Origin of the sequence: Ferrovibrio sp., from assembly GCF_964218355.1 — a bacterium.
Lineage (GTDB): Bacteria > Pseudomonadota > Alphaproteobacteria > Ferrovibrionales > Ferrovibrionaceae > Ferrovibrio.
The window spans coordinates 56,410-109,261 of record NZ_CAXPMC010000013.1; the positions used below are offsets into that span (position 1 = coordinate 56,410).

62 protein-coding genes, 2 tRNA genes and 1 riboswitch (2 of these 65 running past the window's edge) are annotated in these 52,852 nt (G+C 68.1%); of the genes, 29 read left to right on the top strand and 35 right to left on the bottom strand.

The window, feature by feature from the left end; all coding sequences use genetic code 11:
- The 6 genes in view from nuoF to ACEQZY_RS08170 are tightly spaced (at most 15 nt apart) and all read right to left on the bottom strand, a layout consistent with a single transcriptional unit that may run on beyond the window.
- Positions 1–823 carry the 5' portion of an NADH-quinone oxidoreductase subunit NuoF gene (nuoF, locus tag ACEQZY_RS08145; protein ID WP_341702524.1) on the bottom strand. 476 nt of this gene lie to the left of the window's left edge, so the window shows 823 of its 1,299 coding nt (coding positions 1–823); it begins with the start codon at positions 821–823; the stop codon falls past the left edge of the window.
- 15 nt (positions 824–838) lie between these two features.
- Positions 839–1,471 (bottom strand): NADH-quinone oxidoreductase subunit NuoE, encoded by a 633-nt coding sequence (gene nuoE / locus ACEQZY_RS08150; RefSeq protein ID WP_341702525.1) that lies wholly within the window; start codon positions 1,469–1,471, stop codon positions 839–841.
- Positions 1,468–2,646, bottom strand: a complete 1,179-nt coding sequence (locus tag ACEQZY_RS08155; RefSeq protein WP_341702526.1) for an NADH-quinone oxidoreductase subunit D — start codon at positions 2,644–2,646, stop codon at positions 1,468–1,470. The genes nuoE and ACEQZY_RS08155 overlap by 4 nt, the downstream gene beginning before the upstream one ends.
- 1 nt (position 2,647) lies before the next feature.
- Positions 2,648–3,289 (bottom strand): NADH-quinone oxidoreductase subunit C, encoded by a 642-nt coding sequence (locus ACEQZY_RS08160; protein ID WP_341702527.1) that lies wholly within the window; start codon positions 3,287–3,289, stop codon positions 2,648–2,650.
- 10 nt (positions 3,290–3,299) lie between these two features.
- On the bottom strand, positions 3,300–3,863 hold the full coding sequence (locus tag ACEQZY_RS08165; protein WP_370153511.1) for an NADH-quinone oxidoreductase subunit B family protein: 564 nt from the start codon (positions 3,861–3,863) through the stop codon (positions 3,300–3,302).
- Complete coding sequence (locus ACEQZY_RS08170) at positions 3,860–4,225, bottom strand: NADH-quinone oxidoreductase subunit A (protein WP_341702548.1); 366 nt, start codon at positions 4,223–4,225, stop codon at positions 3,860–3,862. Before ACEQZY_RS08170 ends, ACEQZY_RS08165 begins: the two co-directional genes overlap by 4 nt.
- A 330-nt stretch (positions 4,226–4,555) precedes the next feature.
- On the opposite strand from ACEQZY_RS08170, the gene ACEQZY_RS08175 reads away from it, so the two are divergent.
- Complete coding sequence (locus ACEQZY_RS08175; RefSeq protein ID WP_370153513.1) at positions 4,556–5,395, top strand: glycosyltransferase; 840 nt, start codon at positions 4,556–4,558, stop codon at positions 5,393–5,395.
- Positions 5,396–5,486: 91 nt separating this feature from the next.
- On the opposite strand, the gene ACEQZY_RS08180 is transcribed toward ACEQZY_RS08175, so the two are convergent.
- Together ACEQZY_RS08180 and ACEQZY_RS08185 are read right to left on the bottom strand one after the other, a co-directional pair.
- Positions 5,487–5,563 (bottom strand) — tRNA-Asp (locus tag ACEQZY_RS08180).
- 94 nt (positions 5,564–5,657) lie between these two features.
- A complete protein-coding gene (locus ACEQZY_RS08185; RefSeq protein WP_341702530.1) occupies positions 5,658–6,581 on the bottom strand; it encodes an RNA polymerase factor sigma-32 in 924 nt (307 codons plus the stop codon).
- A gap of 165 nt (positions 6,582–6,746) precedes the next feature.
- Between ACEQZY_RS08185 and ACEQZY_RS08190 the strand changes: the two genes are divergently transcribed.
- The 3 genes from ACEQZY_RS08190 (at position 6,747) to ACEQZY_RS08200 (ending at position 9,526) form a co-directional block, all read left to right on the top strand.
- Positions 6,747–7,355: a MarR family transcriptional regulator gene (locus ACEQZY_RS08190; protein ID WP_341702531.1), complete on the top strand. Its 609-nt coding sequence runs from the start codon at positions 6,747–6,749 to the stop codon at positions 7,353–7,355.
- A 117-nt stretch (positions 7,356–7,472) separates the two neighbouring features.
- The gene (locus tag ACEQZY_RS08195; RefSeq protein ID WP_341702532.1) at positions 7,473–8,318 is read left to right on the top strand and encodes a MoxR family ATPase; all 846 of its coding nucleotides are present in this window, start codon (positions 7,473–7,475) and stop codon (positions 8,316–8,318) included.
- Between the two features lie 20 nt (positions 8,319–8,338).
- Positions 8,339–9,526 (top strand): VWA domain-containing protein, encoded by a 1,188-nt coding sequence (locus ACEQZY_RS08200; RefSeq protein ID WP_341702533.1) that lies wholly within the window; start codon positions 8,339–8,341, stop codon positions 9,524–9,526.
- A gap of 5 nt (positions 9,527–9,531) precedes the next feature.
- Here the strand turns inward: ACEQZY_RS08200 and ACEQZY_RS08205 are convergent, their stop codons facing one another.
- The 12 genes from ACEQZY_RS08205 to ACEQZY_RS08260 form a co-directional block, all read right to left on the bottom strand.
- Positions 9,532–10,104 carry a hypothetical protein gene (locus tag ACEQZY_RS08205; protein ID WP_341702534.1) on the bottom strand — a complete coding sequence of 191 codons (573 nt, stop codon included), beginning with the start codon at positions 10,102–10,104 and terminating at the stop codon, positions 9,532–9,534.
- Complete coding sequence (locus ACEQZY_RS08210; protein WP_341702535.1) at positions 10,097–10,654, bottom strand: hypothetical protein; 558 nt, start codon at positions 10,652–10,654, stop codon at positions 10,097–10,099. The genes ACEQZY_RS08205 and ACEQZY_RS08210 overlap by 8 nt, the downstream gene beginning before the upstream one ends.
- Positions 10,655–10,747: 93 nt before the next feature.
- Positions 10,748–11,296, bottom strand: coding sequence for a hypothetical protein (locus ACEQZY_RS08215; protein ID WP_341702536.1), 549 nt, complete (start codon positions 11,294–11,296; stop codon positions 10,748–10,750).
- A gap of 2 nt (positions 11,297–11,298) precedes the next feature.
- A complete protein-coding gene (locus ACEQZY_RS08220; RefSeq protein WP_341702537.1) occupies positions 11,299–11,856 on the bottom strand; it encodes a hypothetical protein in 558 nt (185 codons plus the stop codon).
- Positions 11,857–11,983: 127 nt separating this feature from the next.
- A complete protein-coding gene (gene rpsI / locus ACEQZY_RS08225) occupies positions 11,984–12,469 on the bottom strand; it encodes a 30S ribosomal protein S9 (RefSeq protein ID WP_341702538.1) in 486 nt (161 codons plus the stop codon).
- A gap of 2 nt (positions 12,470–12,471) precedes the next feature.
- Complete coding sequence (gene rplM / locus ACEQZY_RS08230; protein WP_341702539.1) at positions 12,472–12,939, bottom strand: 50S ribosomal protein L13; 468 nt, start codon at positions 12,937–12,939, stop codon at positions 12,472–12,474.
- A 534-nt stretch (positions 12,940–13,473) separates the two neighbouring features.
- Positions 13,474–14,157, bottom strand: coding sequence for an energy-coupling factor ABC transporter permease (locus ACEQZY_RS08235; RefSeq protein ID WP_370153518.1), 684 nt, complete (start codon positions 14,155–14,157; stop codon positions 13,474–13,476).
- Positions 14,158–14,215: 58 nt separating this feature from the next.
- A riboswitch (cobalamin riboswitch) is annotated at positions 14,216–14,445 on the bottom strand.
- 59 nt (positions 14,446–14,504) lie between these two features.
- Positions 14,505–15,302, bottom strand: a complete 798-nt coding sequence (locus tag ACEQZY_RS08240; RefSeq protein ID WP_341702541.1) for a hypothetical protein — start codon at positions 15,300–15,302, stop codon at positions 14,505–14,507.
- Positions 15,303–15,456: 154 nt separating this feature from the next.
- Positions 15,457–17,037, bottom strand: a complete 1,581-nt coding sequence (locus ACEQZY_RS08245) for a sodium:solute symporter (RefSeq protein ID WP_341702542.1) — start codon at positions 17,035–17,037, stop codon at positions 15,457–15,459.
- A gap of 63 nt (positions 17,038–17,100) precedes the next feature.
- Positions 17,101–18,714: a glucosylglycerol-phosphate synthase gene (ggpS, locus tag ACEQZY_RS08250; RefSeq protein WP_341702543.1), complete on the bottom strand. Its 1,614-nt coding sequence runs from the start codon at positions 18,712–18,714 to the stop codon at positions 17,101–17,103.
- Positions 18,711–19,496 carry an HAD family hydrolase gene (locus ACEQZY_RS08255; protein ID WP_341702544.1) on the bottom strand — a complete coding sequence of 262 codons (786 nt, stop codon included), beginning with the start codon at positions 19,494–19,496 and terminating at the stop codon, positions 18,711–18,713. The genes ggpS and ACEQZY_RS08255 overlap by 4 nt, the downstream gene beginning before the upstream one ends.
- Positions 19,497–20,015: 519 nt before the next feature.
- Complete coding sequence (locus ACEQZY_RS08260; RefSeq protein WP_341705034.1) at positions 20,016–20,435, bottom strand: PaaI family thioesterase; 420 nt, start codon at positions 20,433–20,435, stop codon at positions 20,016–20,018.
- A 131-nt stretch (positions 20,436–20,566) separates the two neighbouring features.
- On the opposite strand from ACEQZY_RS08260, the gene ACEQZY_RS08265 reads away from it, so the two are divergent.
- Positions 20,567–20,641 (top strand) — tRNA-Asn (locus tag ACEQZY_RS08265).
- Between the two features lie 82 nt (positions 20,642–20,723).
- Here ACEQZY_RS08265 and ACEQZY_RS08270 read toward each other — a convergent pair.
- Together ACEQZY_RS08270 and ACEQZY_RS08275 are read right to left on the bottom strand one after the other, a co-directional pair.
- Complete coding sequence (locus ACEQZY_RS08270) at positions 20,724–20,948, bottom strand: DUF2798 domain-containing protein (RefSeq protein WP_341705033.1); 225 nt, start codon at positions 20,946–20,948, stop codon at positions 20,724–20,726.
- Positions 20,949–20,991: 43 nt separating this feature from the next.
- Positions 20,992–21,477, bottom strand: a complete 486-nt coding sequence (locus ACEQZY_RS08275) for a DUF2938 domain-containing protein (protein WP_370153521.1) — start codon at positions 21,475–21,477, stop codon at positions 20,992–20,994.
- A gap of 68 nt (positions 21,478–21,545) precedes the next feature.
- Between ACEQZY_RS08275 and ACEQZY_RS08280 the strand changes: the two genes are divergently transcribed.
- Complete coding sequence (locus tag ACEQZY_RS08280; protein WP_370153523.1) at positions 21,546–21,989, top strand: helix-turn-helix domain-containing protein; 444 nt, start codon at positions 21,546–21,548, stop codon at positions 21,987–21,989.
- 59 nt (positions 21,990–22,048) lie between these two features.
- Positions 22,049–22,675, top strand: a complete 627-nt coding sequence (locus tag ACEQZY_RS08285) for a LysE family translocator (protein WP_370153525.1) — start codon at positions 22,049–22,051, stop codon at positions 22,673–22,675.
- Positions 22,676–22,717: 42 nt separating this feature from the next.
- Here ACEQZY_RS08285 and ACEQZY_RS08290 read toward each other — a convergent pair whose 3' ends face one another.
- Positions 22,718–23,632, bottom strand: a complete 915-nt coding sequence (locus tag ACEQZY_RS08290) for an NAD(P)-binding domain-containing protein (protein WP_341705029.1) — start codon at positions 23,630–23,632, stop codon at positions 22,718–22,720.
- Positions 23,633–23,750: 118 nt separating this feature from the next.
- Here ACEQZY_RS08290 and ACEQZY_RS08295 point away from each other — a divergent pair, with 118 nt between their 5' ends.
- Positions 23,751–24,083 carry a helix-turn-helix domain-containing protein gene (locus ACEQZY_RS08295; protein ID WP_341705028.1) on the top strand — a complete coding sequence of 111 codons (333 nt, stop codon included), beginning with the start codon at positions 23,751–23,753 and terminating at the stop codon, positions 24,081–24,083.
- Between the two features lie 55 nt (positions 24,084–24,138).
- On the opposite strand, the gene ACEQZY_RS08300 is transcribed toward ACEQZY_RS08295, so the two are convergent.
- Positions 24,139–24,912: an SDR family oxidoreductase gene (locus ACEQZY_RS08300; RefSeq protein ID WP_370153527.1), complete on the bottom strand. Its 774-nt coding sequence runs from the start codon at positions 24,910–24,912 to the stop codon at positions 24,139–24,141.
- Between the two features lie 138 nt (positions 24,913–25,050).
- On the opposite strand from ACEQZY_RS08300, the gene ACEQZY_RS08305 reads away from it, so the two are divergent.
- The 6 genes from ACEQZY_RS08305 (at position 25,051) to ACEQZY_RS08330 (ending at position 31,480) form a co-directional block, all read left to right on the top strand.
- Positions 25,051–25,494: a helix-turn-helix domain-containing protein gene (locus ACEQZY_RS08305; RefSeq protein WP_341705026.1), complete on the top strand. Its 444-nt coding sequence runs from the start codon at positions 25,051–25,053 to the stop codon at positions 25,492–25,494.
- A 59-nt stretch (positions 25,495–25,553) separates the two neighbouring features.
- Complete coding sequence (locus tag ACEQZY_RS08310) at positions 25,554–26,426, top strand: LuxR C-terminal-related transcriptional regulator (RefSeq protein ID WP_372530175.1); 873 nt, start codon at positions 25,554–25,556, stop codon at positions 26,424–26,426.
- Positions 26,427–26,551: 125 nt separating this feature from the next.
- Positions 26,552–28,039 (top strand): deoxyribodipyrimidine photo-lyase, encoded by a 1,488-nt coding sequence (locus ACEQZY_RS08315; protein ID WP_370153531.1) that lies wholly within the window; start codon positions 26,552–26,554, stop codon positions 28,037–28,039.
- A complete protein-coding gene (locus ACEQZY_RS08320) occupies positions 28,036–29,367 on the top strand; it encodes an FAD-dependent oxidoreductase (RefSeq protein ID WP_341705320.1) in 1,332 nt (443 codons plus the stop codon). The genes ACEQZY_RS08315 and ACEQZY_RS08320 overlap by 4 nt, the downstream gene beginning before the upstream one ends.
- Positions 29,364–30,191 (top strand): DUF1365 domain-containing protein, encoded by an 828-nt coding sequence (locus ACEQZY_RS08325; protein ID WP_370153533.1) that lies wholly within the window; start codon positions 29,364–29,366, stop codon positions 30,189–30,191. Before ACEQZY_RS08320 ends, ACEQZY_RS08325 begins: the two co-directional genes overlap by 4 nt.
- Positions 30,188–31,480, top strand: a complete 1,293-nt coding sequence (locus tag ACEQZY_RS08330) for a cyclopropane-fatty-acyl-phospholipid synthase family protein (RefSeq protein WP_341705318.1) — start codon at positions 30,188–30,190, stop codon at positions 31,478–31,480. Before ACEQZY_RS08325 ends, ACEQZY_RS08330 begins: the two co-directional genes overlap by 4 nt.
- Positions 31,481–31,492: 12 nt before the next feature.
- Here ACEQZY_RS08330 and ACEQZY_RS08335 read toward each other — a convergent pair whose 3' ends face one another.
- The 4 genes from ACEQZY_RS08335 to ACEQZY_RS08350 are packed head-to-tail and all read right to left on the bottom strand — an operon-like array spanning position 31,493 to position 34,078.
- Positions 31,493–31,951, bottom strand: coding sequence for a nuclear transport factor 2 family protein (locus tag ACEQZY_RS08335; protein WP_370153535.1), 459 nt, complete (start codon positions 31,949–31,951; stop codon positions 31,493–31,495).
- Positions 31,948–32,721, bottom strand: coding sequence for an SDR family NAD(P)-dependent oxidoreductase (locus ACEQZY_RS08340; protein ID WP_370153537.1), 774 nt, complete (start codon positions 32,719–32,721; stop codon positions 31,948–31,950). The genes ACEQZY_RS08335 and ACEQZY_RS08340 overlap by 4 nt, the downstream gene beginning before the upstream one ends.
- Positions 32,718–33,371 (bottom strand): DUF6134 family protein, encoded by a 654-nt coding sequence (locus ACEQZY_RS08345; protein WP_341705832.1) that lies wholly within the window; start codon positions 33,369–33,371, stop codon positions 32,718–32,720. Before ACEQZY_RS08345 ends, ACEQZY_RS08340 begins: the two co-directional genes overlap by 4 nt.
- Positions 33,350–34,078, bottom strand: a complete 729-nt coding sequence (locus ACEQZY_RS08350; protein ID WP_341705833.1) for a ChrR family anti-sigma-E factor — start codon at positions 34,076–34,078, stop codon at positions 33,350–33,352. The genes ACEQZY_RS08345 and ACEQZY_RS08350 overlap by 22 nt, the downstream gene beginning before the upstream one ends.
- Positions 34,079–34,169: 91 nt before the next feature.
- Between ACEQZY_RS08350 and ACEQZY_RS08355 the strand changes: the two genes are divergently transcribed.
- The 6 genes from ACEQZY_RS08355 (at position 34,170) to ACEQZY_RS08380 (ending at position 38,597) form a co-directional block, all read left to right on the top strand.
- Positions 34,170–34,628, top strand: coding sequence for a gamma-glutamylcyclotransferase family protein (locus ACEQZY_RS08355; RefSeq protein ID WP_370153540.1), 459 nt, complete (start codon positions 34,170–34,172; stop codon positions 34,626–34,628).
- Complete coding sequence (locus ACEQZY_RS08360) at positions 34,625–35,254, top strand: NUDIX domain-containing protein (protein ID WP_341705425.1); 630 nt, start codon at positions 34,625–34,627, stop codon at positions 35,252–35,254. Before ACEQZY_RS08355 ends, ACEQZY_RS08360 begins: the two co-directional genes overlap by 4 nt.
- 94 nt (positions 35,255–35,348) lie before the next feature.
- Positions 35,349–36,350: a cysteine synthase A gene (locus ACEQZY_RS08365; protein ID WP_341705424.1), complete on the top strand. Its 1,002-nt coding sequence runs from the start codon at positions 35,349–35,351 to the stop codon at positions 36,348–36,350.
- An 8-nt stretch (positions 36,351–36,358) separates the two neighbouring features.
- Positions 36,359–37,081 (top strand): alanyl-tRNA editing protein, encoded by a 723-nt coding sequence (locus tag ACEQZY_RS08370; RefSeq protein WP_370153541.1) that lies wholly within the window; start codon positions 36,359–36,361, stop codon positions 37,079–37,081.
- Between the two features lie 28 nt (positions 37,082–37,109).
- Positions 37,110–37,964, top strand: coding sequence for a 3-mercaptopyruvate sulfurtransferase (sseA, locus tag ACEQZY_RS08375; RefSeq protein ID WP_341705422.1), 855 nt, complete (start codon positions 37,110–37,112; stop codon positions 37,962–37,964).
- A gap of 18 nt (positions 37,965–37,982) precedes the next feature.
- On the top strand, positions 37,983–38,597 hold the full coding sequence (locus tag ACEQZY_RS08380; RefSeq protein ID WP_341705421.1) for a GNAT family N-acetyltransferase: 615 nt from the start codon (positions 37,983–37,985) through the stop codon (positions 38,595–38,597).
- Between the two features lie 114 nt (positions 38,598–38,711).
- Here the strand turns inward: ACEQZY_RS08380 and ACEQZY_RS08385 are convergent, their stop codons facing one another.
- Positions 38,712–39,344: an ABATE domain-containing protein gene (locus tag ACEQZY_RS08385; RefSeq protein ID WP_370153543.1), complete on the bottom strand. Its 633-nt coding sequence runs from the start codon at positions 39,342–39,344 to the stop codon at positions 38,712–38,714.
- Positions 39,345–39,426: 82 nt separating this feature from the next.
- Here ACEQZY_RS08385 and ACEQZY_RS08390 point away from each other — a divergent pair, with 82 nt between their 5' ends.
- Both ACEQZY_RS08390 and ACEQZY_RS08395 read left to right on the top strand, forming a co-directional pair.
- Positions 39,427–40,152, top strand: coding sequence for an AzlC family ABC transporter permease (locus tag ACEQZY_RS08390; RefSeq protein WP_341704590.1), 726 nt, complete (start codon positions 39,427–39,429; stop codon positions 40,150–40,152).
- Positions 40,142–40,462 (top strand): AzlD family protein, encoded by a 321-nt coding sequence (locus tag ACEQZY_RS08395; RefSeq protein ID WP_370153546.1) that lies wholly within the window; start codon positions 40,142–40,144, stop codon positions 40,460–40,462. Before ACEQZY_RS08390 ends, ACEQZY_RS08395 begins: the two co-directional genes overlap by 11 nt.
- Before the next feature lie 26 nt (positions 40,463–40,488).
- Here ACEQZY_RS08395 and ACEQZY_RS08400 read toward each other — a convergent pair whose 3' ends face one another.
- The 4 genes from ACEQZY_RS08400 to ACEQZY_RS08415 all read right to left on the bottom strand — a co-directional run bounded on the left by ACEQZY_RS08400 (position 40,489) and on the right by ACEQZY_RS08415 (position 43,689).
- Positions 40,489–40,980, bottom strand: a complete 492-nt coding sequence (locus ACEQZY_RS08400; RefSeq protein WP_341704588.1) for a hypothetical protein — start codon at positions 40,978–40,980, stop codon at positions 40,489–40,491.
- Between the two features lie 94 nt (positions 40,981–41,074).
- Positions 41,075–41,818 carry an amino acid ABC transporter ATP-binding protein gene (locus tag ACEQZY_RS08405; RefSeq protein ID WP_370153548.1) on the bottom strand — a complete coding sequence of 248 codons (744 nt, stop codon included), beginning with the start codon at positions 41,816–41,818 and terminating at the stop codon, positions 41,075–41,077.
- Complete coding sequence (locus ACEQZY_RS08410) at positions 41,811–42,707, bottom strand: amino acid ABC transporter permease (RefSeq protein ID WP_370153550.1); 897 nt, start codon at positions 42,705–42,707, stop codon at positions 41,811–41,813. The genes ACEQZY_RS08405 and ACEQZY_RS08410 overlap by 8 nt, the downstream gene beginning before the upstream one ends.
- 52 nt (positions 42,708–42,759) lie before the next feature.
- Complete coding sequence (locus ACEQZY_RS08415) at positions 42,760–43,689, bottom strand: transporter substrate-binding domain-containing protein (protein WP_370153552.1); 930 nt, start codon at positions 43,687–43,689, stop codon at positions 42,760–42,762.
- 64 nt (positions 43,690–43,753) lie between these two features.
- On the opposite strand from ACEQZY_RS08415, the gene ACEQZY_RS08420 reads away from it, so the two are divergent.
- The 7 genes from ACEQZY_RS08420 (at position 43,754) to ACEQZY_RS08450 (ending at position 51,880) form a co-directional block, all read left to right on the top strand.
- Positions 43,754–44,968 carry a hydrolase gene (locus ACEQZY_RS08420; protein WP_370153554.1) on the top strand — a complete coding sequence of 405 codons (1,215 nt, stop codon included), beginning with the start codon at positions 43,754–43,756 and terminating at the stop codon, positions 44,966–44,968.
- 56 nt (positions 44,969–45,024) lie between these two features.
- A complete protein-coding gene (astA, locus tag ACEQZY_RS08425) occupies positions 45,025–46,038 on the top strand; it encodes an arginine N-succinyltransferase (RefSeq protein WP_370153556.1) in 1,014 nt (337 codons plus the stop codon).
- Entirely contained in the window at positions 46,035–47,522 is a 1,488-nt protein-coding gene (gene astD / locus ACEQZY_RS08430) for a succinylglutamate-semialdehyde dehydrogenase (RefSeq protein ID WP_370153558.1), read from the top strand. The genes astA and astD overlap by 4 nt, the downstream gene beginning before the upstream one ends.
- A complete protein-coding gene (astB, locus tag ACEQZY_RS08435) occupies positions 47,519–48,877 on the top strand; it encodes an N-succinylarginine dihydrolase (RefSeq protein ID WP_370153560.1) in 1,359 nt (452 codons plus the stop codon). The genes astD and astB overlap by 4 nt, the downstream gene beginning before the upstream one ends.
- Complete coding sequence (locus ACEQZY_RS08440; protein ID WP_370153562.1) at positions 48,877–49,356, top strand: GNAT family N-acetyltransferase; 480 nt, start codon at positions 48,877–48,879, stop codon at positions 49,354–49,356. Before astB ends, ACEQZY_RS08440 begins: the two co-directional genes overlap by 1 nt.
- 42 nt (positions 49,357–49,398) lie before the next feature.
- Entirely contained in the window at positions 49,399–51,054 is a 1,656-nt protein-coding gene (locus ACEQZY_RS08445; protein WP_370153564.1) for an ExeA family protein, read from the top strand.
- A gap of 100 nt (positions 51,055–51,154) precedes the next feature.
- Positions 51,155–51,880, top strand: coding sequence for a general secretion pathway protein GspB (locus ACEQZY_RS08450; RefSeq protein ID WP_370153566.1), 726 nt, complete (start codon positions 51,155–51,157; stop codon positions 51,878–51,880).
- A 7-nt stretch (positions 51,881–51,887) separates the two neighbouring features.
- On the opposite strand, the gene fdxA is transcribed toward ACEQZY_RS08450, so the two are convergent.
- Together fdxA and ACEQZY_RS08460 are read right to left on the bottom strand one after the other, a co-directional pair.
- Positions 51,888–52,211: a ferredoxin FdxA gene (fdxA, locus tag ACEQZY_RS08455; protein ID WP_110265544.1), complete on the bottom strand. Its 324-nt coding sequence runs from the start codon at positions 52,209–52,211 to the stop codon at positions 51,888–51,890.
- Positions 52,212–52,309: 98 nt separating this feature from the next.
- Positions 52,310–52,852: the 3' portion of a zinc ribbon domain-containing protein gene (locus ACEQZY_RS08460; protein WP_370153568.1), read on the bottom strand. Its footprint extends 147 nt past the window's final position; only the last 543 of its 690 coding nucleotides appear in the window; its start codon lies beyond the right edge, outside the window; it ends in the stop codon at positions 52,310–52,312.

The following is a 52,852-nucleotide window of genomic DNA, read 5'->3' on the forward strand; positions in this document are numbered from 1 at the left end:
GCACGCCGCCGGCATGCTTCTCGATCAGCTCCTTCAGCGGAATCCCCATCTCCTCTTCCACGTTGCACGGATTGTTGACGTGGCCGGAGATGCAGAAAACCTTGGTGCCGGTGTTGTTGGGACGGCCGATGCCGGCAAACCACTCGCCCGAACGGCGCAGGATGGTCGGCACCACCGCAATGCTTTCGACATTGTTCACGGTGGTCGGGCAGCCCCAGACGCCCATATTGGCCGGAAACGGCGGCTTCAGGCGCGGCTGGCCCTTCTTGCCTTCCAGGCTTTCGATCAGCGCGGTTTCCTCGCCGCAGATATAGGCGCCGGCGCCGCGGTGGACGAAAACGTCGAAGTCATACCCCGAACCGCAGGCATTCTTGCCGATCAGACCGGCCGCATAGGCCTCGTCGATGGCGGCCTGCAGATTCTCGGCCTCGCGGTAGAACTCACCGCGGATATAGATGTAGGCGGCCACCGCGCGCATGGCGAAGCCGGCCAGCAGGCAGCCCTCGACCAGCTTGTGCGGATCGTGCCGCATCATGTCGCGGTCCTTGCAGGTGCCGGGCTCGCCCTCGTCGGCATTGACCACGAGATAGCTCGGCCGGCCATCCGACTGCTTGGGCATGAACGACCATTTCAGGCCGGTCGGGAAACCGGCGCCGCCGCGACCGCGCAGGCCGGACTTCTTCATCTCCTCGATGATCCAGTCCTGGCCCTTGAGGATCAGGTCCCTGGTGCCGTCCCAGTCGCCGCGCTTGCGCGCGCCTTCCAGCCGCCATGACTGGTGGCCGTAGAGATTGGTGAAGATGCGGTCCTTGTCCTGCAGCATGGGGCTGGCTCCGCCTCAGTCGTCGCTGCCGCCGCCGGCGGCCGCGAAAGTGGTCAGGGTGGTGACGCCGCCCTTGGGCTCGGACGACAGCCGGCCGTTCTGCGGACCCGGCTTCGGCGTCTCGCCGCGCTTCAGCGCTTCGAGAATCCGGCCGGTGCTTTCCTCGTCGAGGTCCTCGTAGAAATCATCGCCCAGCTGCAGCATCGGCGCATTCACGCAGGCGCCGAGGCATTCCACCTCGATCACGGTGAACTGGCCGTCGGCCGTGGTTTCGCCCGGACCGACGCCAAGATGCTTTTTGCAGGCCGACAGCACCTTGTCGGAACCGCGCAGCCAGCAGGGCGTCGTCGTGCAGACCTGCACGAAATGCTTACCCACCGGGGCGAGGTTGTACATCGTGTAGAAGCTGGCCACTTCCAGCACGCGGATCGGCGCCATGCCGAGCAGCTCGGCAATGTGGCGGATCGCCGCCTGCGGCACCCAGTTGTCGTGCTGGCGCTGCGCAATGTCGAGCAGCGGCATCACCGCGCTCTGCTGGCGGCCTTCCGGATACTTGGCGATATGCTGCTTTGCCAGCGCCATGTTCTCCGGCGTGAAGCTGAAGCTGGCAGGCTGCAGCTCCGGGGGCGCGATATGGACGCCACTCATCGGTCGATCTCCCCGAACACGATATCCATGTTGCCGACGATGGAAACGGCATCGGCCAGCATGTGTCCCTTCGACAGGAAATCGGTGGCCTGCAGATGCGGGAAACCCGGGGCGCGGATGCGGCAGCGATACGGCTTGTTGGAACCGTCCGACACCAGGTAGACGCCGAACTCGCCCTTCGGTGCCTCGACGGCGGCATAGGCCTCGCCTTCCGGCACGTGATAGCCCTCGGTGTAGAGCTTGAAATGGTGGATCAGCGCTTCCATCGAACGCTTCATCTCGCCGCGCTTGGGCGGCACCACCTTGCGATCGTCGGAGGCGATGGGTCCGCCGGGCAGCGTCTCGATCACCTGGCGGACGATGCGGGCAGACTGCCGCATTTCCTCGATGCGGCAGAGATAACGGTCGAAGCAGTCGCCGTTCTTGCCGACAGGGATGTCGAAATCGTACTTCTCGTAGCCGTCATAGGGCTGAGCCTTGCGCAGGTCCCAGGCAACGCCCGAGCCACGCAGCATGACGCCGGAGAAACCCCAGTCCATCGCGTCCTTGTCGCTGATCACGCCGATATCGACGTTGCGCTGGCGATAGATGCGGTTCTCGGTCAGCAGGCCCTCGATGTCGTCGATCACCTTGAGCATGCGGTCGAGATACTTGTAGATGTCCTCGGCCATGCCCTTGGGCATGTCCTGGTGCACGCCGCCGGGCCGGAAATAGGCGGCATGCATGCGGGCGCCGGAAACGCCCTCGTAGAATTCCATCAGCTTCTCGCGCTCCTCGAAACCCCACAGGGCCGGCGTCATGGCGCCGCAGTCGAGGGCATGGGTGGTCACGTTCAGCAGATGGTTGAGCAGGCGGCCGATCTCGGCAAACAGCACGCGCACCGCCTGGCCGCGCGCCGGTACTTCCAGGCCCAGCAGCCGCTCGGTGGCCAGTGCAAAGGCATGCTCCTGGTTCATCGGCGCGACATAGTCGAGCCGGTCGAAATACGGCACGGCCTGCAGGTAGGTCTTGTGCTCGATCAGCTTCTCGGTGCCGCGATGCAGCAGGCCGATATGCGGATCGCAGCGTTCGACGATCTCGCCGTCCAGCTCCATCACCAGGCGCAGCACACCGTGGGCCGCCGGATGCTGCGGCCCGAAATTCACCATGTAATTGGCGATCGTGACTTCGGCCATTCTACTTGGCTCCCTCGTCCGCCTTCTCGTCGCCCGGCAGCACATACTGGGCGCCTTCCCACGGGCTCATGAAATCGAAGCGCCGGAATTCCTGCTGCAGCTGCACGGGTTCGTAGACCACGCGCTTCTGCTCCTCGTCGTAGCGCACCTCGACATAACCGGTCAGCGGGAAGTCCTTGCGCAGGGCATGCCCCTCGAAACCGTAATCCGACAGGATGCGGCGCAGGTCCGGATGGCCGGAGAACATCACGCCGTACATGTCCCAGACTTCGCGCTCGAACCAGCCCGCGGACGAGAACACGCCGGTCACCGACGGCACCGGGGTTTCCTCGTCGGTCTGCACCTTCACGCGGATGCGCTGGTTCAGCTTCATGCTGAGCAGATGATAGACCACGTCGAAGCGTTTCGGCCGCTCCGGCCAGTCGACACCCAGCACATCGACCAGGATGGTGAACTGGCAGTTGCCGTCGTCGCGCAGGAAAGTCAGCAGCTTGACGATGCGGTCGGCCAGCGCCGAGACGGTCAGCTCGCCATGGGCAATCGACCAGTCGAGCACATCGTTGGGCAGGCTGGCGGCGACATGTTCGCCCAGATCCCGCAATGCCTGTTCCTGTTCGCGCAGGATCGCCTTGCTGTCGGTCATCGGCGCGTCCTCAGCGGGCAATGGTGCCGGTGCGACGGATTTTCTTCTGCAGCTGCAGAAGACCGTAGACCAGCGCCTCGGCGGTCGGCGGGCAGCCCGGCACGTAGACGTCGACCGGCACGATGCGGTCGCAGCCGCGCACCACCGAATAGGAATAGTGATAGTAGCCGCCGCCATTGGCGCAGCTGCCCATCGAGATGACATAGCGCGGCTCGGCCATCTGGTCGTACAGCTTGCGCAGGGCCGGCGCCATCTTGTTGGTCAGGGTGCCGGCCACGATCATGACGTCGGACTGGCGCGGCGAGGCCCGCGGCATCGCCCCGAACCGGTCGAGATCGTAGCGCGCCATGTAGGCGTGGATCATCTCGACGCCGCAGCAGGCCAGGCCGAAGGTCATCGGCCACAGCGAGCCGGTGCGGGCCCAGTTGGCCAGCTTGTCGAGCGAGGAGATCACCACGCCCTTGTCGGCCAGTTCGTCCGACAGGTCCTTGAAGAAGGCATCCTGCGAGGCGCCGGAGGCCTGGCTGTCCCGGCTGGCCGGCACCTTGTCGGTATTGTTCATTGCGCTGCTCATTCCCATTCCAGCGCCCCCTTCTTCCACTCGTAGATGAAGCCGACGGTCAGCACGCCCAGGAAGATCATCATCGACCAGAAGCCGAAGGCGCCGATTTCGCCCAGCGAGATGGCCCAGGGGAACAGGAAGGCGACCTCAAGGTCGAAGATGATGAAAAGGATGGCCACGAGGTAGAAGCGGACATCGAACTGCTTGCGCGAGTCGCCGAAAGGCTCGAATCCGCACTCGTAGGTCGAATTCTTCTCGGGGTCCGGGTTGACCTTGGCGGCCACGAAGGGCAGCAGGGCCAGAACGGCAGCCAGCACGATGGCAAGGCCAAGGAACAGCAGGATCGGCAGATATTCCCGTAGCAGGGCGTCCACGGTCATTCCCCTCCGAAAAACGCGTTATGCCCGGACGGGTCCCACCCTGCCCGAGGTCGAGGCTGTTCTAGCCGTTTATTTGCCGCGCCGCAACACGCTCCGCCGGGCAAAAATCCGGCGCAAGTTGCAGAGGCAGAAACGATTTTTTATGTCACCGCAGTATACGGACCATGCTGCCGCCCGGCGCGGCGCGAATCAGGGCCGGCTGTTGTCGCCAGGCAGCGCCACCGGTGGTCTTGCCGGGCCGTCGCCGGTAGTATCCGCAGCAGGGGGCCGGCGCGTCTGCAGCCGGACAGCTGTTCGTGGCTTTTCCTGGGGGTGCCGGTGACCATGCCGGAGAAAATTTCAGTCATCGTTTCAACCTACAACAACCCGCAGGTCCTCGAGATGGTGCTGCGGTCGCTGGCCGCGCAGCGCCGGCGCGGCAGCACCGCCTACGAGGTCGTGGTCGCCGATGACGGCTCCGGGCCGGATACCGCCGCCCTGATCGGGCGCCTGCGCGGGGAGCTGGATTATCCGCTGCTGCATGCCTGGCAGGCGGATACCGGTTTCCGGCTGGCCGAATCGCGCAACAACGCCCTGCTGGCGGCCAGCGGCGACTATGTCGTCTTCATCGACGGCGACTGCCTGGTGCTGCCCGATTTCATCGCCACCCATGCCCGGCTGGCCCAGGCCGGCTGCTTCGTGGCCGGCGCGCGCTGCTATATCAAGAAGCGCAAGACCGCCGCGATCCTGGCGGCGCCGCAACGCTGGTGGCGGCCATCCCGCCTGCCCTGGTTCTTCCGCGCCCTGCTGGGCGGCGCCAACCGGCCCTTCCAGCTGCTTGCCCTGCCCGACACGGCACGGCGCCACCGCCATCCCGGCCGCTGGCAGAAGGTGCAGACCTGCAATCTCGGCGTCTGGCGCGCCGATATCGAACGGGTGGACGGCTTCGACGCCACCTATGTCGGACACGGCCTTGAGGATTCCGATTTCATCCTGCGGCTGCTGCGGGCCGGCCTGCGGCGCAAATCCGGGCGTTTCGCCAGCGTGGTGCTGCATCTGTGGCATCCCCGCCCCGGCGCGGTGCAGAGTCCGAATGTCGGCCACTTCCAGGCCCTGCTGGACAGCGGGCGGACCCTGCCGGTGACCGGTCTGGCCGCCCTGCGCGACAAGGCTGCGGCAGCCTGACCGCCGCGCACCGGCCCTGACTGCCGCGACGCCGTCCGGTCAAGGCCACAGGCCTTCAAAGCACTGGATTGTCAGGATTTTTGCTGCGGAATGGCGAGAGTGACGGGACTTGAACCCGCGACCTCCGGCGTGACAGGCCGGCGCTCTAACCAACTGAGCTACACCCCCGCAGCGGCGGCGGTTTTATGCTTGGCCCGGGACAATGTCAAGCACGCCCCGGGCCTTAATCACAGAGGGCGGGACAGGCGCGGCAGGCCCCGGCTCAGGCCGGCGCCGCGGCCCCGAAATCCCCCAGCTGGCCGGCCAGTTTCTCGCCGGCCTGCCGCGAACGGCGCAGCACGCGCTCCTGCAGCTTGCGGAAGGCCTTGGTCTCGATCTGGCGCACCCGCTCCTTGGTCACGCCGAGCCGGCCGCCCAGTTCCTCCAGCGTCACCTTGTCATCGCCCAGCATCCGCTCGGTGATGATCAGCTGCTCGCGCGGACTGAGTTCCTTCAGCGATTCGGTCAGCCATTCCCTGCGCAGGCCGCCATCCATCTTGTCGGTGACGATCTCCTCCGGATTCGGGCCTGGATCGGGCAGGAAATCCTGGAAAGCGTCGCCGCCCTCCTCGCCGCCGACCTGCTCGTTCAGCGAATGGTCGCGGGCGCCGAGACGCTGGGCCATTGCCGTCACATCGGCCGGGGAAACCTTCAGCGCGGTGGCGATGTCGTCGCGGGTGGCGTCGTCCAGCCGGGCGCTGCCGCCGGCCCGCTCCATCTTGGCGCGCAGCCAGCGCAGGTTGAAGAACAAGGCCTTCTGGCCGGCCGACGTGCCGGAGCGCACGATCGACCAGTTGCGCAGTACATATTCCTGCATCGACGAGCGGATCCACCAGGCGGCATAGGTCGAGAACCGCACGCCGCGTTCCGGGTCGAAGCGGTTGACCGCCAGCATCAGGCCGATATTGCCCTCCTGGATCAGGTCGGGCAACGGCAGGCCGTAATTGCGGAACCGGGTGGCGGTGGCCACCACCAGCCGCAGATAGGCCGAAACCAGCTTCTGCATGGCCTTGTGGTCGCCATCGTTGCGCCAGGCGCGGGCGAGGCCGAGTTCCTCTTCCTCGCTCAGCAGCGCCTTGCTCATCACGGTGGAAAGATAGCGCCGGTCGGCGCCGTCCAGGGTCCGGGGAGAACGTTCGAGGGTCATCTTTTTAATCCCTCCATCGACTTTTGCCCGGTGCTGCACTACCTTCGGGGACTGGGACGGCAGCCGGGCGGGGCTGGTCAGATAGTATCGGCTCGATACGACCTCAGCTTATGCCCGCAGCCGGAGTCCGCTCAAGCGGTAATTTCGACTCGAAACAAAACTGTGATGTCGGTCACGCACTCAGCCACACCCACTGCAGAAAGTGAAAAAGCCATTCTGGCCCAACGGGTTATTATCCTGCTGGACCGGCTGTCGCGGCTGACCCGCGAGCTGCAGTTCGCCGACGGGCTGAACCCGGCCCAGTGGGAGGCCCTGCGGTATATCGCCCAGGCCAACAGGTATTCCCGCTCGCCGACTGCCCTCGCCGAGTATCTCGGGGCCACCAAGGGCACCGTGTCCCAGACCCTGATCGCCCTCGAAGGCAAGGGCCTGATCACCCGCTGCAAGAAAACCTGCGACCGCCGCCAGGTCGATCTGTGCCTGACCGAGGCCGGCGAGGCCCTGCTGGCCGCCAAGGACCCGATGCAGACCCTGGAGCGGGCCGCCAGCGAGATGGCCGAGGAGCTCGGCCCGCAGATGGTCAAGGGCCTGACCCGGCTGCTGCACGATCTGCAGAACCGCCACCAGGTGGTCGAGTTCGGCGTGTGCAAGGACTGCTCGCTGTTCTGCGTCAACGACGTCGCCCGGGCAGACGGACAGTGCGGTGCCACCGGCGAGCTGATCACGACGGTCGAGAAGGACAAGATCTGCGTCAACTACAAGACGGCCGGCTGATCCGCCTGCCCTGCCGGCAGCATTGACGCAACGTCACGGCTTGCGCGCCTGCGCCGCGGGACCTAGCCTGCCCGGTGAATCAAACCTCTCCGCAAAAAGAGACTTGGGAAACGTCGCATGAAGTTCACCGGCACCGATTCGTATGTCGCCACCACCGACCTCAAGGTCGCGGTCAACGCCGCCATCACGCTGGAGCGGCCGCTGCTGGTGAAAGGCGAACCCGGCACCGGCAAGACCGTGCTGGCTATCGAGATCGCCAAGGCGCTGAATGCGCCGCTGCTGACCTGGCATGTGAAATCCACCACCAAGGCGCAGCAGGGCCTGTACGAATACGATGCCGTCTCGCGCCTGCGCGACAGCCAGCTCGGCGACGAGCGGGTGAAGGACATCCGCAACTACATCAAGCAGGGCAAACTGTGGGAGGCCTTCACGGCGCCGCAGCGGCCGGTGCTGCTGATCGACGAGATCGACAAGGCCGACATCGAATTCCCGAACGACCTGCTGCTCGAACTCGACCGCATGGAATTCTTCGTCTACGAGACCGGCGAGACGGTGAAGGCCGCCGTGCGCCCGATCCTGATCATCACCTCGAATAACGAGAAGGAGCTGCCGGACGCCTTCCTGCGCCGCTGCTTCTTCCATTACATCCGCTTTCCCGACCGCGAGACCATGGAACAGATCGTCGAGGTGCATTACCCCGGCGTGCAGCGCAACCTGGTGCGCGATGCGCTCAATGTCTTCTACGACATCCGCGAGACGCCCGGCCTGAAGAAGAAGCCGTCCACCTCCGAACTGCTCGACTGGCTGAAGCTGCTGATGGCGGAAGACCTGCCGGCCGATGCGCTGCGCAGCAAGGACCAGGGCAAGCTGATCCCGCCGCTGGCCGGTGCACTGCTGAAGAACGAGCAGGACGTGCATCTGTTCGAACGGCTGGCCTTCATTGCCCGCCGGGAGCGGAACTGAGCTGACGGCGGGGTGACGGCATGTTCATCACCTTCTTCCTCGAACTGCGCAAGGCCAGGGTGCCCGCGAGCCTGCGGGAATACCTGACCCTGATCGAGGCCATGGACCGGGGCGTCGCCGAGTACCGCGTCGAGGATTTCTACTATCTGGCCCGCACCGCCCTGGTGAAGGACGAACGCAACCTCGACAAGTTCGACCGCGTATTCGGCCAGTGTTTCAACGGCCTGCAGTTTGTCGGCGCTGCCGGCGAGGAAACGGTGGCGGAAATCCCCGAGGAATGGCTGCGCAAGCTGGCCGAAAAGGTCCTCACCGAAGAGGAAAAGGCCCAGATCGAGGCGCTCGGCGGCTGGGACAAGCTGATGGAGACGCTGAAGCAGCGCCTTGAGGAGCAGAAGGAACGCCACCAGGGCGGCAGCAAGTGGATCGGCACCGCCGGCACCTCCCCCTTCGGCGCCTATGGCTATAATCCCGAAGGCGTGCGCATCGGCCAGGACAAGTCGCGCAACCGGCGCGCCGTGAAGGTGTGGGACAAGCGCGAATACAAGAATCTCGACGACAGCGTCGAACTCGGCACCCGCAACATCAAGGTGGCGATGCGCCGTCTGCGCAAATTCGCCCGCGAGGGCGCCGATCTCGAACTCGACCTGCCCGATACCATAAAATCGACCGCCGCCAATGCCGGCTGGCTCGACATCCGCATGGTGCCCGAGCGCCATAACAAGGTGAAGGTGCTGCTGCTGTTCGATATCGGCGGCTCGATGGACGACCACATCCGGGTGACGGAAGAACTGTTCTCGGCCGCCCGCGCCGAATTCAAGCACATGGAATTCTTCTACTTCCACAACTGCGTCTACGAGAAGCTGTGGAAGGACAACCGCCGCCGGCATGCCGACTTCACGCCGACCCACGAGATGCTGCGCACCTACCAGCATGACTACAAGCTGGTCTTCGTCGGCGATGCCACCATGAGCCCCTACGAGATCGTGCAGCCCGGCGGCAGCGTCGAGCACTGGAACGAGGAGGCCGGCGCGGTGTGGATGCAGCGCCTGCTGGATACCTATCCGAAAGCGATCTGGCTCAACCCGGTGCAGGAAAAATACTGGGACTACACGCCATCGGTCGGCGTGATCCGCCAGCTGATGGGCAACCGCATGTTCCCGCTGACCATCGAGGGGCTGGAACGCGGCATGAAGGAACTGAACCGCTAGCGGGTTCAGCCTGCCGCGGCCGGCAGCTCGTCCTCTTCCGCCTCGCGGCTGCGCGCGGGCTCGACGGTGAAGCCTTCGCGGGCCGGAAAGCGCGCCTGCATGGCATCCACCGCATATTCCATGTTGGCTGCCGGGATGTCGTAGAGGCGGCCCTCGATCCAGCGATAGGCCGGATGGCTGAGCGCCCCGGCCTCGCCGCCCAGATCCGGATTGCGCACCACCACCCGCCAGGTCCGGTAGCGGCGGTCGACCACGTCCACCGGCGTCGACACATAACCGACCGGCAGGTCGGTATCCTTCTGCCGGGCCTGGACGGATTCGATGTCCTTCTCCACGCCCTGCAGCTGACGTTTCAGGTCGTCGATGTCGCCGCGCCCGTTGCGGATCACCGCCTCGGCCTCGGCCACCTGCTGTTCCAGCCCCAGGCGCAGGTTGACCAGATCCCCGGCATGCTGGCCGATCCGCGTCCAGGCGGCATGGCTGCGCTCGCCCAGCAGGATGATGATCATGATGGCGATGCCGAGATTGGCCGCCAGTGCCAGATAGCTGACGACCTGTGCAACCGAGACGTCAGGCATCGGTCAGCCTCAGCTTGCCGTCGAAGCGGCGGATCACCATGATCTCCGACAATGCGCCGAACACCTTCTTGGCGCGCAGCCGGGCGATCTCCTCGTTGTCGATGCCCCAGATCACCAGCCGTGCGGCCCGGCGGCCCGGAAAGGCCGAAACGGACGAGGCCGGACCGCTGAACATCTCGTGCATCTCGGGGCCGATCGCCTTGACATACCAGCCCGACTGGCGCGGCTTCGGCAGGCCGATCTCGTAACAGACCATGTTGCGCGGATCGCTGAACTGCACCTCGCGGGCCATCAGCTGGCCATAGACGCCCTGGCGTTCCTTCAGCTTCAGCTCCAGGCCGGCCTTTTCTTCCTTCAGGGTTTCGTATTCCCCGCGGATATCGCCCATGCGCTGGCGCACCGCCTCGGCCTCGCCGGTCAGGCGGTCGATCTCGAAGCGGCCATGGGCGAATCTCTGCACGGCCCGTTCCAGGCTGTTCGCGCCGAGCGAAACAACGAAGAACATCACCAGCGACGGCAGCAATGCCGTGACGATATCGCCGATAGTCATGACCCCTGCCTGCAAGGAACGGCTGCGGATCACTTTCCGGGAAAGCCGGGGGCAAATCAACAGGGATTGCCGGGCCGCGGCCGGCCCCGGGCGTCAGCCCTCGGCCTTCGGCGCCTGCCCGACGATCGATCCGACCGCCACGATGACAAATCCGCGATGCCGCGGCAGCAGGCGGTCCATGGTCGAACGCGCCTCGGACTGGCTGAGCGCGCCGACGATATAGGGACGGCCTGCATCCCACAGGGCCGAGGGATGGTCGGGCGGGCTGCCTTCGGCCAGCGCCGGGTTGCGGGCCATGAAGCGCCAGGTCGGGCCATACATGTCGCCGCTGGCAACCGGCACCGTGGTGTAGCGGAACGCCACCTCCTTGCCGTCGAGGTCGCGTTTCAGGCCGCCGACCTCGCGATCCAGATCGGCGATCTGGGCGGTGCGGGCGGCGATGGTGTCGTTCTGCTCGCCGATGCTCTGCAGCAGCTGGTCGGCCCGCCAGCCCAGATCCTTCAGCTGCTGGCGGCGCATGGCGGCCTCGGCCTCGGCGCGGTTCCAGCCGGCGCGGGCACGGTCGACCCCGATCACCGCCATCAGGCCGACCAGGGCGATGGTCACGCCGCCGGTGATGATGGCCACCAGGTCGCCTTCCATCCTCAGACCTCCAGCCAGAACAGCCGGCCGGCAAAGGGCCGCATGGTCAGCATCCGGGCATTCTCGCCGGCCCAGTTGGTGGCGAAATTCTGGGCTTCCGCCGGCCCCAGCCCCCAGACGACGATCCGCGCCTGGCGTCGGCCGCTGAGCGAGGTCGCCACCGAGGCCAGGCCGGCAAACGGCATCTCCTTGGCCGGCCCCTCGAACTTGAAATAGAAGCCCTGGCTGGCCGCGGTCGGATAGCCGGCCTCGGCGACGAAATTGGCGGCGGCATCGCCCATCGTCTTTTCCTGGGCCAGCAGGCCGGCGCGTTCGCGCTGCAGGTCGGCGATGCGGTCATCCAGGCGGGACAGCTCGGCCCGCAGATCGGCCAGCTGGCGGCCGCGTTCGGCATGCAGGCGCGCGATCTCGGCCACCGCGCGGCTGCGCTCGGCGGCCGAGCCCTCCTCGTCGCTGTACAGCCGGTAGACCGCCTGTTCGATCTGCGGCGCGAAAGCCCCCACGGCCAGCAGCAGCAGCAGGGCGGGAATCAGCAGGGTGAAGGCATCGCCAATGGTCATGACCGGCCGCAGTCTGGAGCGGGGATGGTTGATAGCCGGTTACCGCCGCCGGGCGGCAGACCGGCCGGCAAAAAAGAAGGGCCGGGGAATTCCCCGGCCCTCCTGCCATGCGGACGGATGGCTGCGATCAGCGCTTCGAGAACTGGAAGCTGCGGCGGGCCTTCGGCTTGCCGTACTTCTTGCGCTCGACCACGCGCGGGTCGCGGGTCAGGAAGCCCTGGGCCTTCAGGGCCGGCCGCAGGGCCGGCTCGAAATAGGTCAGGGCCTTGGAGATGCCGTGGCGCAGCGCGCCCGCCTGGCCCGACAGGCCGCCGCCGGACACGGTGGCGAAGATGTCGAACTGGCCCGAGCGGTTGGTGACCACGAAGGGCTGCTGCAGCAGCATGCGCAGAACGGGGCGGGCAAAGTAGTCGTTGCTCTCCTTGCCGTTCACCACGAACTTGCCGGAACCCGGCTTGATCCAGACGCGGGCGACCGCGTCCTTGCGCTTGCCGGTCGCATAGGCGCGGCCGAACTTGTCGAGCTTGGGCTGGGCCGGAGCGGCCGGCGCGGCGGCGACGGCGGCGGTCGCGTTCGCCAGGCTCAGATCGGCGAGGGTACGGGACTCAGCCATGTTCAGTCGTTCCTCTTGTTCTTCGGATTGAGCGCGGCGACATCCAGCTTCACCGGCTGCTGTGCCTCATGCGGATGCTCGGCACCCTTGTAGACCTTCAGCTTGGTCAGCTGCCGGCGGGCCAGCGGGCTCTCCTTCGGCAGCATGCGCTCGACGGCCTTCATGATGACGCGCTCGGGGAAGCGGCCGGCCAGGCCCTCGCCGATGGTGCGGCCCTTGATGCCGCCCGGATGGCCGGTATGCCAGTAGAACACCTTCTGCTGGTCCTTGCGGCCGGTCACCCGCACCTTCTCGGCGTTGATGACGATGACGTTGTCGCCGGTATCGGCGTTCGGCGTGAAAATCGCCTTGTGCTTGCCGCGCAGACGCATGGCGATGAGCGACGCGAGCCGCCCCAGCACCAGACCGTCAGCGTCGATCAGCACCCACTTCTTGTCCACTTCGGACTCTTTGGCGTTGTAGGTCTTCATCGGACTTCCTGGACTTGCGTAGAAACCCGCCGGACAGCCGGCGGGCGGATCGGCGCGCATCATGGCGATTTTGCCGCCCCTGTCAAACGGGATGTGTGCTGTTTTTCAGATATTTATGCTGCGGTATTATGATACCAAGAATACTTTCAAGACAAATCAATGCCTTATCCGGTATTGTGGCCGGCCGGAAAACCGGAAATCCCTGCCCGCCCCGTCACTTGGCGACGCCCGGACGGATTCTGCCGCCGCTGACCGCTGTGGACCGCTGGCGACCGTTGCGGACCGCTGGTGACCGCTGCGGACCGTTACGGACCGCTGGTGACCGCTGGTGACCGCTGGTGACCGTTTCTGACCGCTGGCGACCAGCCGTGACCGCTGGCGCTTATTTCCACGCCCGGGCGATTTGCCGGCCGGCCCGCACCCGCGTCATTTCCGGCGCCGGATACCCGGAACAATATAGGTACGGCCGCCCCGAAGAAAAGCCCCGGCGGTTGCCCGCCGGGGCCCTGTCTTTACCGTGTGTCCGCCAGCCGGTCAGGCGGCGGCGTGGTGCAGGCGGCCGTAGAACAGCGGCCCGGTGCGGAAGCGCGCCAGCGCCTTGGCGCCGGCCAGCACCGCCAGGTCGGCCAGCGGCTCGATGATGACCACCAGCATGTAGGCGCCGCCGAAGGCGGTCACCTGCGCGAGGTTCTCGGCACCGAAGCCCTGGCCGTAGAAGGCCCAGAAGGCCACCCAGGCGACCACCCCGCCCTGGTAGGCGGTCGACAGCGCCAGCGCCTGCCGGTAGGTCACGTCCACATAGGGGGTGTTGGCCGGCACGATCCGCTTCGCCAGCAGGCTGACCGCCCACAGCGGCACCAGCAGCGTCGTGACGTTGATGCCGTATTGCGGCAGGTCGAAGGGCGCGAAGAACAGGCCCTGCAGCAGCAGGCCGGCGGCCAGGCCGATGGCGGCCGGACCCGCGCCGAACATCAGGTACAGCGTCGAGCCGAGGATGAAATGCACCTCGGATACGCCGACCGGGTAATGCGGGAAGATCTCGAAGAAGCTGAAGACCATGGCCGTGGCGATGGCGCCGCGCAGGGCCAGTGCCGCCACGCCGCCGTCATCGCGGATGGTGCGCAGGCAGAGCCGGCCGGCAATGCCGAAGGATGCTGCCGCGGTGGCATAGCTGAGGATCATCTTGGCACCGTCGACGACGCCGGGTTCGATATGCATGGTCCGCTCCTGTCCGCACCCACCGTGCGGGATGGTTGTCGTCTGGCACGGGCGAAGGGCGCGCGCCGGTGGCGATGGCAGGTCTCCTGGCTCGCGGTTCGCCGCTCCACCCGCCCTTCCCGGCCCGGCACCGGACCAGTGGTTTGCGGATGTCGCTCGCCGCTCACAGTTGCGGGGGCAGCCACGGCTTCGGTCCGCAGATCGGGCCTCACCGTATTCCCGTTTCACCGCTGCCCAGACCGGATATCCCGAGTCGGGGACGGCGGAACCATCAGGGCGGAATCTGCTGCAAAAGCCGCGCCGCCGCAAGGGGCTGCCAGCAGGCCAGCATTCTGCCGGCGCGCAGCTTACGGGCGGACCGGTTTCACGCCATGCCCCTTGCCGGCGGAGCCGTTGCAGTATGCGCAGAGCGGAACCAGATTGATCACGCTGTTCACGCAGACCGATTTCAGGGCACCCACCTGATTGGCCACCGCGGCCACGGTGAGAAAAATGCTGCCTTCATCGCTCAGCGTGTAGCGCAGGACCGAGGATGCCGTCGAATGGGTGAACGTCCCCGACGGGCTGCCCTTGGGCGGAATGAATGCGTAAACGCCGGATTGCAATTGCCCCGCTTTCGGCCCACCGGCAACGCCGACGGTGTAGCCGCAGGCACGGAGAGCCTTCAGCACCGCCATGCCCGATCCGCCCGATTGCGGGTGATGATGATCGATCTGCACGAGCCGCGTCGGCATCACCAGGCCGCAATTATGGCAGGGATAGGCTTCCTCGGTGTTGGTCGTGGCGGAAGCAGCGGGTGTAATATACGGAATGCTGGCAGTGCCACCGGGACAGCGGTACATGGCCTGCCAGTTCGGGTCGCTGAGAACCTGTCGGTAGCTTGATCTGGCCAGGTCGTTCAGCCGTTTCACCAGAGCGTTGATGTCTTTGCACTGCATCTTGGCTTTGACGATTTTGCCCTGAACCATCTCGACCCTGTCGGGTTTCGGGTAGGGGGCACCGCTCACCTTGACGACCCGGATTTTCAGGCTGGGATGAATCGTGACGTCCCCGGTGGCCGGGTTAATCGTTCGCAAGCCCGGCTGAGAATCCTTTTTCAGCATATTGCTTGTCACATAGGTAAAGCTGCCAATATTCAGGGCCATTTCCCCTCCCCCGCCTGGCCATCATGCGGGCCTGGCGGGAGAAACAGTACCTACCTCCGGGAATATGTGAACCGCAAATCCACAATCCTAAATATGTATTCACCGCGCGCTGCGGGGCGGGCGGCAGCGCAGTCAGCCGGGCCTGCGGGACAGGTCAGCGGAACACCCAGACGATGATGGCGGTGGCCACCACGATGGCCCCGCCGATCACCCGGTAATTCAGCAGCCACGGCGTGCCGGCGGCCACCGCCGTGTCGCCGCGCTGCCACAGGGTGGTGGCGAGCCGGTCGGCCGGCGGCGGCGCGGTGGCGAGGCTGACGGCGATGCCGACCATGGCACAGGCCAGGGTGGTCAGGCCGGCCACCACCGAGAAATGCGGCAGCGGATCGGCGATGCCGGCCGCCGCCATCCCGCTGCGCGCCACCAGCAGCCCAAGGCCCAGCGCATGGCCGAAGACCATGGTGGCAAGCGCGCCGGCCGCGTTCATGCGCCGCCAGAAGATGCCGAGCAGGAACACCGCCACCATCGGCGGCACCGCATACGAGAAGACCTGCTGGATGTAGTTGAACAGGCCGGGAAAATCGCGGATCACCAGCGGCCAGAAGGCGGCGATGACGATGAAGCCGCCGGTGACGGTGCGGCCGATGCGCACGGTCTTCTGCGCCGACCAGCCCTGCCGGTCGGCACCGGCGAAATCGTACATCACCAGCGTCGCGGCCGAGTTGAGCGTCGAATCGATGGTCGACATGATCGCCGCCAGCAGGCCGCAGAGCACCAGCCCGGTCAGCCCGACCGGCAGGAAGCGGCGCACCAGTTCGGGGAAGACCTGGTCGCCATTCTCCAGCCCCGGCAGCAGGCTGATGGCGATGGCGCCCGGGATCGCCATGATGAACAGCGGCAGCAGCTTCAGCGCCGCCGCCAGCATGGCGCCCCAGCGCGCATGGTCGACCGAGCGGGCGCCCAGCGCGCGCTGCATGATGTACTGGTTGGTGCCCCAGTAATAGAAGCCGAGGATCGGCAGGCCGATCAGCACACCGGTCCATGGCAGGGCCGGATCGTCGGCCGGGCGGATCAGCGACAGGTGATCGGCCGGCACCGCGGCCAGCGCCGCCGTCCACGAGAAATCGAACTGCGCAAAAACCTCCCAGGTGATCGCGGTGCAGCCGACAATCAGCACGATGGCCTGCAACACGTCGGTATAGACCACGCCGCGCAGGCCGCCGGCCGCCGTGTAGATGCCGGCGAACAGCGCCAGCCCGATACAGGCCGGCAGGAAGGGGATTCCCGGCACGAAGACCTGCAGCACCAGAACGCCGGCATAGACGCTGCCGGCGGTGTCGACGAAGATCGACAGGAAGATGGTCAGTGCCGAAACATAGAGCCGCGTGGTGCGGCCGAAGCGGCGGCCGAGATATTCGGGGATCGTCGTCAGCCGGTTGCGCAGGAAGACCGGGATGGTGAACAAAGCCATGAACACCAGGATCAGCGCCGCCCACAATTCGTAATGGGCCACGGAAATGCCGCTGCTGTAGGCGGCACCGGCCACGCCGATCAGCGTGGTGGACGAGATGTTGGACGCGAACAGCGACAGGCCGATGGCGATGAAGCCGAGGCTGCGGCCGGCGAGGAAGAGTTCATCGCCGGATGTCGCCTTGCGCGACACCATGAAGCCGATGACGAGGACGGCAATCAGATAGAGTCCGACCACCGCCCAGTCGAGCGTCTGTAATGCCATGTCTTTTTACCCCCGGACGTTTCCTCGGTTCTTCGGCTGCCCGGCCCGTGGCCGGGCAGTCCGTCAGGCGGCGCGCGGTGCGTCGCCCGGCTTGCCGGCCGGTTTCTTGTCGGTCCCGGACTTGTCGGTCTTTAGCGGCGCGACCTTGCCCCCATTGCTGTCTCTCTTGGCGCCCAGCCCGGCGAAACGTTCCTGCACATGGTGCGCCCAATGATTGACGTCCCAGCGGTTGACCCGCCGGCGCATCGATTCCATGCGGCTCTCCCGCTCCTCGCGACTCATGTCCAGCGCCACGTCGATGGCAGCGTCCATGCTGGCGGCCGAATAGGGATTGGTGCTGACCGCTTCCGGAAACTCGACCGAGGCGCCGGTGAATTCCGACAGGATCAGGGCACCGGGCTCGCCATTCTGCGCGGCGACGAATTCCTTGGCCACCAGGTTGAGGCCATCGCGCAGCGGCGTGATCCAGCACACATCGGCGGCACTGTAATAGCAGAGCAGCTCGTCGAACGGCACCGGCCGGGTCGACAGCAGGATCGGCGTCCAGCTCAGGTTGCCATAGCGGCCGTTGATGGCACCGACCAGCCGCTCGATTTCGCGCTGCGCCGCGCGATAGACCGTCATGCCGTCCGCCGCCGCCACGGCGACGCAGAACAGCTGCACCTTGCCGCGCAGCTCGGGCCGCCGCGCCAGCAGGCGGTCGAATGCCTCCAGCATCTGCTTGGTGCCCTTGGTGTAGTCGACGCGGCCGACCGACAACAGCAGGCGACGCTCGCCGATCTGGTTCTTGATGTCGGCAACCCGGCCACCGGCCTCGAAGGTGGAGAGATGCTTGTTGATCACCTCAGGATTGGTGCCGATCGGCCAGGCGTCGATCTCGACGCGGCGGCCATCGATGGTCAGCTCGGTGGTGACCTCGGGCTCCGACAGGGCGGCGCCGGTCGGGTTGAACGGCCCTTCCACGTCGCGCCGGGTCAGCCGCTTGGCGCCGGCCAGCGAGCAGGCCAGGCTGGCGAAATTCTCGGCGTAACGCGGGATGTGGAAGCCGACGATGTCGCATTTCAGCAGGCTGTCGAGGATCTCCTTGCGCCACGGTACCACATTGAAGACATCCGGCGCCGGGAATGGCGTGTGGTGGAAAAAGGCGATCCGCGCATTCGGCTTCATGCGGCGCACATAATGCGGCACCAGCCACAGATTGTAGTCATGCACCCAGATGAAGGCGTCGTCGGTCGCCTGCTCGCAGGCCGCTTCCGCAAACAGCCGGTTCACTTCACAGAACGTGTCCCAGTCGACCGCGTCGTAATTGAACAGCCACGGAAAGGAATGGAGAATCGGCCAGAAGGCCTCCTTCGAGGTGACGTGGTAGAAGGACTTGACCTGCTCGGCGGTCAGCGGCAGGCGCACGACGTCGTAGGACCCGTAAGAATCCTCGATATGGATACGGCGCTGGAACATCGCCTTGCCGGGCGCCGGGCTCTGCTTCCACGCCACCCAGCAGGCGTCCTTCGCGGTCGAGAAGAAGCCCTTCAGGGCCGGCACCACGCCGTTCGGGCTCTTGTTCTCGCGGTAGATCGTCTTGCCACCCTCCGTCACCTCCTCGTAGGGCTGGCGGTGATAGACGATGACAAAGGAATTCTTCCTGTCTTTGGCGTCGGTCTGCGTTGCTTCGGTCATGCCGTGGTCTCCTTCAAGATCGTCTGGGTCGTTGCGCTCCTGCGCAGAGGGTTGAGATCGAAATGGTCGAGGGCTTCGAGGATGCCGCCGGCACCATGCGCCGTGGCGCGGTAGGTTCCGGGATGCGCATCCAGCGCCGCCAGCAGGGGCGCCTCGGCATTGCCCACCGCCACGCCGTTCAGGCCGGTGGCGAACATCGAGAGGTCGTTCAGCGTGTCGCCGGCCACCAGCACGCGGCTGTCGGGCACCCCCATCTGCCGCAGCACGCGGCGCAGCGTGGTGCCCTTGTTCACCCCGCGCGGCAGCACGTCGAAGAACAGGCCGGCCGAGGTGACGGCGTCATAGCCGGCATCGGCGATCTCGGCGGCGGCGGCATCGGCGGCGGCCTGATCGTCGTAGAAATAGGACAGCCGCCGGCCGCCGAAAACCTCCTGCAGGCGCAGCGCCGGATGGCGGGCCATGATCGCCGCGGCCGCGTCGGTGCCCGGCCAGCGGCTGTCGATCCAGGCTTCCAGTTCGGCATGGCGCTGCCAGTCGGGCCCGACCACCACGCTGGTGCCGACATCGCCGATGATCAGGTCCGGCACCGGCATGGCGCCGCCCAGACCCCAGTCGCCATCGGCCGGCAGGCCGGAAGCAAAGGGAATGTCGCGGCCGGTGACGAAGGCGAGCGTCACCTGCGGCCGGTGGGCCGCAAGCAGGTCGTAGAGCCGGCGGCGCTGCTGCTCGCTGCCGCCCAGGAAAGTGCCATCGAGATCGACGGCCAGAAAAAGATCAGTCACCGGGCTTCACCTGCCTTCCGAATGTGACCCTCCGATACAGGGCGCCGGGCGAGGCCGGCGCAGGCCAATATAGGCCGCCGGACGGTGCCGGCGCGGGCACGGCGCCGGGCGCCGCGCAACAAGGGGGAATACTCACCCGGCATGTAAAACCGGGCGATTCTGAAATCCATCGTGCAGGGCGCACGATCATTGGAAAGTTATTGCACTGCAATCTATCAGATAACTGAGTAAAATCAAGCAAAAAATGCCAGAAAAGACAGGCATTTAATCTTTATATGTACTTCCGGCGGGTTATTTTAATGAAGACGTGGCTATTATTGATTTCGCCAATACTGAATATTTCCGGACAAGAAGAACGCGGCGGATGAATATTTGCCGCCGACAGGTTCTGTCGGCCGGCGGGGTCGCCGCCGCCGCGGCCCGGCAGCCCTGCCTGCCGCAGCGCACCCTGCCCCGGCCGCGGCCCGGCAGGGCCGGTTCAGCGGCCCGGTCCGGCAGGACCGCTTCAGCGGGGCCGGTTCAGCGGGCGGGCGGAATCGCGTAGGTCAGCACGGCATGGGCGACCGGGCCGGCCGCCTGCCCGGCGGAATGCAGGCCGATCTCGCAGATGGCCAGCGTCTTGCCCAGTTTCAGCATGGTCGCCTCGGCGATCAGGTCCGACAGGTCGGGCTTGCGCAGGAAGTTGATGTTCAGGTTCGTCGTCACCGCCAGCGCCACCGGGCCGATCTGGCCGAGAATGAGGAGATAGGCGGCGCAGTCGGCCATCGCCATCATGGTGGGACCGGAAACGGTGCCGCCGGGCCGCAGATGCGCCTCGCCGACCGGCATCGCCATGCGCAGGCAGCGGCCGTCCCAGGATTCGATGCGGTAGCGCATCGGCCGCATCTGCGGGAATTCGCGGTCGAGAAACGCCTCCAGCTCGGCCTTGTCCATTTTCATCCGGCGGCCCTCCCCCATTCCGCTTAGCATCGGAAAAGGCAGGAGAAAAGCGCGGCCACGCGAGGGGCGAAATTTTTGAACACGGGGCTTGCACCCGCGGGCGGCTGTGAGTACGTTGCGCGCCGCACTGGTCCCAGGTAGCTCAGTGGTAGAGCAGGCGGCTGTTAACCGCCCGGTCGGGGGTTCGAATCCCTCCCTGGGAGCCATCTTTCCCGACAATCCGACACGCAAAATCATCGCCGCAGGCTCTGCCGGCGGTGCATCGCTGCGCCCGCCGGCAGGGGCCGCTCAGGCCCGCACCATGCCCTGCACGATGCGGCGCGCCACCGGCGCCACCACCAGCACCACCGGGAAGGCGACCGCCCAGGAAGGCAGCCAGGCGGCAAGCCACAGGCCGCCGAAATCCTCGACCGGGCCGGCGGTGCGGAAGGTGGCGATGCCGGAGACCAGCAGCGACATCAGGGCGGAGAGCACGAAGCCGAAGGCAACGGGCACGAAGCGTGGGGAGATCATCAGGGGTTCCTTTCCTGTCTGCATTGACTGGCGATGGGAGGCATCACAGGGCCGCGGCCAGCCGCGCGGCGATGTAGAGTCCGGTGCCGAACACCAGATGGGTGACCAGGCTGCGCGCCCGCGCCATGGCCGGATCCGGCGTGCGCGACGCGGCAAAGCCCATGCCGAAGGCCGGCTGCATCACCAGCATGGGCAAAGCCACGGTGACCAGGCCGGTCAGCAGCGCCGGCAGCGGACCGGGATCGCGCAGCCAGCCTTCGCCCGCCGCCGCAACCAGCCCGGCGGCGAAGACGATGCCGATGGCGTAATGGGCCGCCCAGCCCAGCGCCGCCTCGCCCGCCACCGGCGCAGTGCGGCCGATGGGGTCGTGGCGGAACCGCCCCCGCGGCAGATGGCCCAGCCAGCGGCCGAGCAGCCGGTAATCCAGCCCGGCCACGCCATAGACATGGCGCAGCAGCAGGCCCCAGATATCCATCACCAGCGTCGCCCCGGCACCGACCAGCACGACGCGCAGCATCATTTCCGACATGGCTTTCTCCTCTTGTCCCGGCCGTGAATGACGCTACCCTACAAATTCAAGTTCACTTGAGGTCAAGGATGAAAGCGCTCGATATCGCCGAAGTGGCGCAGCGGTCCGGCCTGCCGGCCTCGACCCTGCGTTTCTACGAGGAAAAGGGCCTGATCGCCCCGATCGGCCGGCGCGGCCTGCGGCGGCTGTACCATCCCGGCATCCTCGAGCGGCTGTCGCTGATCGCGCTCGGCCGCACCGCCGGCTTCAGCCTCGACGAGATCGCCGGCATGTTCGCCGCCGACGGCCTGCCGCAGATCCGCCGCGGGCAGCTGGCCGAGAAGGCTGACGAGCTCGACCGCAGCATCCGCCGCATGACGGCCCTGCGCGACGGCCTGCGCCATGCCGCGCGCTGCCCGGCGCCGAACCACATGGAATGCCCGACCTTCCGCCGCCTGGTCCGCGCCGCCGGGCTGCGCACGGCGCGCAGCAGGCCGGCAGGCGGGAAAGCGACACGCCGCCGCAGCCGCTGAGATTGTCACGATACATCTTTGCGCTTGCCGGCCGCGCAGCGCCGGTCAAGGCTGCCGTCATGACCGACGCGATCCACCTGCCCCTCATCCTGCTCGCCGCCCTGCTCGCCACATCGAGCCCCGGCCCCGCCACCCTGGCGATTGCCGGCACCGCGATGAAATCCGGCCGCCGCCCCGCCCTCGCGCTCGCCGCCGGGGTCACCACCGGCTCGCTGGTCTGGTCGGTGGCCGCCGCCTTCGGACTCGGCGCGGTGATGCTGGCCAATGCCTGGCTGTTCGAGCTGCTGCGCTGGTTCGGCGCCGGCTACCTGCTCTTCCTCGCGCTGAAATCGGCGCGGTCGGCCCTGGCCTCGGGCATGTCCGAACTGCGCGGCATCGCGCAGGCCTCGCTGCGGCGGGCGTATCTGACCGGCCTCGGCCTGCACCTGACCAACCCGAAGGCGATCCTGTTCTTCGGCGCGCTGTATGCGGTCGGCCTGCCGGCCGGCACCGCGCCGGCCGGTCTCGCCACCGTGATCGCCGCCATCGGCCTGCAGAGCACGGCCGTCTTCCACGGCTATGCGCTGCTGTTCTCGAGCCCGCCGCTGGCCAGGGGCTATGCCCGCCTGCGCCGCTGGTTCGAGGGCGCCTTCGCGCTCGGCTTCGGCTATGCCGGCGTGAAAATCCTCACCGCCCGGCTGCAGTAACGCGGCCGGTGGCGCCGGCCGGCCGGCGCCACCGCCGACAGGTCATGCCGGCTGCATGTCGCGCAGCCGTACCGCCGGCTGCGGCCCGCCATCTTCGCGGAGCACCTTGATCAGCGCCGCCAGCTCCTGGTCGGCAAGGCCGGCCCGGGACGCCCGCTCCAGCCAGCCATTCACCAGCGCGGGAAGTTCGGCATTGATGCCCAGCGCCTGCGTCTCCTTCAGAATGCGCTCGACCGCACTGACGGAGATCCGCAACGGGCTTTCGCTGATGCTGAAGTCGCCCGAGCGGATCACGCCGCCCTGATGCCTGAAAAAAGCCCCGAAGCTGGGCGCGATGTCGTTCACGATGCTGCCGAAGCCGGCGACATCGACGCCTGTGGCCTCGGCGATGCGCGCGCCATGCAGGAAGCCGGCATAAGCGCCGTAGACATAGGACAGCGTGGCGAGGTCCATCACCGCCGCGGCTTCCACCCTGTCGCCCAGCCAGACCGGGTTGCCGGCCAGGATTTTCAGCATCGGCAGCACCTCGTCGAATACCGCGCGCCGGCCGCTCACCAGCACCGGCGTGTCGGGCTGGCCCATCTGGCTGGGCGCCGCCTGGATCGCCCCGTCCAGATAGCGGCCGCCATTCGCCTCGACGAAAGCGGCGGCATCCCTGGCCTCCTGCGGGCTGCCGGTGCCGACATTGGCGATCAGTCGGCCCTTCAGCGCTTCGGCCACACCGGCGCTGCGCAGGATCGCATTGGCGGCGGCATAGTCGTAGACAATGAAGAGCGAGAGCGGACTGGCGCCGATCGCCTCGGCCGGCGTGGCCGCCAGCCGGGCGCCGCGCGCCACAAGATCTTTTGCCTTGCCGGCACTGCGGTTCCACAGCGTCACGCCCTTGCCGGCCTTCAGCATCAGGTCCGCCAGCGTCAGGCCCATCGGGCCCAGTCCGATAATCGTCACATCCGTCATGATCTTCTCCTTGTGTCAGCACGGGTTGTGACGCAGAACTGGGGGCCGTACATGCCATCCGGCAAGTACGGACAAAACGGTCAGGTACGCACCGGAACGTATGTAGTGGTGGAAAACCGTGACAAAAAAATCCTATGCCTGCGGCATCGGTCCGTCCTTCGAGGCAATCGGCGGCAAGTGGAAGGCCGTCATCCTGTGGGAATTGCGCAACGGCGCGCTGCGTTTCGGCGAACTGAAGCGCCGCGTGCCCGGTGCCAGCGAAAAGATGCTGACCCAGCAGCTGCGCGAACTGCAGCGCGACAGTCTGGTCCTGCGCCATGCCTATGGCGAGGTGCCGCCGCGCGTTGAATACACGCTTTCGGACTGGGGGGTCAGCCTGAACAGGGCGCTGGCGCCGCTGGCCGACTGGGGCGAGACCTATGCAAAGGCGACCGGACGCTATCCGGGATAAGCAATCGACAAAGGGGCGGCATCGCAGCCGCCCCCTCGCTCATGTACGGGAATTGTCAGCCGCGGAAGACCGGGCCGCCGACCGGCGAACCGTTGGTGCCGCCATCGACGAAGATCTCGGCGCTGGTGATGTTCGAGGCATCACCGGAGGCGAGGAACACTGCCGTCTTCGCGATCTCCTCCGCCTCGCCCAGGCGGCCGAGCGCGATCATGCCGGCCAGCCGCTTTTCGAGCTGGGTCTTGGCATCCGCCGTGGGTGCGGCGGAATCCCAGATCGGCGTGCGGGTGGCGCCGGGCGAGACGACATTGACGCGGATGCCGCGCGGCGCCAGTTCGGAAGCCAGCACGCGGCTCATCCCGCGCACGGCGGCCTTGCTGGCCGCATAGGCCGACGAACCGGGCGAGCCCATCTGCGACATCACCGAGCCGTTCAGGATCACCGAGGCGCCGTCGCTCAGATGCGGCAGCGCCGCCTGCAGGGTGAAGAAGACGGCGGTGACGTTGGTGCGCAGCACCTGCTCGAACACCTCCAGCTTGCCGGCGCCCAGCGGCGTGGCGCCGACGATGCCGGCATTGGCGAACAGGATGTCGATCCTGCCGAAGGCCTGCGCCACCTCGGCCACCGCCCGCTCGGTGGCGGCGATGTCGGTGGCATCGGCCTGGATGGCCAGCGCGCCGGCGCCCAGTTCGGCCAGCGCGGCGTCCAGGGTGGCCCGGTTGCGGCCGGTGATGGCGACCCGCGCCCCTTCGGCAACGAAGGCCCTGGCGGTGGCGAGGCCGATGCCGCTGTTGCCGCCGGTGATCAGGGCGGTCCTGTTCTGCAGTCTCATGGTTCTCTCTCCGGGTGTCCTGGTCAGCATGAATGGTTTTAATATGAAACCATACTTGCCGTTAAAGCCGGTCTGGTTTTAATATGCAACCTCTATCGACGCCCCTGTAACGGCCGACACAGTTTCCGGAGCCCCGCCATGCGCCGCACCAGCCATGAAACCGATGCCTGCCCGATCGCCCGCTCGCTGGATGCCATCGGCGACTGGTGGTCGCTGCTGATCGTGCGCGAGGCGATGGGCGGCCGGCGGCGCTTCGGCCAGTTCCAAAAAAACCTCGGCATGGCCCGCAACATCCTGGCGGCACGGCTGCGGCGGCTGACCGAACTGGGCATCCTGCAGACGGTGCCGGCGGCCGATGGCGGCGCGCATCACGAATACGAGCTGACCGCCAAGGGCCATGACCTGCTGTGGGTGCTGGTTGCGCTCCGGCAATGGGGCGACCGCCACCAGTTCCCCGAAGGCCCCGGGCCGACCCTGCTGGTCGACCGTGCCCAGCGGCTGCCGGTCAAGCCCTTGGAACTGCACGCGGCCGATGGCCGGCTGCTGGGGCCCGGGGACATCCTGTTATTGTCCGTCGACTGAGCGCTTTCCGCAGGCCAAACGCATTCCGCCGCGGGGAATGATCGGCTAGGATACCCGCATTGCGAGCGGGGTCCCGGGTGGTCGAACCATCGGTTCATTTCATAGACGAGGATGACGGCGGCGGCCTGCCCCCGGGCCATGAGGGCGTGTGGAAGGTGCTGATCGTCGATGACGAGCCGGACGTCCATTCGCTGACCAAGCTGCTGCTGCGCAACTTCAACTACCGCAAGCGCAGCCTCGCCTTCCTGTCCGCCTATTCCGCCGGCGAGGCCCGCGACATCCTGCGCGCCCATCCCGATATCGCCCTGGTGCTGCTGGACGTGGTGATGGAGACCGAGCATGCCGGCCTCGCGCTGGCCGACTACATCCGCAACGAACTGGGCAACAAGACGGTGCAGATCGTGGTGCGCACCGGCCAGCCCGGCCAGGCGCCGCCGCTGACCGTGATCTCCAACCACGGCATCAACGACTACAAGGAAAAGACCGAGATCACCCAGCAGAGCATGATCCTGACCGTGGTGAAGGCGCTGCGGCTGTACGAGGATTTTCTGCCGAACTATCTCGCCGCCGCCAAATACGCCAACCTGACCGAGAAGGCGCGCGGCGGCGCCGACGACCGCGAATTGCTGCGCCTGCTGCGCCATGAGCTGGAACAGGACAACATCCACCTGCCGCCACGCCCGCTGGCGGTCGCCAACGAGCCGGTCGATCCCCGCCTCGCCGCCCTGACCGACCGCGAGCGCGAAGTCCTGAAATGGGTCAGCCAGGGCGATTCCAACAAGGCCATCGCCAACCGGCTGGGCGTGCAGGAGGTGACCGTGAAGGCCCATCTGCGGCAGATCTTCTCCAAGCTGCAGGTCTTCAACCGCACCCAGGCCGCCTCGCTGGCCCTGCGCCTGCTGGAACGCGACCTCGATCCCGCCGACCGCTGAATCCCGGCTACCGGTGATGCGAACCGGTGATCCGGCCGCCGCCATCCTGCGTAATAAAGAGCGAACAAACCCGAGGGCGGCCTGACCGCAATCCTCGGACCAGTCGCCTCTCCGCCCGCAGGACCATGCCCAGCCGCCCCCTTACTGCCGCCACCACCACCGGCCCCGCCATCGTCTGGTTCCGCCAGGATCTGCGGCTGGCCGACAATCCGGCACTCGTCGCCGCCGCATCCGGCGGCCGCCCGGTCATCCCGGTCTTCATCCGCGACACCACGGACCGGCTGCGGCCCATGGGCGGCGCCAGCCGCTGGTGGCTGCATCATGCCCTCGCCGCCCTGCGCGACGCCCTGAAGCGGCGCCATGGTCTCGACCTGCTGCTGCTGTCGGGCGATCCCGCCACCCTGCTGGCCGATCTCGTGCGCCACACCGGCGCCGCGGCGGTCTGCTGGAACCGGCTGTATGAACCGGCCGCGATCCATCGCGACACGGCGATCCGCAGCCTGCTGAAGGAAGCCGGCGTCACCGTCGAAACCTGCAATGCCGGGCTGCTGTATGAACCCTGGACGGTGCAGACCCGGGCCGGCGGCTGGTTCCGCGTCTTCACGCCGTTCTGGCGCGCCTGCCTGGCCGGCGGCGGGCCTGCCGCGCCGGCGCCGGCACCGAAACACGTGGCCATCTGGGACGGGCAGCCCGAAGGCGAGCAACTGGAAGACTGGGCGCTGCTGCCGCAGCAGCCCGACTGGGCCGGCGGCCTGCGCGAAAGCTGGCAGCCCGGCGAGGCCGGCGCCGCCGCGCGGCTGGCGGCTTTTCTCGACGCGGCGCTGGCCGGCTATGCCGATGGCCGCGACCGGCCGGACCGCGAGGCCACCTCGCGGCTGTCGCCGCATCTGCATTTCGGCGAGATCGGCCCGCGACAGGTCTGGCAGGCCGTGCAGATGCATGTCGCACAGCATGGCGGCGATGCCGCAAAATTCCTTGCCGAGCTGGGCTGGCGCGAATTCTCGCATCACCTGCTCTATCATTTTCCCGACCTGCCGCAGCGGAATTTCCGCGACAGCTTCGATGCCTTCCCGTGGCAGGAGGATGCCGGCCTGCTGCGCAGCTGGCAGCGCGGCCGCACCGGTTATCCGCTGGTCGATGCCGGCCTGCGCGAATTGTGGGCGACCGGCTGGATGCATAACCGCGTGCGCATGATTGCCGCCTCCTTCCTGGTCAAGCATCTGCGCCTGCACTGGCGCGAGGGCGAAGCCTGGTTCTGGGACACGCTGGTCGATGCCGATGCCGCCAGCAATGCCGCCAGCTGGCAGTGGGTGGCCGGCTCCGGCGCCGATGCCGCCCCCTATTTCCGCATCTTCAATCCGGTGGTGCAGGGCGAGCGATTCGATCCGGCCGGCAGCTATGTCCGCCGCTGGCTGCCACAGCTTGAAAAGCTGCCGGACAAATTCATCCACAAGCCGTGGGCGGCGCCGGCAGCGGTGCTGCGCGACGCCGGCGTGACGCTCGGCCGCGACTATCCGGCACCGATCGTCGATCATGACCGTGCCCGCAAGGCGGCACTGGCGGCTTTCGCCACACTGCGCAATGATGCTGGCGAGGCGACGGGGGAATCATGACCGACCAGACAGGCGGGCGCGGCCAGCGTATTGCCGTGATCGGCGCAGGCATCAGCGGCCTGGGCGCGGCCTGGGCACTGGCCCGGCAGCATGACGTGACGGTCTTCGAGGCCAATGCCTATCCGGGCGGGCACAGCAACACCGCTGCCATCGACTATGACGGCCGCGAGATCGCGGTGGATACCGGCTTCATCGTTTTCAACGACCGCAACTACCCGAACCTGCTGCGGCTGTTCGCCTGTCTGGACGTGCCCTCGGCTCCCAGCGACATGTCGTTCTCTGTCTCGGTGGGCGATGCCCGCCGGCGCGGCAGGCTCGAATGGGGCGGCAGCAATCTCGCGACCCTCTTCGCGCAGAAACGCAACCTGCTGCGTCCCGGTTTTCACGGCATGCTGCGCGACATCCTGCGCTTCAACCGGGCGGCGCCGCGCGACCTTGCCGCCGGCAGCCTCGCCGGCCGGACACTCGGCGAATATCTTGCCGCCGGCGGCTATGGCACGGCCTTCACGCTGGATTACCTGCTGCCGATGGGCGCGGCGATCTGGTCGTCGCCACTGGGCGAGATGACCGCCTTCCCGGCCGAGACCTTCATCCGCTTCTTCGCCAACCACGGCCTGCTGACCATCGACGACCGCCCGCAATGGTCGACGGTGACCGGCGGCAGCCGCGAATATGTGCGCCGCCTGGTCGCGGCCGGCGGCTTCGCCCTGCATCTGGAACGGCCGGTGCGCAACCTGTGGCGCAGCGCCGACGGCGTGACGGTGATGGCCGGCGGCCGCATGGAGCAGTTCGACCAGGTGGTGCTGGCCTGCCATGCCGACCAGGCCCTGCGGCTGCTGGGCGGCGAGGCCAGCCCGGCCGAGCGCAGGATTCTCGGCGCCTTCCGCTTCCAGCGGAACCGCGCCGTGCTGCACCGCGACCCGGCGCTGATGCCGGTGCGCCGTGCGGTGTGGTCGAGCTGGAACTACCTGTCCGAGCCGCGCCGCGACCTGCAGCGCCGGGTGGCGCTGACCTACTGGATGAACCGGCTGCAGGGCATCGACGAAAGCTGCCCGCTATTCGTCACGCTCAATCCGGTCGAGGAGCCGGCGGCGGACAGAACCTTCGCCAGTTTCGAATACGAGCATCCGCTGTTCGACCGCGCCGCCATCGAGGCGCAGGCGCGACTGCCCGACATCCAGGGCCGCGACCGGCTGTGGTTCTGCGGTGCCTGGTGCCGCTACGGCTTCCACGAGGACGGTTTCACCGCCGGCCTGCAGGTTGCCGCAGGCCTCGGCATCGCCGATCCCTTCGCGGCGGCCCCGCCGCTGCACCAGGCGGCCGAATGACCGGCATGCCGGAAGCCGGCCTCTACTGGTGCCGGGTGACGCACCAGCGCCTGCTGCCGTTCCGGCATGCCTTCAGCTATCGCGTCTTCTCGCTGCTGGTCGATCTCGACGCCCTGCCCGATGCGGCGCGGCGGCCGCGCCTGCTGCGGCACAACCGCTTCGGCCTGCTCAGCATCCATGACCGCGACCACGGCCCCCGCGACGGCACGCCGCTGCGGCCATGGGTGGAGGCGGCACTGCGCCAGCAGGGCCTGGACGATGCCGGCCACCGCATCCTGCTGTTCTGCTTTCCGCGGCTGTTCGGTTATGTGTTCAATCCGCTCAGCGTCTATTACTGCTACGATGCCGGTGGCCGGCTCGGCGCCGTGCTGTATGAAGTGAAGAACACCTTCGGCGACCAGCATGGCTACCTGGTGGCGGTGCCGCGCCAGGCCAACCGCAGCGGCATGCTGGCCCAGCATGCCGCCAAGCGTTTCCATGTCTCGCCCTTCCTGCCGCTGCAGGGCGCCTATGATTTCCGCATCCTGCCGCCGGGCGAGACGATCGGCATCGTGATCCGCCAGACCGGACCCGGCGGCGCCCTGCAGATGGTGGCCAGCCAGACCGGGCGGCGCGCCCCGCTGACCGATCACAGTCTGTTGAAGGCAGTCATCCGCCATCCGCTGATGACCGTAAAAGTCATCGCCGCGATCCACTGGCAGGCCCTGCAGCTGTGGCGGAAGGGTGCCGCGTTCTTCCGCTGGAGCGCGCCGCCCGACCAGCCCGTCTCGGCCGGCAGGCCCGGGAACGCAACCGCATCGAGGAACCGGGAGCAGACCATATGAGCGAAGCCTATGCCGAACGCCGCGGCGCCCTGTCCGCGCCCGAGGCCGCCGGCCTGCCGCAGAACGGCGATCCGGTACTGCTGCACAGCCTGCAGGACGGTCTCGGTCTTGCCGATGTGCCGCGCTGGACCCGGCTGCTGCTGGCCCTGGCACCGCGCATCAGCCATGGCAGCATCACCGTCACCCTGCCCGATGGCCGCGCCTTCGTTGCCCGCGGCAGCGAACCGGGTCCCGCCGCCGATCTCGCGATCCGTGACCACCGTTTCGCCAGACGCCTGCTGCTGGGCGGCAACCTCGCGGTGGGCCAGGCCTATATCGAGGGTGGCTTCGACAGCGACGACCTTGCCGCGCTGACCGAATTCGCCTGCCGCAACAGCGATCTCGATTCCACCCTGATGGGACGGCCCTGGCTGCGCCTGCTGCGGCGGGTCGGTTTCGCGCTGGCCGCCAACAGCCGGCGCGGCAGCCGGCGCAACATCGCCTACCATTACGATCTCGGCAACGACTTCTACCGGCAGTGGCTCGATCCCTCGATGACCTATTCCGCCGCCCTGTGGCCGCGCGGCGACGAGACGCTGGAACAGGCGCAGCGCGCCAAATACCGCCGCCTCGCCGGCACGGTGCTGCAGCTGCGGCCCGGCAGCCGGGTGCTGGAGATCGGCTGCGGCTGGGGCGGCTTCGCCGAACTGGCGGCGAAGGAATTCGGCGCCCGCGTGCATGCCGTCACCATCAGCCGCGAACAGCATGACTATACCAGCCGCCGCATCTTCGAGGCCGGCCTGGCCGAACGGGTGCGCGTCGAACTGCGCGACTACCGCGACCTCGACGGACAGTATGATGCCATCGCGTCCATCGAGATGATCGAGGCGGTGGGCGAGAAATTCTGGCCGGTCTATTTCCGCCAGCTGCGCGACCGCCTGCAGCCGCAGGGCCGCATCGGCCTGCAGGTGATCATGATTGCCGACCGCTATTTCGAGAGCTACCGCGGCACCATGGATTTCATCCAGGCCTATATCTTCCCCGGCGGCATGCTGCTGTCGCCGGCCACCATCGCCGCGCAGAGCCGCGCCGCCGGCCTCGCCGTCACCGACTGCCTGACCTTCGGCGCCGATTATGCCCGCACCCTGCGGCTGTGGCGCCAGCGTTTCGAGGCGGCCTGGCCGCAGATCGAAAGCCTCGGCTTCGATACGCGGTTCCGCCGCATGTGGCGCTATTACCTGGCCTATTGCGAGGGCGGCTTCAATGCCGGCGCCATCGACGTGGCGCATTACGGCTTCGCGCGGGACTGACGGCCGCCGTCCTCAGCGATGCTGCAGGCGGCCGCGCACCCAGCGCACCAGCGGCCCCAGCAGCGGCAGCCGGGCATAGAACTGCGCGCCGGCATCCCAGTGATCGAGATGGGCCCTGACGAGGCCGTCGGGCGCGAAATGCAGCTCGCTGACCCCGACCGCGGTCCACGGCACCGCCCCGCCGAAGCGGCGCGGCCGGTAGCGGAAGGTCCATTTCAGGAAGGCCTCGTCGCCCTGCCGCAGGCTGCCATCGATGGTGAAGCCGATATCCGTGCAGTCGCGGTACATCTGGGCGAAGACCGCCTTCATCGCCGCGCGGCCGCGGATGTCGTTGAAGGGATCGCGGAAATGCACGTCGTCGGTGACCAGGCCGTCCAGCCGGTCGAGGCTGTCCGGCGTCAGCGTGGCAAAGAAATCCGCGTAGCGGCGCAGGCCAGCGCCGATTGCATCCTCCGGGTCCGGCATCGTCATCCCGTCGCCCTCCGCACCAGCGGGAAATAGGCCGGATAGGGCAGCAGCCGCAGCGCCTTCATGATCAGCGCGAACTGCCACGGAAACACGATCTCGAACTGCCGTCCGTATTCCAGCGCCTGCCACAGCCGCGCCGCGGCCGCCTCCACCGGCATCAGGAAAGGCATCGGAAACCGGTTGCGGTCGGTCAGCGGCGTCTTCACGAAGCCCGGATTGACCAGCCGCACGGCGACGCCGCTGCCTTCCAGATCCAGCCGCAGCGCCTCTGCCATATTGATCAGCGCCGCCTTGCCGGCACCGTAGGCCGCCGCCGTCGGCAGGCCGCCATAGCCGGCCAGCGAGGCGACGATGGCGATCTGCCCGCTGCGGCGGGCCAGCATCGCCGGCAGCACCGCCTCGATGCCGTTGGCCGCCGTCATCACATTGGCCTCCAGCAGCTGGCGCAGGGTTGCGGCGCTGAAATCGCGGCCCGGCATCGGCCGGTGGGTGCCGGCATTCAGCAGGGCCAGCCGCACCGGGCCGATCTCCGTCTCGATCCGCCGCACGACGGCGGCGGTGGCGGCGGCCTCGGTCAGGTCGGCCGGCAGCGCATGGAAGCGGCCGGTGCAGCCGGCGGCCTCGGCAGCCAGGCTGTCCAAGGTCTCCGCCCGCCGCGCGGTGCCCGCCACCACCGCCCCGGCACGCAGGAAGCGCAGGGCCGTGGCGCGGCCGATGCCCGATCCGGCACCGGTGATCCAGACCGTGCCCGGCGCGGTTCCGGCCGCGGTCATTTGCGGCGGTAGTCGATGGACGAGCCGTCCATCGCCCGGAAGGCGGATTTCACCCAGTTGCCCTCGGCATCGTACCAGAGATACCAGTCGAACTCGCCGGTGACATGGTAACGCCGGGCCGGCACCGGCGCGTTGCCGAGGCTGGCCGTCTCGTAGCGGGCCGGACGGATCGACACGTCAAGGACATGGCCGTCCTGGCTGTCCATGATCGGCCGGCGCTCGACGAAGTCGCTGCGCCAGTAGCTGGTCGGCATGGTCTGCGCCGGCAGCAGGCCTTGATAGCCGGAGCCGTCGACGCGCAGGGCATCGCCCTCGGCCACCGCGTTCAGGTATTCGGCTTTGCCGTCGTTGTCGGTGGTCGACCGCAGGCGGACCAGCCGGTCGCCCCGCCAGACCTCCTCGGAACTATGGGTGTAGCGGTACAGCGTCAGCACGCCGGCCATGGTGACGCGGAAATCGATGTCGATGGCAACCCGGGTCTCGTCGCCATCGCGGGTGATCGTCACCCGGTGATGGCCGATCGGCGTGCCGTCGCGCCGCACCTCGAATTCCAGCACCTGCGGCTCCGGTGCCGGCGCGGCCGCCGCCGGCACGGCAGCCGCCAGCAGAAGCAGCAGCGCGCAGATGTTCAGGAGGACAGCTTTGACCATTGGTTCAGTATCCAGCCGAAACTGCCGCTGAACCGCAGCGGCGCATCGGTCACTGCCAGGCAGATGCAGGGCTCGCCCGCCATCGCCACCGGGCGATGCTCGGTGCTGCCATCGGCGATCTCGACATCGCCGCGGCGGAAGGCGCCGGCGTCGTCGGTGAAACCGCCGCTGAGCACCAGGGTCATTTCCTCGCCGGCATGGCTGTGCCGCGGCATGCCGGTGCCCGGCGCGATGCGCAGCAGGCTGGCCATGCCGCCGCGCGCCTTCTGCACCGGCAGCGCGAAGGCATGCAGGCCGGCGCCGCTCCAGCGCCAGGGGATGCGGTCGACCCCGCCGGAAAGATAGGCCCGCAGCGGCGCCGGCAGGCCGCCCCCGGCTGCCGGCTCCGGCTGCGGCCGAACCTTCTGCTGCCGGGTCTTCTCCTGCATGTCCGGGGCCGGCTCCTGGGGCCCCAGCCGCGCCGCGATGGCGGCAAAGCCGGCGGGCTGCATGGGCTGCGGCGGCATTTCTTCCAGCAGGCGGCCGCCCAGTGCCTCGATGGCGGCCAGTTCGGCGCGGCAATGCGGGCACAGGGTCAGATGGCAGGCGACCACCAAGGACCAGGCCTCGCCCAGGCTGCCGCTGGCGTAATCCAGCAGCAACTCGGCCGGAATATGATGCTCCGGCAGAATCGGCGCGGCGGCGCTATGCATTTCGGTCACGGTCATGGGCTTTGCGAATTGGCATCCATTTCTCTACTAGATGTACGCAGCTTTTGCGCGTGTGGATCAATCCCCGGAGGCGTCGGACGGTCTGCCCATGGCGTATTTTTTCTACGGAACGCTGTGCGATCCGGATGTCCTGCGTCTCGTGCTGGGCTACCGCCCGGGCCCCCGCCAGCTCAGCCCCGCCATTTTGGCCGGTTTTCGCCGCAAAACGGCGCGCGGCCGGGGCTATCCGGTGCTGGTCCCGGCGCCGGCAGGCCGCATTGCCGGCCTGGTCTTCCGCCCGGCCCGGCCCGGCGACCACCGGCGGCTTGCCGATTATGAGGGGCCCGAATATGTGGCCCGGCTGCTGCCCGTCCGGCCCATCGCCGCGCCGGCCGCCGCCGGCCTGCCGCGCGTCCGCGTCTTCCTCGCCGCCCGGGGCCCGCAGGGGGGCTCGCGCCTGCCGCCGGGCAGCGAGGACTGGCTGCCGGCCCGCTGGCGCCGCCGCGACAAGACCCGCTTCATCGCCTCCCTCATGACACAAGGCCCGGTTCCATGCGCCCATCCGTGACCAACCAGCCCCGCCCGGTCGAGATCATCCGGCAGACGCCGGCCTTCCGCGCCCATCTCAAGGTCGACGAACTGATCCTGCGGCACGGCCTGTTCGATGGCGGCATGAGCGACGAGATGTCGCGCGAAGTGGTCTGGCGCCGCGATGCGGTCTGCGTGCTGCCCTATGATCCGGTCCGCGACGAGGTGGTGCTGATCGAGCAGTTCCGCGCCGCCCTGCTGTTCAACGGCGACCCGGCCTGGTCGGTCGAGGTGGTGGCCGGCCTGATCGAGGATGGCGAGAGCATCGAGGATGTCGCCCGGCGCGAGCTGAAGGAGGAAAGCGGGCTGGAGGCGATCGGCCCGCTGCTGCCGGTCACCAATGTCTATTCGACACCGGGTTTCTGCTCGGAGCGCTTCCACATGCTCTGCGCCCGGGTCGACGCCGCCGGCGCCGGCGGCATCCACGGACTGGATCACGAGCATGAGGATATCCGGGTTTTCGCCCTGCCCTTCGCCGACGCCTTTTCCCAGTGGGAAGGCGGGAAAATATCGAATACGCCGATGGCGATCGGCCTGCTGTGGCTGGCGCTGCACCGCAACCGGCTGCGCCGGGACTGGGCGGACCCGCGCGGCTTGCGACCCTGACCCCCCGCCGGTATAGGATGGACCCGGGGAGATTTCACCAGTCTGCCGCCCTGACCGCGCGTCGGGCCGGCCGGGCCCATCCACCGGAAGCGTCATGGATATTCGCAAGGACTTTATCGACAGCATCGGCCGCACGCCGCTGATCCGCCTGAAGCGTGCCTCCGAGCTGACCGGCTGCGAGATTTACGGCAAGGCCGAATTCATGAATCCCGGCGGTTCCGTCAAGGACCGCGCGGCCCTGTTCATCGTGCAGGATGCCATCAAGCGCGGCGCCCTGCGGCCCGGCGGCACCATCGTCGAGGGCACGGCCGGCAATACCGGCATTGGGCTGGCGCTGGTCGGCAATGCGATGGGGTTCCGCACCGTGATCGTGATGCCGGAAACCCAGAGCCAGGAGAAGAAGGATTTCCTGCGCCTGTGCGGCGCCGATCTGCGGCTGGTGCCGGCGGTGCCCTACAAGGACCCCAACAACTACGTGAAATTCTCCGGCCGTCTGGCCGAGGAGATGGCGAAGACCGAGCCGAACGGCGCGATCTGGGCCAACCAGTTCGACAATGTCGCCAACCGCGAGGCGCATTACCGCACCACCGGGCCGGAGATCTGGCAGCAGACCGGCGGCAAGGTTGACGGCTTCACCTGCGCGGTCGGTTCCGGCGGCACGTTTGCCGGCGTGCTGATGGCACTGAAGGAGCGCAATCCGAAGGTGCAGGTGGCGCTGGCCGATCCGATGGGCGCCGCGCTCTACAGCTATTACAAGACCGGCGAACTGAAATCCGAAGGCAGCTCGATCACCGAGGGCATCGGCCAGGGCCGCATCACTGCCAACCTGGACGGCATCACCCCCGACGATGCCTTCCAGATTCCCGACGAGGAAGCCCTGCCGGTGGTCTACGACCTGCTGCAGCATGAGGGCCTGGTGCTGGGCGGCTCCAGCGGCATCAACGTCGCCGCCGCCATCCGCCTGGCAAAGAAGATGGGCCCCGGGCACACCATCGTCACCATCCTCTGCGATGGCGGTGCCCGCTATCAGAGCAAGATGTTCAATCCGGAATTCCTGCGGTCGAAGAAGCTGCCGGTGCCGCCCTGGATGGCATGAGGTCCGCGATGACCGAGTTCCTGTTCCGCGAGAATGCCTATCTGAAGGACTGCGGCGCTGTGATCACCGCGATCGACGAACGCGGCTTCCAGACCGACCGCACCGTCTTCTATCCCACCGGCGGCGGCCAGCCGGGCGATACCGGCCGGCTGCTGCTGGCCTCGGGCGAGACCGTCGAGATCGCCAATACCGTGAAGGGCGACGGGCCGGACGGCATCATCCATGTGCCCGCTGCCGGCAGCGCGGCCCTGAAAGTGGGAGCCGCCGGCAAACTGGAAATCGACTGGGACCGCCGGCACCGGCTGATGCGCATGCATACCTGCCTGCATCTGCTGTCGGCGCTGGTGCCCTTCCCGGTCACCGGCGGCTCGGTCGGCGACGGCAAGGGCCGGCTGGATTTCGACATGGCCGACAGTATTCCGGACAAAGACACGCTGACCGCGAAGCTGAACGACCTGATCGCGGCCGATCACGCGGTGACGGCGCGCTGGATCACCGACGCGGAGCTGCAGGGCAACCCCGATCTGGTCAAGACCATGGCGGTGAAACCGCCGATGGGCCATGGCCGCGTGCGGCTGATCGAAGTGGCCGGTGCCGACCGGCCGCTGGACCTGCAGGCCTGCGGCGGCACCCATATCGCGCGCACCGGCGAGATCGGTCCGGTGGTGGTGCGCAAGGTCGAGAACAAGGGCCGGCAGAACCGCCGCGTCAACATCGAGTTCGCGGCCTGACGCCGCACAGCAGTCTGGAGAGCCGGCCATGGATTACACCAACAGCGACGCACTGGTTTCGACCGAATGGCTGGCGCAGCACATGAATGCGCCGGACCTGCGCATCGTCGATGCCTCCTGGTATCTGCCGGCGATGCAGCGCGACGGCCGGGCGGAATATCACCAGCGCCACATACCCGGCGCAGTCTATTTCGACATCGACGAGATTTCCGACAGCGACAGCCCGCTGCCCCACATGCTGCCCAGCGCGGAGAAATTCGCCAGCCGGGTGCGCCGCATGGGCATCGGCGACGGCAACCGTGTCGTCGTCTATGACGGCAGCGACAACCACCTGTCCGCCCCGCGCGCCTGGTGGATGTTCCGCGTCTTCGGCCACGAGGATGTCGCGGTGCTGAATGGCGGCCTGAAGAAATGGATGGCCGAGGGCCGGCCGGTCGAGGATCTGCCGCCGCTGCCGCGCGAGCGGCATTACACCGCCCGGCGCAACGGCCTGCTGGTGCGCGATGCCGACCAGGTGCGGATCAATCTGGGCAGCCACCGCGAGCAGGTGGTGGATGCGCGCAGCCGCGGCCGCTTCGAGGGTACCGAGCCGGAGCCGCGCGCCGGCCTGCGCGGCGGCCACATCCCGGGCTCGACCTGCGTGCCTGCCGCCCAGATGACCGATCCCGCCACCGGCCTGTTCCGCCCGGCCGATGCGCTGCATGCGCTGTTCACCGAAGCCGGCATTGCCTTCGACCGGCCGGTGATCACCACCTGCGGCTCCGGCGTTTCGGCCTGCAGCCTGACGCTCGGCCTGCACCTGCTCGGGCATCGCCAGGTCTCGGTCTATGACGGCTCGTGGACCGAATGGGGTGGCCGCACCGACCTGCCGGTCGAGCGCTGAGGGCGGGGGCCGTTTCCCGTGGCGGAGGCCCGCGACAGCATGCCCGGCCGCGTCGAGGCGGCAATCTTCCGCATGGCGCCGCCGCAGCTGCTGCCCGACGGGCGCTTCAACGTCACCGTCGTCTATCTCGAAATGACCCGCGCGCCGGCCGCCGATGCACCGAACCCGCCGCCGCTGGTGCCGAAGCTGTCGCTGCTGAAACTCGACCGGCCGACGGTCGGCTTCTACCGCTATCTCTACGAGACCGTGGGCAAGGCCTGGCACTGGGTCGACCGCAACCGGCTGAGCGATCTGGCGCTGGGCCAGATCATCACCGACCCGAAGGTCGAGATCTGGGTGCCCTATATCGGCGGCGTGCCGGCCGGCTATATCGAACTGGACCGCCGCGACGAGGAGATGGCGCCGGCCAGGCCGGTCAACATCGCCTATTTCGGCCTGGTGCCGGATTTCTTCGGCCGCGGCATCGGCCCCTGGCTGCTGCGCGCCGGCATCCGCCAGGCCTTTTCCTACGGCACCCAGCGGCTGACGGTGAATACCTGCAATCTCGACCATCCGGCCGCCCTGCCGCTATACCAGAAATGCGGCTTCCGGCCCTACGAGACCCGCGAGGCGCCCTTCGACCCGCGGCTGTGAGTCCGGCGCAAAACTGGCCCGGACTCCGCTTCGCGCAACTTTCTTTCTGGCCGTGTGAGCAATTTCAATGGCTTGCCTGGGGGTGTTTCACGTGAAACACATCGAGAACGATAGTCAGGCCCGGCCGGTCGCCCGCCGGTAATGCCGTTTCGCCTTGGCCCGGTTGCCGCAGCCCTCCATCGAGCACCAGCGGCGGCCGCGGTTGGGGCTGGCATCCACGAACAGCCAGCCGCAGCCCGGACCGGCACAGCAGCGCACCCGCCCCAGCCGGTCGGAGGCCAGCAGTTCGGCGGCCTGATGGGCGATGCGGATGATCGGCGCCGACAGGCCGAGCCCGGCCCGCGGCTCGGCCCAGGCATAGCCGCCGCCCGGCCGCGCCACCAGCCGCGCCGTTGCCGGAGTGGCGGCCAGCCAGTGATTCAGCCGTTCCAGATCGGCGGTGGCGGGCTGCCCGCCCGCGGTTGCCGCCGCCACCAGCCGGTGCAGCGCCTCGCGCAGGGCCACCGCCTCGGCCAGGGCCTCGGCCGCCGCTTCTGGTTCGGCCGCCGCGGCGCCGTCCAGCGCCTTTGCCTCGCGCGGCTCCAGCAGGCCGCCGCGACTGGCCCAGACGAGCAGGGCCTGATAGGAGACCAGGCATTCCTCGGCCGCATCGGCCCGGCCGCGCCAGTCCAGCGTGTTGATGAAGTCCAGCGCCGGATGCCCGCCCAGCGGTTCGAGCTGCAGGATGCGCAGCGGTCCTCCGGTCATGCCCGATGCCCTGTCAGTGACCCTGTCATTCTAACCACCATACCGGTTGACGGGGCCGCCGCCAAGTCCTAGCGTCCCGGCCATGACCGACTCCGTCCTCCCCGCCGGCCCCGAACCCGGCCTGCCCGCCAGCTTCACCCGGGGCGGGGTGTGGCATGGCATGAAGCTGACCCTGCCCTACAGCGTCAGCGCCCTGCCCTTCGGCCTTGCCTTCGGCGCCGCCGCGGTGGGCGCCGGCGTCTCGCCGGGCGAGGCCGTGCTGATGAGTGCGCTGGTCTTTGCCGGCAGCGCCCAGTTCGCCGTGCTCAGCCTGTGGGCCGGCCCGCTGCCGGTGCTGGCCATCGTGCTGACCACCCTGCTGGTGAATGCCCGCCACGTGGTGATGGGCGCCGCCCTGCAGCCCTTCCTGGCCGGCCTGCCGCAGCGGCTGACGCTGGCCATGGCCGGCGGCATGACCGATGGCGGCTGGGCCATCGCCCTGCAGGAGGCGATGCGCGGCCGCCGCGATATCGGCATCCTGTGCGGCACCATCGTCATGCAATGGCCGGTCTGGGTCGGCGGCACCGCCATCGGCGCCCTGATCGGCGCCACCGGCATGGACCCGAAACGCTGGGCGCTCGACCTGGTGATCGCCGGTGTCTTCACCACCTCGGTGATCAGCCTGTTCCGCGGCCGCGGCGACGTGCTGCCCTGGCTGGGCGCGGTGGCCGGCACGCTGGCCGCCCTGCTGTGGCTGCCGGGCAACTGGTATGTGCTGATCGGCGCGCTCTGCGCCGGCCTTGTGGGGTTGCTGCGCCGTGACGACTGATCTCTTCGCCGTCGACCCCATCGCGCTGGCCGCCATCCTCGGCATGGCGGTGGCGACCTATCTCACCCGCGCCGGCGGCTTCTGGCTGATGGGCCATGTTGCCATCTCGCCGCGGCTGGAACGCTTCCTGCGCCACATGGCCGGCGGCGTGCTGATCGCCATCGTCACCGCGGCGGTGTTCAACGGCGACGGCCCGCTGTGGATCGGGCTCGGCATCGTGGTGCTGGTGATGCTGACCATGCGCAAGCCGATCCTGGCGCTGGCGGCCGGCGTGGCCGGCACCATCCTGCTGCGGCTGCTGGGGTTCTAGCCCGGCCCGCGAGCGGAGGCCGCACCCTAACGTAAACTGACCGTGCCGCTGCCCGGCGTGGAAGCCCAGTCAACCACCTGCCAGCCACCGCCAACCGCGCGGCGCACCCGGTAACTGGTCGGCGGCGCCGGCGTCGTGCTGCAGTCGGGCGCATCGAGCTGAAGACCGCAATGGCGACCGGCAATGGCGATCACCGCCTCGTCCGGCGTGGTCTGCACGGCGCCGGCAATGCGATAGCTCCACCAGTAGGCCGGCCGCGCCGGGCCGGCAAACAGCACGCCGCCGGCCTGCGGCGGCCGCCAGACCGCCCAGCACAGGCTCTCGTCGCGGTTGGCGAAACAGGCCAGCAGGGTTTCGACGGCGCAGAGCGGGGTGCTGGGGCTGCCGATACAGGCACTGTCGCTGCGGTCGGCCGGGCCGATCAGGCGGTACTGCCCGCCGGGATCGACCGCAGGCAGCTGGGCCGCGGCAGGCAGGGCAAACAGCAGGCATAACAGAAGGATGACGCGAAACCGCATGACTCTCCTCCCTGGTTGTTATGCCGGGAGTATAGCATGCCGCCGCCGGCGCGCCGCCGGCTTTTTGCGGCGACGGCCGTTAGCACAGAAACGGTCAGTGCAGGATCTGGCTGAGGAACAGCTTGGTGCGCTCGTTCTGCGGATTGGCGAAGAACTCGTCGGGCCGGTTCTGCTCGACGATCTCGCCGCGGTCCATGAAGATCACCCGGTTGGCCACCTTGCGCGCGAACCCCATTTCGTGGGTGACGCAGAGCATGGTCATGCCGCCCTCTTCCGCCAGCTCGATCATCACGTCGAGCACTTCCTTCACCATCTCGGGATCGAGCGCCGAGGTCGGCTCGTCGAACAGCATGATCTTCGGGTTCATGCACAGCGAGCGGGCGATGGCGACGCGCTGCTGCTGGCCGCCGGAGAGCTGCCCCGGATACTGGTCGTGCTTGTCGCCCAGACCGACCTTGTCGAGCAGCCGCAGGGCCTGCTCGCGCGCCTGCGCCTCGGCGACACCGCCGACGATGCGGGGTGCCAGCATCAGGTTCTGCAGCACCGTGCGATGCGGAAACAGGTTGAAGGCCTGGAACACCATGCCGACGCGGGTCCGCAGGCGGTTCAGGTTCGTGCGCCGGTCGTGCACCGCCTCGCCCAGCACCCGGATCTCGCCAGCGCTGATCGGCTCCATCGCGTTGAGCGTGCGCAGCAGCGTCGACTTGCCCGAGCCGCTCGGGCCGACGATGCAGACCACCTCCCCGCGCGCAACCGTCAGCGACACCTCGTCCAGTGCGGCAACGCCGTTGCCGTAGGTCTTGCAGACACCGCGCGCCTCGATCAGGACCTCAGTCATGGGCGAGCCTGCGTTCGAGCCGTCGTACCCAAATCGACAGCGCGCCGGTGAGCAGCAGGTACATCGCCGCGACCGTGAACCAGACCTCGAAGGGGCTGAAGGTCGAGCTGACGACCTCGCGGCCGGCCTTGGTCAGATCCGTCAATGCCATCACCGACACCAGCGAAGAGTCCTTGATCAGGTTGATGAACTGCCCCGCCAGCGACGGCAGCGACTTCTTGAACGCCTGCGGCAGCACGACGTGTCGCATCGCCTGCGGGTAGGACAGGCCGAGGCTGCGCGCGGCCTCCATCTGGCCACGCGGCACGGCCTCGATGCCGGCGCGCACGATCTCGGCGACATAGGCTCCGGTGAACACCGACAGCGCGGCCACGCCCGCCGTGAACGCCGACAGGTTCATCACCGTGCCGACGAAGAAGTAGAAGATGAAGATCTGCACGAGCAGCGGCGTGCCGCGGATCAGCTCGACGTAGGTCGCCGAGAGCGCGCGTGCCGCCGGATTGTGCGCGACCCGGCCAAGCCCGGCGACGACGCCGATGGCGAGCGCGAACAGCAGCGACAGCGCCGACAGCTTGAGCGTGAGCCACAGTCCCCAGACCAGCGGTCCGGCGGCGATGCCGGAGCGCATCGCGATCGCATCGCCCTCGAACACCAGGTCGCCGTCGCCGCTGAGCACGCGGTCCAACGCGTCGATCCGCACCCGCTCGGCCGTGCGCAGGGACTCGACCTCGAGACTGCGCCCGTCGTCGGCAAGCTTCACGAAGCCGTCGAACGGCGCCACCACCTCCTCGCCGTCGAAACTCACGACGTACTGGGGAATGCGCTCCCAGTGCCAGTTGTAGTCGACGCGCTGCGCCGCGGCGTAGACCCCGTAGCCGAGCGCGACCATCACTGCCGCGTACAGGACGTACCAGCCCCAGGGTCGCACGGCCCGCCCCGGGTCAGCCGGCGACATTCTTCAACCAGGCCGTGTTCTCGAACCACTTGCGATAGAGCGCATCGTAGATGCCCTCGTCGCGGATCTGCCGCAGGAAGTTGTTCAGCCAGTTGAGAAAGTCGGGGTCGCCCTTGCGCACCGCCCAGCCGAGCGCCTCGCGGGTGAACGGCTCGCGCAGGTGCACCACCGAATCCGCGAACCGCGCGGCGTAGATGACGTTGTAGGGCAGGTCGTAGACGAAGGCGTCGGCGCGACCGCTGCGCACCTCGATGGTCGCGTCGGCCTCGCTTTCGAAGCTCCTGATCCGCGCCTTGGGCATGAAGCGCCGCGCGGCGATGTCGCCCGTCGTCCCGAGCTTGGTGGCGATCGTGTAGCGCTCGTCGTCGAGCTGGCTGTAGCTGCTGATCGTCTCCCGATGCTTGGGGTTCATCAGGACCGACTGGCCGATGTAGATGTAGGGGTCCGTGAAGTTGACCTGCAGGTTGCGCTCCGGCGTGATCGTCATGCCTCCCATCAGCACATCGAACTTGTCAGTCAGCAGCGCCGGGATGATGCCGTCCCACTGCGTGTTCACTAGCGTCAGTTTCACACCCATCGACTTGGCCATCAGCCGGGCCAGATCGACGTCGAAGCCGATGATGTTGCCCTTGCGGTCGAGCATCTCGAACGGCATGTAGCCGGCTTCGAGCCCCACGCGCAACTCGCCGCGCTTGAGGATCTGGTTGAGCGTCGACTGCTCCCACAGCGTCTGGTCCGACGCCCACACCGGCAGGCATGTCAGCAGGGCGAGCAACAGACTGGCACAGACCGATCGAATCATCACGATGAACCTTGTCGAGTCGTCCCGCCCGCACGGCTGCCTGCGGGCACGCGTCCGGAAGAAGAGGCCGTGGGCATCCGCCGCTTCCCGGCGCACCCCCAGGATTCCCCTCATGCGTAATATCCGCGTGCAGGACACGATGTAGATTCCCCCGATTAGAACAGAACGGGTCCGGCCGATGCGAGAGGAGTTCGCCCCCTTCCTGCAGTGGATCGACGCGCAGTTGCCGGAAATGCGCGACGCCCTGGTGCAACTGTCCGACCAGAACTCCGGCAGCTTCAACGCCGCCGGCGTGCGCGCGGTCGGCGAGCGCCTGCGCGAACGCTTCGCGCCGCTCGGCTGCACGCACGAGTGGATCGAACTGCCGGCCTTCGTGTCGACCGCGGACGACGGACGCCCGCGCGAACACCCCGTCGGACCGGCGCTGCGCCTGCGCCAGCGGCCCGATGCGCCGCTGCAGGTGTTTCTCGGCGGCCACCTCGACACCGTCTTCGGGCCGGATCATCCGTTCCAGAAGACACGTCCGGACGGCGACGACGGCCTGCACGGCCCCGGCGTCGCCGACCTCAAGGGCGGGTTGCTGGTGATGTGGGCCGCGCTCGCGGCGCTCGAGCGCAGCCCGTGGCGCGAACGCATCGGCTGGGAAGTCCTGCTCAACCCGGACGAGGAGATCGGCTCCGCCGGCTCCGATCCCCTGCTGCGCGCCGCGGCCGGCCGCAACCGTTTCGGCCTGATCTACGAGCCCTCGTTTCCCGATGGCGGACTGGCGTCGGGCCGCAAGGGCAGCGGCAACTTCGATGTCGTCGTCCACGGTCGCGCCGCGCATGCCGGCCGCAACCCGGAGGAAGGCCGCAATGCGCTGCGCGCCGCGGCCGACGCGATCCGCGCGATCGACAGCCTCAACGGCAGCCGCGACGGTGTGACGCTCAACGTCGGCTATGCCCACGGCGGCGGCCCGCTGAACGTCGTGCCGGACCTCGCGGTCTTCAAGCTGAACGTGCGCACCGCGATTCCGGACGATCAGTGCTGGGTGCAGGAACAACTCGACCGCATCCTGATCGGCGCGCAGCGTGACGGCATCCGCTTCGAGCTGCGCGGCGGCTTCACCCGGCCGCCGAAAATCGTCGGCGCCCGCGCGCAGACGCTGATCGACTGGCTCGGCGACTGCGGGCGCGCCCTCGGCACGCCACTCGCGTTCAAGCCCACCGGCGGCTGCTGCGACGGCAACAATCTCGCCGCACACGGCCTGCCGAACGTCGACAACCTCGGCGTCGTCGGCCGCGATATCCACTCGGACGCCGAGCGCATGCGCGTCTCGTCGCTGACCGAGCGCGCGAAGATCTCCGCGCTGCTGCTGCTGCGCTGCGCCAGCGGCGAACTGGAGTGGCACTGACATGACGGCCCGCCTCGACCGCACCGGACGGCGCGCCGCGCCGGGGGACATCTGACATGCGCTACATCCGCCCGATCGAAGCCGACGACCTCGACGCCCTGCTGCAGATGGCGCGCACCGCGGGCGCCGGATTCACCTCGCTGCCGCCCGACCGCGACACCCTGCGCGCCAAGGTCGAACGCTCGCTCGCGTCCTTCGCCGAGGACGTGCGCGAACCCGGACACCAGCGCTACATGTTCGTGCTTGCCGAATCGCAGACCGGAGAGATCGGCGGCTGTTGCGCCGTCGAGGCGGCCTGCGGCCTCGACGAGCCGTTCTACAACTACCACGTCGGCCTCACCGTCCACGCCAGCCGCACGCTGGACGTGTACACGCGCGTGCCGACGCTCTATTTGTCGAACGACCTCACCGGCACGAGCGTGCTGTGCTCGCTGTATCTGGCCCCGGCATTCCGCGAGAGCGGCATCGGGCATCTGCTGTCGAAGTCGCGCTTCCTGTTCATCGCGGGGCAGCGCCCGCGCTTCGCCGACAAGATCATCGCGGAAATGCGCGGCGTCTCCGACGAGACCGGCCGCTCGCCGTTCTGGGAGGGGCTGGGCCGTCACTTCTTCAGCATCGAGTACGAGCGCGCCGAACACATCGTCGGCCAGGGCAACAAGGCGTGCATCGCCGAACTGATGCCGACGCACCCGATCTACACCACCCTGCTGCCGCCTGAGGCGCAGCAGGTCATGGGACGCGTGCACGAACAGACCGCGCCGGCGCTCAAGCTGCTGGAGCAGGAGGGCTTCCGCTACCAGCGTTACATCGACATCTTCGACGGGGGACCGACGGTGGAGGCGCCGACAGCCCAGGTACGCTCGATCCGGCGTTCGCGGCTGCTGCGCGTGCGCGTCGGCGAGCCAGCCGGACGCGGCCTGCCGCATCTGGTCTCCAACCAGTCGCTGGGCGGCTTTCGCTGCGTGCTTGCCCCGCTCACGCCGCAGCAGGACAGTGTGAGCCTGACACCGGAATTGGCGACGACCCTGGGCCTCGCCGAAGGCGACAACGCACGCGTGGTGGCGCTATGACGCAGACGGATTTCAAGACGACCGGGGAGCTGTATCTCGACGGACGCTGGCGCGGCGGCGCCGGTCCGGCGTTCGAGAGCCTTGCCCCGCACGATGGGCGCCGCGTCTGGCAGGGCCATGCGGCCGACATCGCCGATGTCGACACCGCGTTCGCGGCCGCGCGCGCGGCGTTCCCGGCCTGGGCCGATCGCCGCTTCGACGAGCGCGCGACGCTGGCGCGCGCGTTCGCCGTCATGCTCAAGGACCAGTCGGAGCCGCTGGCGCGCTGCCTCGCCGAGGAGACCGGCAAACCGTTGTGGGAGGCCCGCACCGAGGTCGCCGCCATGGTGGGCAAGATCGAGCTGTCGATCCGCGCCAATCGTGAACGCACGGGCGAGCACGAACAGGCCACCGATTTCGGCCGCCACGTCCTGCGCCACCGGCCGCACGGCGTCGTCGCGGTCTTCGGGCCGTACAACTTTCCCGGTCACCTGCCCAACGGCCACATCGTGCCGGCGCTGCTCGCCGGCAACTGCGTGCTGTTCAAGCCCAGCGAACTGACGCCGGCCACGGCGGAAATGACCGTGCGACTGTGGGAGCGTGCCGGCATCCCCCCCGGCGTGCTGCAGTTGCTGCAGGGCGAGCGCGCCACGGGCGAGGCCATCGCCGCCCATGTGCAGCTCGACGGCCTGTACTTCACCGGCAGCCAGCGCACCGGCGCCCTGCTCCACCGCCAGTTCGCGGCGGACAGCGGTCGCATCCTCGCCCTGGAACTCGGTGGCAACAACCCCCTGATCGTCCGCGCCGTGGCAGACACCGACGCCGCGGTACTCGACACGGTGCAGTCGGCCTTCATCACCAGCGGTCAGCGCTGTACCTGTGCGCGCCGGCTGTTCGTGCCGCGCGGCGGCTGGGGCGACGCCTTCGTCGAACGTCTCGTGGCGGTGACGCGCGGTCTGCACATCGAGCGCTGGAACGCGGAGCCGCCACCGTTCATGGGACCGGTGATCAGCGCCCGCGCCGCCGACCAGTTGCTGGCGGCGCAGGAGCGGTTGCTCGCGGACGGCGCCCACAGCGTGCTGCCGCTGCGACGGCTCGACCTCGGTCCGGCCTTCCTCGCCCCGGGCATCATCGACGTGAGCACGCTCGCCGAAGTGCCGGACGAGGAGCACTTCGGCCCCCTGCTGCAGCTGATCCGCTACGACACGCTCGACGAGGCCATTGCCGGCGCCAACCGCACGCGCTACGGCCTGTCGGCCGGCTTCATCGGCGAGGATGCCGACGAGTACGAGCGCTTCCGCCTGCGCATCCGCGCCGGCATCGTCAACTGGAACCGGCCGACGACCGGCGCCTCGGGCGCCTTCCCCTTCGGTGGTGTCGGCGTCAGCGGCAACCACCGGCCGAGCGCGTACTACGCCGCGGACTACTGCGCGTATCCGGTCGCCAGCAGCGAGGCGCCGCAGCCGCTGCAACCGGCACAACTGCCGCCGGGACTGCTGCCGTGACCGTGATTCCGTCCGCCCTCACCCTCGAAGCCAACTTCGATGGCCTCGTCGGGCCGACGCATCACTACGCCGGGTTGTCCTTCGGCAACGTCGCCTCCGAGCGCAATGCGCACCGCGCCGCCAACCCGCGCGAAGCCGCCCGCCAGGGGCTGATGAAGATGCAGGCGCTGGCGGCACAGGGCCTGCCGCAGGGCGTGCTGCCGCCGCAGGAGCGTCCGCACCTGCCGACGCTGCGGCGGCTCGGCTACAGCGGCACGGATGCGCGGGTTCTCGCGCGCGTCGCGCGCACGGCGCCGGAGCTGCTGTCGGCGGTGTCGTCGGCCTCGGCGATGTGGACCGCGAACGCCGCGACCGTCTCGCCCAGTGCCGACTGCGCCGACGAGCGGGTGCACTTCACGCCGGCCAACCTGTGCACGAACCTGCATCGCGCGATCGAGGCCGACACGACCGCGCGCATCCTCAAGGCCGTGTTCCCGGACCCGAGCCACTTTGCCCACCACGTCCCGCTGCCGGCCACGCCGACCCTCGGCGACGAGGGCGCCGCCAACCATACGCGCCTGTGCAGCGACTACGGCGACGCCGGCCTGGAACTGTTCGTCTACGGTCGCGGCGGCGACGACGAGGCGCGGCCGGTCCGCTATCCGGCGCGGCAGACCCGGCTGGCATCGATGTCGGTCGCGCGCCTGCACGAACTCCGCAAGACCGCGACGTTCTTCGCCCAGCAGCACCCGGACGCGATCGACCGCGGCGTGTTCCACAACGACGTCATCGCCGTCGGCAATCGCGAGGTGCTGCTCCATCATGAACAGGCCTTCGTCGATACCCAGGCCCTGCGCCGCTGGATCTGCACGCGTTTCCAGGGCGCGCGGCGCCCGGCCCTGGTCGAGATCTCGACGTCCGAAGTCGGCCTCGACGAGGCGATCGCGTCCTACCTGTTCAATTCGCAGCTGGTCTGTCCGCCGGGGGGCGGCATGCGCCTGATCGTGGCGCGCGAATGCGAGGAGTCGGCGCCGGTCTGGGCTGCACTGCAACGCATCCTCGCCGACCCGGCCAACCCGATCGACGGCATCTCGGTGTTCGACCTGCGTCAGTCGATGCACAACGGCGGCGGGCCGGCCTGCCTGCGTCTGCGCGTCGTACTCACCGAGACCGAACGCGCCGCTGTGGCGCCGGGCATCTGGATCACGCCCAAGCGCCACGCCGACCTGCTGAGCTGGGTGGACAAGCACTATCGCGACCGGCTCACGCCTGACGACCTGGCCGACCCACAGCTGCTCGAGGAGAGTCGCACCGCCCTGGACCGGCTGACGCGCCTGCTCAAGCTCGGCAGTCTCTACGATTTCCAGCGCAACTGATGTCCGGAGACGTGCAGACACCGCCGACCGGCCTGCGCTGGCAGTGGATCGACTGGCCCGGCTTCGACCCGGACACGCTCTACGCCCTGCTCAAGCTGCGTTCCGACATCTTCGTCGTCGAGCAGAACTGCGCCTATCCGGACATGGACGGCCTCGACCCGCAGTGCCGACACCTGGTGGGCCGCGACGGCAACGGCGCCGTCCAGGCCGGCCTGCGGCTGGTGCCCCCGGGCGTCAAGCATGCAGCCCCCGCGCTGGGGCGACTGGTCGTCGCGCCTTCCCTGCGCGGCACCGGACTCGGCCGCGCCCTGATGCGCGCCGGCCTCGAGGGCTGCAAACGCTGGTACCCGGGACAGCACGTGTTCCTGTCGGGCCAGCAGCATCTCGAAGACTTCTACCGCACGCTGGGCTTCGAAACCGTCTCCGCCCCCTACCTGGAAGACGGTATCCCGCACGTGGACATGCTCAGGCCGGCCTGAAGGCGGACGCTATACTCGCGCGGCACCCGCCCCGCCCTTGCCGTGTATACCGAGTTCTTCCAGCTCCGGGAGATGCCGTTCTCGATCACCCCGGACCCCGCCTACCTGTACATGTCCCCGCGCCACCAGGAGGCGCTCGGACATCTGCTGTATGGCACCGGCCAGTACGGCGGTTTCGTGCAGATCACCGGCGAGGTCGGCACCGGCAAGACCACGATCGTGCGTTCGCTGCTCGACCAGAAGCTGCCGGACGTCGACGTGGCCATGATCCACAACCCGCGGCAGAGCGAGCAGGAATTCGTGCACTCGATCTGCGACGAACTGGGCGTCGAGGTGCCGCGCGACACCACGTCGATCAAGGTCCTCGTCGATGCGCTCAATGCGCACCTGCTGAAAGTGCATGCGGCCGGACGCCGCACCGTGCTGATCATCGACGAGGCGCAGAACCTGCAGCCCGGCGTGCTCGAACAGGTGCGGCTACTGACCAATCTCGAAACCGCGAAGGCCAAGCTGCTGCGCATCATGCTCGTCGGCCAGCCGGAGCTGTCGACCCTGCTGGGACGGCCGGAGCTGCGACAGCTCGCCAGCCGCATCACCGCCCGCTACCACCTGCAACCGCTATCCGAGCGCGAAACCGCCGAATACATCGGTCACCGCCTGCGCATCGCCGGCGCACGCTCGCCGATCTTCGAACCCGCCGCCTGCAGCCTCGTGCACCGCTACGCCCAGGGCATTCCCCGCCTGATCAACGTGATCTGCGACCGCGCACTGCTCGGCGCGTACTCGCAGCAGGCCCTGCGGGTCGATGCCGCGACGGTACGTCGTGCGGCGCGCGAGGTCATGGGCGAACAGCCCGCGCTGTTCGAGCCGGATGAGCCGCGCCGCTGGCGCGCCATCGAGACCGGCTGGCTGGTCGCCCTGATCGCCTGCGCCGCCCTGTTCGCCTACACCTTCTGGCCCTCCGGCTCGAGGCCGCCGGCGCCGGCGCAAGCGGTCCGCGCCGCGGACACCCCGCCGACACCGGCCCCGAGTGCAAGCCCGCATCCCGCGGCATCGCCGACCGCGGGCGCCTTCGTGCCGGCCGCACTGCCGCTGTCACCGGCGGAGGATCTGGCGCGCACCGCGCAGCCGCTCTCGGCCGCGCTCGCCCGGCTGATCGGCCTGTGGGGTGCGGAGACGCCGGTGGCAGCCACTGCCGAACTGTGCACCAGCCTGCAGACGCAGGGCCTGGAGTGCTACCGCAGCAGCGGCGACTGGGAGGACCTGTTCGCGATGGACCGCCCGGCGGTGCTGGGCCTCGACATCGACGGCAGTCCGCAGTACGTGCTGCTCGAATCGCTGGATACGCGCAACGCCGTGCTGCATACCGCGCTCGGCCCGATGCAGATCGCCGTCGCCGAGTTGCGCCCGCTGTGGACGGGAGAGTTCCTGTTGCTGTGGCGGCGCGAAAGCCACGCGATCCGCATCGACGCCGAGGCCGGCAGCGCCGATGTCGCCTGGCTGCACGACCGGCTCGTCGAGCTCGGCTATGCCGACGGCGAGCCCCCGCAGATGCTCGACGCGTCGCTGGTGCAGGCCGTGCGCCGGTTCCAGGCCGACCGTGGGCTCGCGGTGGACGGCATCGCCGGCGTGCGCACGCTGATCGAGCTCGGTGATGCGCTGCCCGATACGCCGACGCTGGCGATGAGAGCACCATGAGCACGCCGGCACATCAGCGTCGCACGCCGGACACCGGAAATGGGGTGTTCCCTCGCCCGCCATCCGGCGCCGAGCAGGACGACCGCCGCGGGGGAACACCGTGAGCTATATCCTCGAAGCACTGCGGCGCGCCGAACGCGAACGCCACGCCACGGTGGCCGAACAGCCGGCTGCGGATGCGCGCCCCCCGCAACGCGGGCCGCGTCCGACGACGATGGCTCTGGCCGGCGCCACGCTGTTTCTCGCCGGAATCGGTGCCGCGCTGATGTTGCTGCGCCCGTCTGCGCCCACGCCGGCACCGGTCGAACCGGCAACGGTCGAGGTCACGCCGACGATGGCACCGGTTCCGACACCCGCCGCAGCCGCGCCCGCGGCGCCGCGACTGTCGGACGCTGCCGCCCTGGCGGGCTACGAGAGCCTCGACGACGTGTCACCGGTGTTCCAGGGCAGCCCCCCGGCAGCGCCGGCGCCCGGACGTACCTCGATCGCAACGGCCGATGCCCCCCAGCCGACACCGGACAGGCCCGGCGGGAACGCGGTCGGCCAGAAGCCGCAAACCACGGCGACGCCTGCCGCCGATGTCGCGCGCACGCTGCCGCCGCGACTGGCGGAAATGCCCGAAGGCTTCCAGTCGAGGTTTCCGTCGCCGCTGATCCAGGTGCACGTCTTCGACGCCGACCCGGCACGCCGCTGGATCATGGTCGACAACCGGCGTCATGCCGAAGGTGCGGTGCTCGACAACGGTCTGCGCATCGCCGAGATCCTCGGCGACGGCGTGATCTTCGTGTTCGACGAGCGGCTCGTGTACTGGCCGCTGAACCGCTGAGCCCCGCTCAGCGCTCGAGCAGCGCCAGCTTGTCCGGCTTGCCGTCCCATTCCTTGGCGTCGGCCGCCGGCTCCTTGCGCTCGGTGATCACCGGCCACTCCTTGGTGAGTTGCGCGTTGATCTCCTTGAAGTGCGCCTGATCCTCCGGCAGATCATCCTCGGCGAAGATGGCTTCCGCCGGGCATTCGGGCTCGCACAGGGTGCAGTCGATGCACTCCTCGGGATCGATCACCAGGAAATTCGGACCTTCGTGAAAACAGTCGACCGGGCAGACTTCCACACAGTCGGTGTACTTGCACTTGATGCAGTTTTCGGTAACGACGAAGGTCATGGGCGCAACTCGCAAATGGTCCTGGCTGGCTGGAAAGCTGGCAGCGTTGAGCCGGCGATATTAACCGATCACCGCCTGCCGACGGCGCATCCCGGCACTCAGGCCGTCGGATCGTCGCCGGGCACCTCGGGCCGCTGCGGCGGCCGCGGCTTGAACGTCAGGTCCAGCAGGTGCGTGCTGAAGCTGCCGTTGCGGCGATCGTCGAAGAAGTGCCGGAGGCTGTGCCAGATCGTCGGGAAGGCTATGTCGTCCCAGGGAATCTCGTCCTCCCGCATCAGGACGACCTCGGAACTCTCCGGCGTCGGACCGAACTCCTCCGAGAGCAGTCGCCCGCAATGCACCATGTACACTTGGCTCACGTAGGGGACGTTCATCACCATCAGCAGCGATCCGACCTCGACCTCGGCGAGCGATTCCTCGCGCGCCTCGCGCGCGGCGCCCGCCGCGCTGGTCTCGCCCATCTCCATGAAACCGGCCGGAAACGTCCACAGGCCCAGGCGCGGCTCGATGTTGCGCCGGCACATCAGCACGCGGCCGTCGCGCCATTCCGGAATCACGCCGACGATGACCTTCGGATTGCGGTACTGCACCTGGCCGCAGCTCGGGCAGACGTGCCGCGGCAGGTGATCGCCGGCCGGCAC

Excerpts from the sequence above, each read along its gene's own strand:
- nuoE (WP_341702525.1), bottom strand. The coding sequence starts at position 1,471 with ATGAGTGGCGTCCATATCGCGCCCCCGGAGCTGCAGCCTGCCAGCTTC.
- ACEQZY_RS08155 (WP_341702526.1), bottom strand. The coding sequence starts at position 2,646 with ATGGCCGAAGTCACGATCGCCAATTACATGGTGAATTTCGGGCCGCAG.
- ACEQZY_RS08160 (WP_341702527.1), bottom strand. The coding sequence starts at position 3,289 with ATGACCGACAGCAAGGCGATCCTGCGCGAACAGGAACAGGCATTGCGG.
- ACEQZY_RS08165 (WP_370153511.1), bottom strand. The coding sequence starts at position 3,863 with ATGAGCAGCGCAATGAACAATACCGACAAGGTGCCGGCCAGCCGGGAC.
- ACEQZY_RS08175 (WP_370153513.1), top strand. The coding sequence starts at position 4,556 with ATGCCGGAGAAAATTTCAGTCATCGTTTCAACCTACAACAACCCGCAG.
- ACEQZY_RS08185 (WP_341702530.1), bottom strand. The coding sequence starts at position 6,581 with ATGACCCTCGAACGTTCTCCCCGGACCCTGGACGGCGCCGACCGGCGC.
- ACEQZY_RS08190 (WP_341702531.1), top strand. The coding sequence starts at position 6,747 with ATGTCGGTCACGCACTCAGCCACACCCACTGCAGAAAGTGAAAAAGCC.
- ACEQZY_RS08195 (WP_341702532.1), top strand. The coding sequence starts at position 7,473 with ATGAAGTTCACCGGCACCGATTCGTATGTCGCCACCACCGACCTCAAG.
- ACEQZY_RS08200 (WP_341702533.1), top strand. The coding sequence starts at position 8,339 with ATGTTCATCACCTTCTTCCTCGAACTGCGCAAGGCCAGGGTGCCCGCG.
- ACEQZY_RS08205 (WP_341702534.1), bottom strand. The coding sequence starts at position 10,104 with ATGCCTGACGTCTCGGTTGCACAGGTCGTCAGCTATCTGGCACTGGCG.
- ACEQZY_RS08210 (WP_341702535.1), bottom strand. The coding sequence starts at position 10,654 with ATGACTATCGGCGATATCGTCACGGCATTGCTGCCGTCGCTGGTGATG.
- ACEQZY_RS08215 (WP_341702536.1), bottom strand. The coding sequence starts at position 11,296 with ATGGAAGGCGACCTGGTGGCCATCATCACCGGCGGCGTGACCATCGCC.
- ACEQZY_RS08220 (WP_341702537.1), bottom strand. The coding sequence starts at position 11,856 with ATGACCATTGGCGATGCCTTCACCCTGCTGATTCCCGCCCTGCTGCTG.
- rpsI (WP_341702538.1), bottom strand. The coding sequence starts at position 12,469 with ATGGCTGAGTCCCGTACCCTCGCCGATCTGAGCCTGGCGAACGCGACC.
- rplM (WP_341702539.1), bottom strand. The coding sequence starts at position 12,939 with ATGAAGACCTACAACGCCAAAGAGTCCGAAGTGGACAAGAAGTGGGTG.
- ACEQZY_RS08235 (WP_370153518.1), bottom strand. The coding sequence starts at position 14,157 with ATGCATATCGAACCCGGCGTCGTCGACGGTGCCAAGATGATCCTCAGC.
- ACEQZY_RS08240 (WP_341702541.1), bottom strand. The coding sequence starts at position 15,302 with ATGGCCCTGAATATTGGCAGCTTTACCTATGTGACAAGCAATATGCTG.
- ACEQZY_RS08245 (WP_341702542.1), bottom strand. The coding sequence starts at position 17,037 with ATGGCATTACAGACGCTCGACTGGGCGGTGGTCGGACTCTATCTGATT.
- ggpS (WP_341702543.1), bottom strand. The coding sequence starts at position 18,714 with ATGACCGAAGCAACGCAGACCGACGCCAAAGACAGGAAGAATTCCTTT.
- ACEQZY_RS08260 (WP_341705034.1), bottom strand. The coding sequence starts at position 20,435 with ATGAAAATGGACAAGGCCGAGCTGGAGGCGTTTCTCGACCGCGAATTC.
- ACEQZY_RS08270 (WP_341705033.1), bottom strand. The coding sequence starts at position 20,948 with ATGATCTCCCCACGCTTCGTGCCCGTTGCCTTCGGCTTCGTGCTCTCC.
- ACEQZY_RS08275 (WP_370153521.1), bottom strand. The coding sequence starts at position 21,477 with ATGTCGGAAATGATGCTGCGCGTCGTGCTGGTCGGTGCCGGGGCGACG.
- ACEQZY_RS08280 (WP_370153523.1), top strand. The coding sequence starts at position 21,546 with ATGAAAGCGCTCGATATCGCCGAAGTGGCGCAGCGGTCCGGCCTGCCG.
- ACEQZY_RS08285 (WP_370153525.1), top strand. The coding sequence starts at position 22,049 with ATGACCGACGCGATCCACCTGCCCCTCATCCTGCTCGCCGCCCTGCTC.
- ACEQZY_RS08290 (WP_341705029.1), bottom strand. The coding sequence starts at position 23,632 with ATGACGGATGTGACGATTATCGGACTGGGCCCGATGGGCCTGACGCTG.
- ACEQZY_RS08300 (WP_370153527.1), bottom strand. The coding sequence starts at position 24,912 with ATGAGACTGCAGAACAGGACCGCCCTGATCACCGGCGGCAACAGCGGC.
- ACEQZY_RS08305 (WP_341705026.1), top strand. The coding sequence starts at position 25,051 with ATGCGCCGCACCAGCCATGAAACCGATGCCTGCCCGATCGCCCGCTCG.
- ACEQZY_RS08315 (WP_370153531.1), top strand. The coding sequence starts at position 26,552 with ATGCCCAGCCGCCCCCTTACTGCCGCCACCACCACCGGCCCCGCCATC.
- ACEQZY_RS08320 (WP_341705320.1), top strand. The coding sequence starts at position 28,036 with ATGACCGACCAGACAGGCGGGCGCGGCCAGCGTATTGCCGTGATCGGC.
- ACEQZY_RS08325 (WP_370153533.1), top strand. The coding sequence starts at position 29,364 with ATGACCGGCATGCCGGAAGCCGGCCTCTACTGGTGCCGGGTGACGCAC.
- ACEQZY_RS08330 (WP_341705318.1), top strand. The coding sequence starts at position 30,188 with ATGAGCGAAGCCTATGCCGAACGCCGCGGCGCCCTGTCCGCGCCCGAG.
- ACEQZY_RS08335 (WP_370153535.1), bottom strand. The coding sequence starts at position 31,951 with ATGACGATGCCGGACCCGGAGGATGCAATCGGCGCTGGCCTGCGCCGC.
- ACEQZY_RS08340 (WP_370153537.1), bottom strand. The coding sequence starts at position 32,721 with ATGACCGCGGCCGGAACCGCGCCGGGCACGGTCTGGATCACCGGTGCC.
- ACEQZY_RS08345 (WP_341705832.1), bottom strand. The coding sequence starts at position 33,371 with ATGGTCAAAGCTGTCCTCCTGAACATCTGCGCGCTGCTGCTTCTGCTG.
- ACEQZY_RS08350 (WP_341705833.1), bottom strand. The coding sequence starts at position 34,078 with ATGACCGTGACCGAAATGCATAGCGCCGCCGCGCCGATTCTGCCGGAG.
- ACEQZY_RS08355 (WP_370153540.1), top strand. The coding sequence starts at position 34,170 with ATGGCGTATTTTTTCTACGGAACGCTGTGCGATCCGGATGTCCTGCGT.
- ACEQZY_RS08365 (WP_341705424.1), top strand. The coding sequence starts at position 35,349 with ATGGATATTCGCAAGGACTTTATCGACAGCATCGGCCGCACGCCGCTG.
- ACEQZY_RS08370 (WP_370153541.1), top strand. The coding sequence starts at position 36,359 with ATGACCGAGTTCCTGTTCCGCGAGAATGCCTATCTGAAGGACTGCGGC.
- sseA (WP_341705422.1), top strand. The coding sequence starts at position 37,110 with ATGGATTACACCAACAGCGACGCACTGGTTTCGACCGAATGGCTGGCG.
- ACEQZY_RS08385 (WP_370153543.1), bottom strand. The coding sequence starts at position 39,344 with ATGACCGGAGGACCGCTGCGCATCCTGCAGCTCGAACCGCTGGGCGGG.
- ACEQZY_RS08390 (WP_341704590.1), top strand. The coding sequence starts at position 39,427 with ATGACCGACTCCGTCCTCCCCGCCGGCCCCGAACCCGGCCTGCCCGCC.
- ACEQZY_RS08400 (WP_341704588.1), bottom strand. The coding sequence starts at position 40,980 with ATGCGGTTTCGCGTCATCCTTCTGTTATGCCTGCTGTTTGCCCTGCCT.
- ACEQZY_RS08405 (WP_370153548.1), bottom strand. The coding sequence starts at position 41,818 with ATGACTGAGGTCCTGATCGAGGCGCGCGGTGTCTGCAAGACCTACGGC.
- ACEQZY_RS08410 (WP_370153550.1), bottom strand. The coding sequence starts at position 42,707 with ATGGTCGCGCTCGGCTACGGGGTCTACGCCGCGGCGCAGCGCGTCGAC.
- ACEQZY_RS08415 (WP_370153552.1), bottom strand. The coding sequence starts at position 43,689 with ATGAGGGGAATCCTGGGGGTGCGCCGGGAAGCGGCGGATGCCCACGGC.
- ACEQZY_RS08420 (WP_370153554.1), top strand. The coding sequence starts at position 43,754 with ATGCGAGAGGAGTTCGCCCCCTTCCTGCAGTGGATCGACGCGCAGTTG.
- astA (WP_370153556.1), top strand. The coding sequence starts at position 45,025 with ATGCGCTACATCCGCCCGATCGAAGCCGACGACCTCGACGCCCTGCTG.
- astD (WP_370153558.1), top strand. The coding sequence starts at position 46,035 with ATGACGCAGACGGATTTCAAGACGACCGGGGAGCTGTATCTCGACGGA.
- ACEQZY_RS08440 (WP_370153562.1), top strand. The coding sequence starts at position 48,877 with ATGTCCGGAGACGTGCAGACACCGCCGACCGGCCTGCGCTGGCAGTGG.
- fdxA (WP_110265544.1), bottom strand. The coding sequence starts at position 52,211 with ATGACCTTCGTCGTTACCGAAAACTGCATCAAGTGCAAGTACACCGAC.